Source organism: Cupriavidus ulmosensis (assembly GCF_977008105.1).
This window is the reverse complement of sequence record NZ_CDRMWP010000001.1, coordinates 1063041-1118787: the sequence shown is the minus strand read 5'-3', so window position 1 is coordinate 1118787 and position 55747 is coordinate 1063041. Positions and strand designations below refer to the sequence as shown.

General features: G+C 69.9%; 48 protein-coding genes and 1 tRNA gene (1 of these 49 running past the window's edge). 21 read left to right on the top strand and 28 right to left on the bottom strand.

Annotated features, from left to right (window positions below; all coding sequences use genetic code 11):
• The first annotated feature begins 33 nt into the window (after positions 1-33).
• The 5 genes from ACWTPI_RS05120 to ACWTPI_RS05100 all read left to right on the top strand — a co-directional run bounded on the left by ACWTPI_RS05120 (position 34) and on the right by ACWTPI_RS05100 (position 3949).
• Positions 34-486, top strand: coding sequence for a DUF6841 family protein (locus ACWTPI_RS05120; RefSeq protein WP_020200934.1), 453 nt, complete (start codon positions 34-36; stop codon positions 484-486).
• A 12-nt stretch (positions 487-498) separates the two neighbouring features.
• The gene (locus tag ACWTPI_RS05115; protein WP_454731097.1) at positions 499-1317 is read left to right on the top strand and encodes an enoyl-CoA hydratase/isomerase family protein; all 819 of its coding nucleotides are present in this window, start codon (positions 499-501) and stop codon (positions 1315-1317) included.
• Positions 1318-1328: 11 nt separating this feature from the next.
• Positions 1329-2246 (top strand): alpha/beta hydrolase, encoded by a 918-nt coding sequence (locus tag ACWTPI_RS05110; protein WP_454731096.1) that lies wholly within the window; start codon positions 1329-1331, stop codon positions 2244-2246.
• Positions 2243-2995, top strand: coding sequence for an alpha/beta fold hydrolase (locus ACWTPI_RS05105; protein ID WP_454731095.1), 753 nt, complete (start codon positions 2243-2245; stop codon positions 2993-2995). The genes ACWTPI_RS05110 and ACWTPI_RS05105 overlap by 4 nt, the downstream gene beginning before the upstream one ends.
• Positions 2996-3073: 78 nt before the next feature.
• Positions 3074-3949: an IclR family transcriptional regulator gene (locus ACWTPI_RS05100; RefSeq protein WP_454731094.1), complete on the top strand. Its 876-nt coding sequence runs from the start codon at positions 3074-3076 to the stop codon at positions 3947-3949.
• Between the two features lie 144 nt (positions 3950-4093).
• On the opposite strand, the gene ACWTPI_RS05095 is transcribed toward ACWTPI_RS05100, so the two are convergent.
• From ACWTPI_RS05095 to ACWTPI_RS05075, 5 genes are read right to left on the bottom strand one after another with little or no spacing between them, the layout of a single operon-like run.
• A complete protein-coding gene (locus ACWTPI_RS05095) occupies positions 4094-5101 on the bottom strand; it encodes an NADP-dependent oxidoreductase (RefSeq protein WP_020200929.1) in 1008 nt (335 codons plus the stop codon).
• Positions 5098-5544 (bottom strand): SDR family NAD(P)-dependent oxidoreductase, encoded by a 447-nt coding sequence (locus ACWTPI_RS05090; protein ID WP_454731093.1) that lies wholly within the window; start codon positions 5542-5544, stop codon positions 5098-5100. The genes ACWTPI_RS05095 and ACWTPI_RS05090 overlap by 4 nt, the downstream gene beginning before the upstream one ends.
• Before the next feature lie 43 nt (positions 5545-5587).
• Positions 5588-6376, bottom strand: coding sequence for an SDR family NAD(P)-dependent oxidoreductase (locus ACWTPI_RS05085; protein WP_059410756.1), 789 nt, complete (start codon positions 6374-6376; stop codon positions 5588-5590).
• Positions 6377-6436: 60 nt separating this feature from the next.
• Positions 6437-7531, bottom strand: coding sequence for an alkene reductase (locus ACWTPI_RS05080; protein ID WP_059410755.1), 1095 nt, complete (start codon positions 7529-7531; stop codon positions 6437-6439).
• Positions 7528-8379, bottom strand: coding sequence for an alpha/beta fold hydrolase (locus ACWTPI_RS05075; RefSeq protein WP_454731092.1), 852 nt, complete (start codon positions 8377-8379; stop codon positions 7528-7530). The genes ACWTPI_RS05080 and ACWTPI_RS05075 overlap by 4 nt, the downstream gene beginning before the upstream one ends.
• 125 nt (positions 8380-8504) lie before the next feature.
• Here ACWTPI_RS05075 and ACWTPI_RS05070 point away from each other — a divergent pair, with 125 nt between their 5' ends.
• Positions 8505-9074 carry a TetR/AcrR family transcriptional regulator gene (locus ACWTPI_RS05070; RefSeq protein WP_454731091.1) on the top strand — a complete coding sequence of 190 codons (570 nt, stop codon included), beginning with the start codon at positions 8505-8507 and terminating at the stop codon, positions 9072-9074.
• Between the two features lie 193 nt (positions 9075-9267).
• Here the strand turns inward: ACWTPI_RS05070 and ACWTPI_RS05065 are convergent, their stop codons facing one another.
• A complete protein-coding gene (locus ACWTPI_RS05065; protein WP_454731090.1) occupies positions 9268-11343 on the bottom strand; it encodes a TonB-dependent receptor in 2076 nt (691 codons plus the stop codon).
• 329 nt (positions 11344-11672) lie between these two features.
• Between ACWTPI_RS05065 and ACWTPI_RS05060 the strand changes: the two genes are divergently transcribed.
• Positions 11673-13112, top strand: a complete 1440-nt coding sequence (locus tag ACWTPI_RS05060; protein ID WP_454731089.1) for a PepSY-associated TM helix domain-containing protein — start codon at positions 11673-11675, stop codon at positions 13110-13112.
• Positions 13113-13535: 423 nt separating this feature from the next.
• On the opposite strand, the gene ACWTPI_RS05055 is transcribed toward ACWTPI_RS05060, so the two are convergent.
• The 5 genes from ACWTPI_RS05055 to ACWTPI_RS05035 all read right to left on the bottom strand — a co-directional run bounded on the left by ACWTPI_RS05055 (position 13536) and on the right by ACWTPI_RS05035 (position 18889).
• Positions 13536-13625: transfer RNA gene (locus ACWTPI_RS05055), tRNA-Ser, on the bottom strand.
• A gap of 80 nt (positions 13626-13705) precedes the next feature.
• A complete protein-coding gene (gene serS / locus ACWTPI_RS05050; protein ID WP_020200912.1) occupies positions 13706-15019 on the bottom strand; it encodes a serine--tRNA ligase in 1314 nt (437 codons plus the stop codon).
• A 157-nt stretch (positions 15020-15176) separates the two neighbouring features.
• Positions 15177-16529, bottom strand: coding sequence for a replication-associated recombination protein A (locus tag ACWTPI_RS05045; protein ID WP_454731088.1), 1353 nt, complete (start codon positions 16527-16529; stop codon positions 15177-15179).
• Between the two features lie 145 nt (positions 16530-16674).
• Positions 16675-17721, bottom strand: coding sequence for a TRAP transporter substrate-binding protein (locus tag ACWTPI_RS05040; RefSeq protein ID WP_454731087.1), 1047 nt, complete (start codon positions 17719-17721; stop codon positions 16675-16677).
• Positions 17722-17782: 61 nt separating this feature from the next.
• Entirely contained in the window at positions 17783-18889 is a 1107-nt protein-coding gene (locus tag ACWTPI_RS05035; RefSeq protein WP_454731086.1) for an ABC transporter ATP-binding protein, read from the bottom strand.
• A 254-nt stretch (positions 18890-19143) separates the two neighbouring features.
• On the opposite strand from ACWTPI_RS05035, the gene ACWTPI_RS05030 reads away from it, so the two are divergent.
• Entirely contained in the window at positions 19144-20796 is a 1653-nt protein-coding gene (locus ACWTPI_RS05030) for an ABC transporter permease (protein ID WP_454731085.1), read from the top strand.
• A 202-nt stretch (positions 20797-20998) separates the two neighbouring features.
• Complete coding sequence (locus ACWTPI_RS05025) at positions 20999-21670, top strand: hypothetical protein (protein ID WP_454731084.1); 672 nt, start codon at positions 20999-21001, stop codon at positions 21668-21670.
• Between the two features lie 48 nt (positions 21671-21718).
• On the opposite strand, the gene ACWTPI_RS05020 is transcribed toward ACWTPI_RS05025, so the two are convergent.
• The 4 genes from ACWTPI_RS05020 to ACWTPI_RS05005 all read right to left on the bottom strand — a co-directional run bounded on the left by ACWTPI_RS05020 (position 21719) and on the right by ACWTPI_RS05005 (position 26584).
• A complete protein-coding gene (locus ACWTPI_RS05020; RefSeq protein WP_454731083.1) occupies positions 21719-22765 on the bottom strand; it encodes a Fe(3+) ABC transporter substrate-binding protein in 1047 nt (348 codons plus the stop codon).
• Positions 22766-22986: 221 nt separating this feature from the next.
• Positions 22987-23415, bottom strand: coding sequence for a hypothetical protein (locus ACWTPI_RS05015; protein WP_454731082.1), 429 nt, complete (start codon positions 23413-23415; stop codon positions 22987-22989).
• Positions 23416-23423: 8 nt separating this feature from the next.
• Positions 23424-24059 (bottom strand): outer membrane lipoprotein chaperone LolA, encoded by a 636-nt coding sequence (gene lolA / locus ACWTPI_RS05010; protein ID WP_020200904.1) that lies wholly within the window; start codon positions 24057-24059, stop codon positions 23424-23426.
• A gap of 197 nt (positions 24060-24256) precedes the next feature.
• On the bottom strand, positions 24257-26584 hold the full coding sequence (locus ACWTPI_RS05005; RefSeq protein ID WP_020200903.1) for a DNA translocase FtsK: 2328 nt from the start codon (positions 26582-26584) through the stop codon (positions 24257-24259).
• A gap of 168 nt (positions 26585-26752) precedes the next feature.
• Here ACWTPI_RS05005 and trxB point away from each other — a divergent pair, with 168 nt between their 5' ends.
• The 3 genes from trxB to ACWTPI_RS04990 all read left to right on the top strand — a co-directional run bounded on the left by trxB (position 26753) and on the right by ACWTPI_RS04990 (position 29259).
• Positions 26753-27700 carry a thioredoxin-disulfide reductase gene (gene trxB / locus ACWTPI_RS05000; RefSeq protein WP_020200902.1) on the top strand — a complete coding sequence of 316 codons (948 nt, stop codon included), beginning with the start codon at positions 26753-26755 and terminating at the stop codon, positions 27698-27700.
• 220 nt (positions 27701-27920) lie between these two features.
• Positions 27921-28604 (top strand): Smr/MutS family protein, encoded by a 684-nt coding sequence (locus tag ACWTPI_RS04995; RefSeq protein ID WP_020200901.1) that lies wholly within the window; start codon positions 27921-27923, stop codon positions 28602-28604.
• 13 nt (positions 28605-28617) lie between these two features.
• A complete protein-coding gene (locus ACWTPI_RS04990) occupies positions 28618-29259 on the top strand; it encodes a trimeric intracellular cation channel family protein (protein ID WP_454731081.1) in 642 nt (213 codons plus the stop codon).
• Positions 29260-29695: 436 nt separating this feature from the next.
• On the opposite strand, the gene glnK is transcribed toward ACWTPI_RS04990, so the two are convergent.
• Positions 29696-30034: a P-II family nitrogen regulator gene (glnK, locus tag ACWTPI_RS04985; RefSeq protein ID WP_006162803.1), complete on the bottom strand. Its 339-nt coding sequence runs from the start codon at positions 30032-30034 to the stop codon at positions 29696-29698.
• A 211-nt stretch (positions 30035-30245) separates the two neighbouring features.
• Here glnK and ACWTPI_RS04980 point away from each other — a divergent pair, with 211 nt between their 5' ends.
• Positions 30246-31520, top strand: coding sequence for a GNAT family N-acetyltransferase (locus ACWTPI_RS04980; protein WP_029043932.1), 1275 nt, complete (start codon positions 30246-30248; stop codon positions 31518-31520).
• Positions 31521-31570: 50 nt separating this feature from the next.
• On the opposite strand, the gene ACWTPI_RS04975 is transcribed toward ACWTPI_RS04980, so the two are convergent.
• Together ACWTPI_RS04975 and ppa are read right to left on the bottom strand one after the other, a co-directional pair.
• A complete protein-coding gene (locus tag ACWTPI_RS04975; protein WP_454731080.1) occupies positions 31571-32149 on the bottom strand; it encodes a cytochrome b in 579 nt (192 codons plus the stop codon).
• A gap of 166 nt (positions 32150-32315) precedes the next feature.
• Positions 32316-32843, bottom strand: a complete 528-nt coding sequence (gene ppa / locus ACWTPI_RS04970; protein ID WP_017228479.1) for an inorganic diphosphatase — start codon at positions 32841-32843, stop codon at positions 32316-32318.
• 236 nt (positions 32844-33079) lie between these two features.
• On the opposite strand from ppa, the gene ACWTPI_RS04965 reads away from it, so the two are divergent.
• From ACWTPI_RS04965 to ACWTPI_RS04955, 3 genes are all read left to right on the top strand, one after another.
• The gene (locus ACWTPI_RS04965) at positions 33080-34516 is read left to right on the top strand and encodes an aldehyde dehydrogenase family protein (protein ID WP_059410737.1); all 1437 of its coding nucleotides are present in this window, start codon (positions 33080-33082) and stop codon (positions 34514-34516) included.
• The gene (locus ACWTPI_RS04960; protein WP_020204546.1) at positions 34509-34751 is read left to right on the top strand and encodes a hypothetical protein; all 243 of its coding nucleotides are present in this window, start codon (positions 34509-34511) and stop codon (positions 34749-34751) included. The genes ACWTPI_RS04965 and ACWTPI_RS04960 overlap by 8 nt, the downstream gene beginning before the upstream one ends.
• 95 nt (positions 34752-34846) lie before the next feature.
• Entirely contained in the window at positions 34847-36151 is a 1305-nt protein-coding gene (locus ACWTPI_RS04955; protein ID WP_020204545.1) for an MFS transporter, read from the top strand.
• A gap of 111 nt (positions 36152-36262) precedes the next feature.
• Here ACWTPI_RS04955 and ACWTPI_RS04950 read toward each other — a convergent pair whose 3' ends face one another.
• The 6 genes from ACWTPI_RS04950 to ACWTPI_RS04925 form a co-directional block, all read right to left on the bottom strand.
• The gene (locus ACWTPI_RS04950; RefSeq protein ID WP_454731079.1) at positions 36263-42481 is read right to left on the bottom strand and encodes an Hpt domain-containing protein; all 6219 of its coding nucleotides are present in this window, start codon (positions 42479-42481) and stop codon (positions 36263-36265) included.
• 71 nt (positions 42482-42552) lie between these two features.
• The gene (locus tag ACWTPI_RS04945) at positions 42553-44718 is read right to left on the bottom strand and encodes a methyl-accepting chemotaxis protein (protein WP_020204543.1); all 2166 of its coding nucleotides are present in this window, start codon (positions 44716-44718) and stop codon (positions 42553-42555) included.
• Between the two features lie 148 nt (positions 44719-44866).
• Positions 44867-45439, bottom strand: a complete 573-nt coding sequence (locus ACWTPI_RS04940) for a chemotaxis protein CheW (protein ID WP_020204542.1) — start codon at positions 45437-45439, stop codon at positions 44867-44869.
• A 57-nt stretch (positions 45440-45496) separates the two neighbouring features.
• Positions 45497-45865: a response regulator gene (locus tag ACWTPI_RS04935; RefSeq protein WP_020204541.1), complete on the bottom strand. Its 369-nt coding sequence runs from the start codon at positions 45863-45865 to the stop codon at positions 45497-45499.
• Between the two features lie 20 nt (positions 45866-45885).
• Positions 45886-46404: a response regulator gene (locus tag ACWTPI_RS04930; RefSeq protein WP_454731078.1), complete on the bottom strand. Its 519-nt coding sequence runs from the start codon at positions 46402-46404 to the stop codon at positions 45886-45888.
• Positions 46405-46814: 410 nt separating this feature from the next.
• Complete coding sequence (locus ACWTPI_RS04925; RefSeq protein ID WP_017225880.1) at positions 46815-46985, bottom strand: rubredoxin; 171 nt, start codon at positions 46983-46985, stop codon at positions 46815-46817.
• A 214-nt stretch (positions 46986-47199) separates the two neighbouring features.
• Here ACWTPI_RS04925 and hemL point away from each other — a divergent pair, with 214 nt between their 5' ends.
• Complete coding sequence (gene hemL, locus ACWTPI_RS04920) at positions 47200-48492, top strand: glutamate-1-semialdehyde 2,1-aminomutase (protein ID WP_454731077.1); 1293 nt, start codon at positions 47200-47202, stop codon at positions 48490-48492.
• Between the two features lie 23 nt (positions 48493-48515).
• On the opposite strand, the gene dapA is transcribed toward hemL, so the two are convergent.
• Complete coding sequence (dapA, locus tag ACWTPI_RS04915) at positions 48516-49448, bottom strand: 4-hydroxy-tetrahydrodipicolinate synthase (RefSeq protein ID WP_454731076.1); 933 nt, start codon at positions 49446-49448, stop codon at positions 48516-48518.
• A 454-nt stretch (positions 49449-49902) separates the two neighbouring features.
• Between dapA and ACWTPI_RS04910 the strand changes: the two genes are divergently transcribed.
• The 3 genes from ACWTPI_RS04910 to ACWTPI_RS04900 are packed head-to-tail and all read left to right on the top strand — an operon-like array spanning position 49903 to position 51983.
• Complete coding sequence (locus tag ACWTPI_RS04910) at positions 49903-50535, top strand: LemA family protein (RefSeq protein WP_020204537.1); 633 nt, start codon at positions 49903-49905, stop codon at positions 50533-50535.
• Positions 50536-50579: 44 nt separating this feature from the next.
• A complete protein-coding gene (locus ACWTPI_RS04905; protein ID WP_454731075.1) occupies positions 50580-51470 on the top strand; it encodes a TPM domain-containing protein in 891 nt (296 codons plus the stop codon).
• A 6-nt stretch (positions 51471-51476) separates the two neighbouring features.
• On the top strand, positions 51477-51983 hold the full coding sequence (locus ACWTPI_RS04900) for a TPM domain-containing protein (RefSeq protein ID WP_454731074.1): 507 nt from the start codon (positions 51477-51479) through the stop codon (positions 51981-51983).
• Positions 51984-52031: 48 nt separating this feature from the next.
• Here the strand turns inward: ACWTPI_RS04900 and ACWTPI_RS04895 are convergent, their stop codons facing one another.
• Positions 52032-53348, bottom strand: coding sequence for an MFS transporter (locus ACWTPI_RS04895; protein WP_454731073.1), 1317 nt, complete (start codon positions 53346-53348; stop codon positions 52032-52034).
• A gap of 77 nt (positions 53349-53425) precedes the next feature.
• Between ACWTPI_RS04895 and ACWTPI_RS04890 the strand changes: the two genes are divergently transcribed.
• Positions 53426-54472 carry a LysR substrate-binding domain-containing protein gene (locus ACWTPI_RS04890; RefSeq protein ID WP_454731072.1) on the top strand — a complete coding sequence of 349 codons (1047 nt, stop codon included), beginning with the start codon at positions 53426-53428 and terminating at the stop codon, positions 54470-54472.
• Here the strand turns inward: ACWTPI_RS04890 and ACWTPI_RS04885 are convergent.
• Both ACWTPI_RS04885 and ACWTPI_RS04880 read right to left on the bottom strand, forming a co-directional pair.
• Positions 54469-55614 (bottom strand): M48 family metallopeptidase, encoded by a 1146-nt coding sequence (locus tag ACWTPI_RS04885; RefSeq protein ID WP_454731071.1) that lies wholly within the window; start codon positions 55612-55614, stop codon positions 54469-54471. The two genes, ACWTPI_RS04890 and ACWTPI_RS04885, sit on opposite strands and share 4 nt — an antisense overlap.
• A gap of 36 nt (positions 55615-55650) precedes the next feature.
• Positions 55651-55747, bottom strand: partial view of a YjgN family protein gene (locus ACWTPI_RS04880; protein ID WP_020204531.1) — the end only. 977 nt of this gene lie beyond the right edge of the window; the window shows 97 of its 1074 coding nt (coding positions 978-1074); the start codon falls outside the window, past its right edge; it ends in the stop codon at positions 55651-55653.

The window sequence follows — 55747 nt, the reverse complement described above, 5'->3', positions numbered from 1 at the left end:
CCGAATCGATTCACCCCGAGGAACACCCACGCCATGAGCACAGACCGCACCGCCGTCCGCGAAATGAATAGCTGGTTCTTCGACACCTACCTGCCCGACTGGGTGCGGATGGGGGCCGACACGGACCACGATCCCGAGGCCATCCTGAAATACTGGGGCGCGCCGCTGCATGCCGCTTCGGTCAACATGACCCGATGCCTGCACACCGGAGACCAGGTCATCGGGCTGCTGCGGGCCAACCAGGCCCCCCTGCAGGCCGAGCGGTACACCCATACCGTCGTGCTGGACCGCGCCGTCAAAGGCTACAACCACAACGCCGGATCGATCGACGTGATCTGGTCGCGGCGGCGCGCCGACGAGAGCGAGATCGAACGCCGCGCCGTGCATTTCGGCATCCACCGCACGGACAAGGGCTGGCGCGTGGTGTCCGTCGCCAGCGCGCTGACCGATCGCACGTCGCTCGCCGACATCTGGGAAACCGTCTGACGGAGCAACGACATGACCGCATCCACCCAATCCACCGGCGAACCGCTGATCCGCCATGCCATGCGCGACGGCGTGGCGATCGTCACGCTGAATCGCCCCCCGCAGAACCGCCTGACCCGGACGCTGTATGCCGAGCTCGAGGCCGCCATCCGTCATGGCGTGCGCGCCGGCGCGCGCGCCATGCTGTTCCGCAGCGAACTCGACGACTTTTGCCTGGGCGGCGATTTCCGCGAATGGCCTCACCTTGAAACGCACAGTGCCAGGCGCGAGCGCTTCGGCTATTCGAACGGCATTCTCAATGCCATCGAATCGTTGCCGATTCCCACGATCTGCGAGGTCAACGGCCGCGCCTATGGCGGCGGCTTCGAGCTTGCGCTGCATACCGACCTGATCTTCGCCGCCGAATCGACGCGGTTCCGCTTCACCGAAGCCACGCTGGGGGTTTCGCCTCTGGCGGGCGGCATTCAGCGCATAGCGGAGCGCTGCGGCCGCGGCGTGGCGGCGCGCCTGGTGATGCTGTCCGAGGAAATCACCGCGGCCGAGGCGCTGTCGCTGAACATCGTCGCCAAGGTCGTGCCCGACGGTGCGCTGGCCGAAACCGCCATGCGGCATGCCATGCAGCTGGCCGCCGGTCCCACGCGCGCGCATGCCGGGACCAAGTCGGTGCTCGGCGCCTGGTCCGCGGGCGGCGTAAGGGCCGCGGACGAAGTGATGATCGAGCAGGTTTCCGTGCTGCTGGCCACCGACGACGTGCAACGCGGCGTGCAGTCGGCCATCGCGGCCATCGAAGCCGGCCTGCCCCGGCCGGAAGTCCCGTTCCACGGACAATGAAAGGCAACGACATGATGCAACCCGAAGAACACTACATCCCGGCCGAAGGCGGAATCGAACTGCATGCCTGGGTCTTCCGGCCGGCCCCGCACGACGGGCCCGCTCCCGCCATCACGATGGCGCATGGCTTCTCCGGCCTGAAATACCGCGGACTCCGCGAGTATGCCGAGCGCTTCGCGGCCGCGGGCTTCGCGGTGCTCGTCCACGATCATCGCAATTTCGGCCTGAGCGGCGGCGCGGTGCGCGGCGACATCGACCCGTGGCAGCAGATTGCCGACTGGCGGCGCGCCATCGGCTACCTGGCATCGCTCGACGGCATCGACGCGAAGCGGATCGGCATCTGGGGCACGAGCTACGCCGGCGGCCACGCCGTGGTGCTGGGCGCCACCGATGCGCGGATTCGCGCGGTCGTGGCACAGGTGCCGATCGTCAGCGGCTACGAGCAAAGCCTGCGCCGCGTGGCGCCCGACGCGCGCGCGGCCCAGCAGGCGCTGTTCGACGACGACGAACGGGCGCAGTTGCGCGGCGAGCCGCCGACGATGCAGCGCGTCGTCAGCCTGGACCCGGCGGTGCGCGCGGTCTACCGGTCGAAGGACATGATGGACTACCACAACGCCTACGACATTCCCGATGGCGTCGAACCCAGCGAATACGTGACGTTGCGCTCGTCCCGGCTGTCGCAGCTCTACGAGCCCGGCCACTGGATTCCGCGCATCGGGCCGAAGCCTTTGCTGATGGTCGTCGCCGAACACGACGTCGTCACGCCGACCGACCTGGCGCTGGCAGCTTACGAGCGGGCCGTGGAGCCCAAGCGGCTGCGCCTCATCGCCGGCGGCCACTTCGACGCATACCGGAAGTCGTTCGAGGCTTCCAGCTCGGCGGCGCTGCAGTGGTATCTGGAACATCTGATGCCGGGGGTGAGAGCATGACGCAGGGCATCGTGGTGCTCGTGCACGGCTATCTCGACGGCCCGGGCGTCTGGAGCCGCCTGATCGGCCGGTTCGCGCCGCAGGGCTGGAAGATTGTCCCGGTGGCATTGCGCTCCGGCGCGGCCGGGGCCGGGCCGGACCGTCAACTCGAAGGCTATGCCGCGGACGTGGTGCGTCAGATCGGGGAAATCACAGCGGACGCGTCGGTGCCGGTGGTCGTGGTTGGCCACAGCATGGGCGCCCAGGTAGCGGAACTGGCCGCGCTGCAACTGGGCGACCGACTCGCCGGCCTTGCCCTGATCACCGCCGCACCGCTGGCCGGCTATCCGCTGCCGCCGGCTGTCATGGCACGGTTCGCCGCACGAGCCGGACTGACGGACCGTGAGGCCATCGGCGCGGGCAAGCGCGGGCTGGCGGTGGAACTCGATGCCGATGCGCTGGACATCCTCGTCGATGGCACCGTGGCGACACGGCGGGAGGATGCGCTGGCCCAACTGCAGGCATGGACCGGCGGCCACCCCGCCGGCCGGACGCCATCGGCTTTGCCCTGCCCCGTCCTCTGCGTGGCGACCGACGACACGTTCTTTACCGAAGACGTCATCGCGGCCACGGCCACGCGCTTCAGAGATGCGAGCCTCGAGAAGGTGCCGCGTGCCGGCCATTGGCCGCAGCTTGAGCAACCGGAGGCGCTTGCGGAAGTGCTGAGACGCTTCCTTGTATGCCGTGCCAGAGGCGATACACTTCGTTGACGCGCTGCCGCGCACGAGCGTGGGCAAGTACGACAAGCGCGCGATGCGGGAACGCTGCCAGCGGAAAGAGGAGACGCCGTGAAAAAAGCATCGGGCAAGGCAGAAACTCCGAGCGTGCTTGCGGCGCGCGCGGCGGCATCCGAAGCGCCGGACAACGCGGGCGCCGTGGCGTCGATCATCGCCGAGGGATCGGACCGGAATTTCGTCGAGGCACTGGCGCGGGGCCTGCGCATCCTGCAGGTGTTCCATTCCAGCGAGGAGCGGCTCGGCAACCTCGAAATCGCCCACCGCTGCGGTTTGCCCAAGTCCACCGTCACGCGCCTGACCTATACGCTGACGACACTCGGCTTTCTCCATCACATCGCGGATCTCGGGCGCTATCGCATTGGCCTCGCCACGCTGACACTGGCTCATGTGGCGCACGCGCGGCTGGACCTGCGCGCGGCCAGCGACGCGGCGCTTCAGGCGCTGGCCGACAGTACCCACACCATGATTTCCCTTGGCATACGCGATGACCTGTCGGTGCTCTATATCGATTGCCGTCGCAGCCAGTCGACCGCCGTCACGCTGAACCTCGACGTCGGCAGCCGGCTGGCGCTTGGGACAACCGCCGTGGGCCGGGCGCACATCGCGATCATGGGTGCGGCGGAACGGCGCTCCGTCATGCAGCGGCTCCAGGCACTGGGAGACGCGCAGTGGCCAGCCATCGAGCAAGGTATTGCACGCGCGTTCTCGGAACTGTCGGAAATCGGCTGCGTCACGTCGTTCGGCGAATGGAACAAGGAGATCAACGGCATCGCGGTGCCACTCAGGCTCGGTGCCGAACTGCCGCCAGTGGTCATCAATGCCGCAGCGCCATCGCGAACCATGTCCGCCGGGCATTTCATCTCCGACGTCCGTCCGCGGCTGATTGCCACGGCCCGCATGATCGAGAACCGCTATCAGCGTCACTGATGTCGACTCGCCCGCAATTGGGCTTTTTCCGGACACCGGGACTTCATCCGGCCGGCCATATCGGTTCGCGCCGCGGAGAAGTCACCGCTCGGGCTGACCAGAAATGAACACCACCGCCTGCCCCTCCCTGCCTGCCCCTCCATTTCAGGGCTGCTTTACCTTGACGATCACCTTTCCCTTCGATCGCCCATTCTCGACATAGGCCAACGCATCTGCCGTGGAGTCCAGCGAATACACTCGATCAATGACTGGCTTGATTGCGCCGGAGTCGATCAACGAGCCAATCTCGCGCAATTGATCTCCGCTGGCACGCATGAACACGAACGAGTAGCTGATGCCCTGCTGCTTGGCCTTCTTTCTAATCCGATAGCTCAGAAGGCGGATCACCTGCTTCAACGGCCAAGATAAGCCTTGCTCCACCGCGAACTCCGGGCTGGGAGGGCCGGATATGGAGATGAGTTTTCCGCCGGGCTTCAGCACGCGCAGCGACTTCCCAAGCACGTCGTTGCCAAGGCTGTTCAGAACGACATCGTAGCCATGCAAGGCATCTTCGAAGTGCTGTTTCCTGTAGTCGATGACAATATCCGCGCCCAAGGCTTTCACCCAGTCGATGTTGCTCGTGCTGGTGGTCGTGGCCACGAAAGCGCCGAAATGCTTGGCGAGCTGAATGGCGATCGTTCCCACGCCACCGGAACCGGCGTGGATCAGCACCTTCTGCCCCCTTTTCAATTTCGCGGTTTCGACCAGAACCTGCCAGGCGGTCAGGCCGACCAGAGGAATGGAGGCCGCTTCCTCCATGCTGAGGTTGCTGGGCTTCAACGCCAGCGCACTTTCCTTTACCGCAATAAGTTCGGCGAACGTGCCAATGCGATCCTGGTCCGGACGCGCATAAACCTCGTCGCCTGGCTTGAATCCCCGCACATTGGCCCCGACACGGACGACGACGCCAGCCACGTCATTTCCGAGAACCAGAGGCAAGCGATACGGCAGGATCAGCTTGAACTCGCCTTTCCGGATCTTTGAATCCAGGACGTTGACGCTTGCCGCATGGATCTGCACCAGAACATCATCCGTCCGCACTTCAGGTTCGGCCACCTGGCCGATCCGCCCACCGCCTTTGCTGCCGTAACGATCAATGATGAAGGCTTTCATGACTTCTTCCCGATGAATGGAAACGCCGATGCGAGTACGGCCTCCACCAGAACGGCCGCCCGGATTCCGGTGCCCGCATGACCTGCGATCCGCCTGGCATCCAATGCACGAATGCCCGCTCGAACGACAGAGAGCGTCTGCATCATGAGGGCCTTCAGTTGGGGAGTCATTCTTTGCCGCGCGACACTTGCGAGGCCTGTATCCGTCAGTCCCGGGCAAAGCGATGTCACCGTCACGCCATCACGCTTGAACTCCCGGTGAGGCGCCTCACCAAGCCGAAGAACATACGCCCGCAACGATTGCGCCAACGCTGCAAGCCGATCCAAACGGCGGGCAACGAGTATCAGCTGGTGGCCAAGCTGCGCATATTGCTTGGCGAACGCTTCACCGAAGCCGGTGGATGCGCCGGAGATGAGCACCCATGTGCCGTTATCTGGTTTCATTGGACTGGCCTATTCACAATAAGAGATGTATTTGTTCGGCATCTCAGGAAACCGTCCGATAACGTTCTGCGGCATGTGCCTGCCTGATACCCGAAAGCAGGGCTTGCCGAGCGGCGTCAAGGCGCTCCCAGCGTTCGGCATCGTGCAGCGGCGGGATGGTCACGAGTTCGCGGCGATCGAAGCCGGCCAGTGCGGCATCGACCAGCTCGCTCACTTCCATGACTTCGGGCAGCGTGTTGACGTCAATGCCCGCGCGTTCCCATATCTCGGTGCGGGTGGCCGCGGGAAGCACGGCCTGGATATAGACGCCCTTGGGCAAGAGTTCCAGGCTCAACCCTTGCGAGAGGAACAGCACGAAGGCTTTCGTCGCGCCATAGATCGACATTCCGAATTCCGGCGCCAGGCCGACGACCGAACCGATGTTGACGATTGCGCCCTCACCAGCCTGCGCCAGCCGTGGGGCAATGGCGCCGGCAAGCCGTGCCAGGGCCGTCGTGTTGAGCGTGACAAGCCGATCAATGCTGTCTGCTGTTTGCGCAAGGAAGCTGCCCGATTGGGCGGCTCCGGCATTGTTGATGAGGACACCAATTCGGGCGTCGCTGCGCAGGCGCGCTTCGACCGCCTGCAGGTCATCGGCCCGGGTCAAGTCGGCCTGGAGCACCTCGACGGCGACGCCGTTTTCCTGGCGCAGACGGGCGGCCAGCGCATCCAGTCTGGCCTTGTCGCGTGCGACAAGGACGAGATCGTGGCCACGACGCGCGAAGCGTTCGGCATAGGTTGCACCAATGCCGCTGGAGGCGCCGGTGATAAGGACCGTGGAGCGAATGGACATGGGCTTGTTCTCTGAATTTCAGTGTTTGCGAGGCCGTGCCGAAGCACGGCCCCTTCGGCTTTACTGGGCGCTTGTTCCGGCCAGCGCCGGGTAGTCGGTGTATCCCGCCGCGCCCCCGCCGTAGAGCGTGGCCGGGTTGAAGGCAGCCAGCGGTGCACCGGCCTTCAGTCGCTCCACCAGATCGGGGTTGGCAATGAACGGACGGCCGAAGGCGAACAGATCTGCCTTGCCTTCGTCGAGGCGCGAGGTGGCCAGTTCCAGGTCATAGCCGTTGTTGGCGATGTAGGTGTTCTTGAAACGCCGGCGCAGCGCATCGTAGTCGAACGGCGCTACATCGCGCGGGCCGCCGGTCGCGCCCTCGACCACATGCAGATAGACGATGCCCAAGGCATTGAGCTGGTCGGCGATGTAATCGAACTGTGGCTGCGGATCGCTGCTGGAGATGCCGTTGGCCGGCGAAACCGGCGAGATGCGTACGCCCGTGCGCCCTGCGCCGATCTCGGCCACCACGGCAGCGGTGACTTCCAGCAGTAGCCGTGCGCGGTTTTCGATGGAACCACCGTAGGCATCGGTGCGGACATTGGCCCCGTCCTTGATGAACTGTTCCAGCAGATAACCGTTGGCGCCATGAATCTCCACGCCATCGAAACCTGCGGCGATGGCATTGGCTGCGGCCTGGCGGAAATCGTTGACGATCCCCGGCAACTCATCGAGCGCCAGCGCCCTCGGCTCGGAAACGTCCACGAAGCTGTTGTTGGCGAAGGTCTTGGTTTCGGCGCGAATGGCCGACGGTGCTACCGGCGCAGCGCCGTTCGCCTGCAGGTCGACGTGCGAGACGCGGCCGACATGCCAGAGTTGCAGGAAGATTCGCCCGCCCTTCGTATGCACGGCATCAGTAACCTTGCGCCAGCCGTCGATCTGCGACTGCGTGTAGATGCCGGGCGTGTCCTGGTAGCCCTGTCCTTGCTGCGAGATCTGCGTGGCCTCGGAGATCAGCAGGCCCGCCGATGCACGCTGGCTGTAATAGGTCGCGGCAAATTCACTCGGTATGAAGCCTGCACCGGCACGATTGCGCGTCAACGGTGCCAGCACAATCCGGTTGGAAAGCGTCAACGGGCCGAGGGTGTAGGGATCGAACAACGTCTTGCCACTCATGCTTTTTCCTCCAGAAACTGGATTGCATGCTTCAGGAAACGCTCGGGATACTGGTATTGCGCGCCATGCCCGGCATCGGGATAGATCAGCAACTGAGCGTTGGGAATGTGTTGGGCCAGATGCCACGAATTGATTGAGGCGATCATGATGTCGTTGGTGCCGTTGAGCACCAGGGTCGGCTGTTTGATCGCATTCAAATAGGCATAGGGGTTCTCGCCCGACAGCGGTGCGAAATAAGCCGCGTGTGCCTGGGCCTGCGCTTGTGCAACCGCCGCCGAACTGGGTGGGTCCTGGTCAGCACGGAGATGGCGCCGTTCCCAGAAGGCCAGCCCGGCTTTCTTCGCCGCATCGGAGCGGCCGAAGAACAGGTAGAGAAAGTCTTCGGCGGTCGGCACGGGATTCGGTGCGATTTCCAGCACCTTGGGTGCCATCGTCGGATCGCCGCCACGCAGGCCGGTGCCGAGCAACAGCAGCTTGCGTACCAGTTCTGGATGGCGCAGCGCGACCTCCTGCGCCTGCATGCCGCCAATCGAGAAGCCGAGCACATCGACCTGCAACAGGCCCAGCGCCCGGATCACCAGGGCAATGTCGTCGGCCAGGTCTTCGATCCGGTTGCGCGGCGTGCCTGTCGAGGAGGCGATGCCGCGGCCGTTGAACAGGATGACTTCCCGGCCTTCGGCCAGGCCGTCGGTCAGCAGCGGGTCCCAGTGATCCAGGCCGCCACGAAAATGCTGGACGAAGAACAGCGGTGGCTGGCCGCTGGCGGCGTTGCCCCAGCGGCGGTAGGCAAACCGGTCGCCATCGGCTTCGATGAAGCGCGTCGGCACGGTCAAGTGGGTATCGGTCATGGCATCGGCTCATCAAGTCAACGGAACTCAATGATGATGATCATCATCATAACCGTCAAGAACTTTGATGATGATCGTAATCAATGTAGTATCCAGACTTTGGATGAAGAAAAAGGCGTGCTGGCATGAAAGTCACCAAGACACAGGCGCAGGAGAACCGGACGCGCATCGTCGAGACGGCTTCCGAATTGTTCCGCGAGCACGGCTATGACGGTGTGGGCGTTGCGGACTTGATGGCGGCCGCCGGCTTCACCCACGGCGGGTTCTACAAGCACTTCGGCTCCAAAGCCGACCTGATGGCGGAGGCATCGGCCTGCGGCATGTCGCAGACTGTTGCCCTGACAGGTACGGTGGACGTCCCCGGGTTCGTCCGGCAATACCTTTCCCGCGAACACCGCGATGCTCGCGCCACCGGCTGCACGCTAGCGGCACTGGGCGGTGACGCCGCGCGTCAGCCCGAGGCAGTCAAGGCCACGTTCGCGGCCGGAATTGAAGGTCTGCTGGCGGTACTGGAGCGCGAAGACACGGAACTGGACGCGGCCGATCGGCGAAAGGCACGCGCGAGGAGGATCGACACGCTTGCCCATTTGATCGGGGCGGTCGTGCTGTCGCGTGCGTGTCCCGACGACTCCCCGCTGGCGGACGAAATCCTGGAGGTCTGTCGCACCGCACTTCTCGCACCACACATGAACTAGGCGTTTTCGGTCTTGAAAACACCGATGCGGCAAAGCGCTGCCAGTGGACATTGAAGCCGGGCGCGGCGCGGCGGCGCGCGGCACCTCGGTCACGAAGATCGGCCTCGCGCGCTCGTCTACTGAGCGCCGCCGCATCGGCAAGCGCCAGGGTTTCGTCCGGAATCCGCCACGACCGACGGGATGCCGGATGTCGTCAGAAGCGGTAGTTGACGGCCAGTTCCACCCGGCGGCCGGAGCCCTGCAGCCACTGCGTGGGGTTGTAGTAGGCAGTCGTCACGTAATGCTTGTCGAACACATTGAAGCCACGCAGCGACAGCGTCGTATCCTTGCGCGGGCGCCACTGCAGCAGCACGTCGGTCGTCGTGTAGGCCGGCATTTCCAGCGTGTTCGCGCGATCGGCGAAGCGGCGCCCCACGTAGCGCAGGCCCGCGCCAGCCGTCCAGCCCGGCAGGAAACGCCAGGTCAGCCAGGCATTGGCCACGCGTTCGGGAACGTCGGTTGGCACATTGCCCGCGCGTGAAACAGGCGCGCCGCCCACCGACTCCGTGAAGTCGTCGTAGCGGGCCTGCAGCAGCGCGGCATTGGCATCGAGACGCCAGCCCGGCAGGAATTCGAGTCCGACGGTGGCTTCGATCCCCCTGGAGGACTGCTGGCCCACCTGAACGCTCTGCGCGGGGTTGAACACATCGCGTGTGACCAGGTTATTCTTCACGATCCTGTACGCGGCGAAGGTCCATTCACCCTTGCTCCGCCAGAACGACTGCTTCAGGCCGGCTTCCACCTGGTGGCCCGTGGACAGGCTGAAGTTGCTGTTGGCTGGCGAGAGCATCAGCAGCGCGCTAACGGGGTCGGCCGCCGCCGAGTACTGCGCGTAGACAGCGAGGTTGTCGGTCAGGTTGTAGACCGTGCCGGCGCGCCACCCCACGTGCGAGAACGACTTGTCATAGGCTTGCTGGTTGCTGGTCAGGTCGTGGCGCGTGATGTCGGCATGGTCGTAGCGCAGGCCGGCCAGCACCGACCATTTCGGCGTGATCTCCAGCCGGTCCTCGAGGAACAGCGCGTACTGCGTGGCCTGGTTGGCGTAGCGCGGCGTGGTGCCCGCCACGTTGATGAACGTGCCGCGGTCGAACACCTCGGGATCGACGACGGAACTGCCCGAGTACGGCGCATTGTTCGTGTGCTGGAAGGAGGCGCGGTTCAGGTCATAACCGGCCGAGACGTTGTTCTTCATGCCGAGCAGGTCATGGCGGATCGCGGCATCGGACGTGTTCCCCACCTGCCACTGGTCATGCAGGATCTCCGTGTAGGAGGAGCGGTTGATCAGTCCGCTCGCCGGAAGGTAGTCGTAGTACTCGGCGTCGCGCCAGTGCCGCTTGCTGTCGATGTAGTACAGCCGCGAACGGACCGTGAGGTTGCTGTTCGGCGTCCATTGCGCGGACAGCTCGGACCATTGGTCGTCGTACTTGATCAGGCTGTCGCCAACGTTGTAGTTCCTGGTCCGCAGCGCCGGGTCCTGTTGCCCGTTGACGAGCGGGACGCCGAAGTATCGCGGTGGCTCCTGCCATCCCTTGGCATAGCTGAGCTTCACGCTCAACTCCGGGGTGGGGTCCCACTGCAGCGCGCCGGAGACCGACAAGTTGCGCGAGTTGCCGAAATCGACCCAGCCATCGGAGCGATTGCCGCTCACATCCAGCCGGTAGGACCACTTGTCGTTGACGGCACCGCCGCTGCCGAAAGCCAGCCGTTGGGTGTTTTCCGTGCCGATGACCGCCTGGATTTCGTTCTCGATGGCGCCGCGCATGGGCTTCTTGGGCACCACGTTGACCACGCCGCCGATGGCACCCTCGCCATAGATGACGGAGGCCGGGCCGCGCAATACCTCGATGCGCTCGACCGACCACGTATCAAACGGAAAGGTCACGCCAATGCCGCCGTACTGGCGCAGGCCGTCGTAGAGCCGCATGACCGATGTGGCATCGGTAAAGCCGCGCGATGACAACGACGCGCCGCCGTTGCCCGGATGGCCAAGGCTGGTCATGCCGGGCGCGCGAGTGATGGCGTCCACCAGCGAAGCGTCACCGCGCTCTTCGATCCGGTCTCGCGTCATGACGTCGACACTGGCGGGCGTCTGCATGAGCGTCAGGCCAAGGTTCGAGCCCGTCGTGGTCGGCTCCCGCAATCCGGACACGGCCGACGCATTCACCGTGACCGGGGCTAGCTCCCGGATGTCGGAGCCGGGCTCCGCCGCGTGCGCGAGGACGTGAGGCATGCAGGCGGCCCCGGCAGCCAGTGCGAGAAAACGTTTGCGAGGAAGGCAGCGGGACATGGATGAGCAGGCGGCAGCCGCACGCGGCGATGCACGACCGGGAAGTGGAGGAATGGGCACGCATTGTATGAATCCGGAGACAATGACGGCATGCGGCACAGGGACGCACAACCAGTCAGGCCCGTGAGCCCTGGCATGTCCGATCCGCATGCCCGGAACGGCCTGGCGTACATGGAAGAACCGGAAAGGATCCAGCGCGGCCATTGGTCGCACGAGCCGCAATCACGTGCGCGGTATGCTTGCGACCTGAAAGCCGCCCCGCATTCATTCCCATGAGCAAGAGTCCCTCGCCCACCGTCGCTGCCGCGGCCTGCGCCTATCGCATGCTCTGGCGCTGGCATTTCTATGCCGGCCTGTTCGTGATGCCGTTCCTGATCGTGCTGGCGATCACCGGCACGATCTACTGCTTCCAGCCACAGATCGAGCCGCTGCTCTACCCCCATCTGCTCAAGGTCCGGCCGGCCGGTGAATCCATGTCCGCGCAGGCGTTGCTGGATCGCGCGCGCGCCGCCGCGCCAGCGGGCGCCGTCGCGACGACGTACACCATCGATCCCCGCCCCGATGCCAGTGCCGAATTCATCTTCCGCCTGCCGACGGGAATGAGCGAGAGCGTCTATCTGAATCCCCATTCCGGCGAGGTGCTGGGCCGCCTGAGCGTCGAGGACCGTTTCATGAAGCAAGTCCGGATGCTGCACCGCGCGCTGCTGGCCGGCAAGCCCGGGGAGCTGCTGATGGAACTGGCCGGCTGCTGGACGCTGGTGATGATCGCCACCGGCGTGGCCATGTGGTGGCCGCGCCTGCGTGCCGCCGGCATCGGGGCATTCCGGATGGCCAATGCAACGAGCAAGCGCGGATGGTGGAAGGAGATCCACCTGTTGCTGGGAGCATGGCTTGCGCTCGGCGCACTGGCCTTCGTGCTGTCCGGCCTGCCGTGGACGGCATCATGGGGCAAGCAGTTCAAGGCCATCACCACCGCAGCGAACCTGGGCCGTCCCGATACGGGCACGGCTGCGCACCAGCACGGCAATCCCGTCGCACAGCAGCGCCAACAGGCACCACATGACGCGCCTGCTGCGCGCGGCTCGCACAGCCACACCATGGAAAGCCTGCCGCTGACGGACGTGCCCTGGGCAACCGGGTTCACGACGGTGCCGACAGGTTCCTCCGGGCACACGCCTGTCGGGCTCGACCGCGTCCTGGAAATCGCAAAGGCGCGTGGCGCGTCGGCGGGTTGCCAGATAGCATTGCCGGCGTCGGCCAGCGCCGTCTACACGGTTTCCTGCTTCCCGAGCGATCCGCAAGGTGAACGCACGTTGCATATCGACCAACATAGCGGCGACGTCGTCAAGGACATCCGGTTCGCAGACTACGGCGCCGTGGCCAAGGCCGTCTCCTACGGAACGTCGCTGCACATGGGGCGCTACTTCGGGCTGGCCAATCAGATCGCCTGTGCGACGATATCAATTGGCCTGATGGCGCTGGCCGTCACCGGATGTGTCATGTGGTTGCGGCGCAAACCCGCGCGGACGCTTGGCGCGCCGTCCCATCCGTCGGCGCTGCCGGCCATGCGGGCATGGGTGATCGGGCTGGGGCTGCTTGGCGTGATCTTCCCGATGATGGGCGTCACCCTGGCAGGGGTCTGGCTGATCGATCGGATGATTGCACGCGGCAAGGGTACGCCGCCGGCAGCGTCGGAGCGCGTTGCCGCGTGAGGCAGGCGCGTCGCGGCGTGGTGGCTGCGCCGATGCCGGAGGCGCAGCGCGGCGCGATGCGCATGCCCTGAACCCGCGGCTTGGGAAGCGCCACGACGCAATCCATCGTGCTGTTTCCTGGCGCGTGCATCGCAGGTTCTTTGACAGCAAGACCGGGAGATTTGGACATCGCGCCGTGAATCTCGACGGCGAGCAAATGGCCTCGCGGGCCCTGCCTTCACCCTGCCTTCGATGTGCCGCCCGACCGCTTCCCGGAAAAAATAAAACCGACGCCTGCTGGTGCAGTGCGTCGGTTTGAGCGTGTGCTTCTTGTTCCTGCGTGCCTACCCTTGCTTATCCAGCTAGCATCTGACCCGTTTGTTCGAAATGTTGTTTTCGATCATTCTAGTCGGCGCTGCTGGTGCTTGGCTAAGCTACTTCTTCTGGCGGAGAGGGTGGGATTCGAACCCACGGTACCGTCGCCGGTACGCCTGATTTCGAGTCAGGTACATTCGACCACTCTGCCACCTCTCCGGTAACTTGGTCGCGTGTCGCGAAGAACAAGATTATAGAGTGAAGTCCACCGCGACCGCAAGTCCCTTACGCGAGAAAATTTATGCCTCGGGTTCGAGGCGCGCGAGGCCGCCGAGGTACGGCTGCAGCGCGGCGGGCACCGTCAGCGAGCCGTCGGCGTTCTGGTAGTTCTCCAGGATCGCCACCAGCGTGCGGCCCACGGCCAGGCCGGAGCCGTTGAGCGTGTGCACGAGCTCGGGCTTGCCCTGCGCCGTGCGGAAGCGGGCCTGCATGCGGCGCGCCTGGAAGTCGCCCATGTTCGAGCACGAGCTGATCTCGCGGTAGGTGTTCTGCGCGGGGATCCACACTTCGAGGTCGTAGGTCTTGGTGCTGCCGAAGCCCATGTCGCCGGTGCACAGCACGATGGTGCGGAACGGCAGGTCGAGCTTCTTGAGGATCGCCTCGGCATGGCCGGTGAGCTGCTCGAGCGCGTCGAACGACTGCTCGGGCGGCACCACCTGCACGAGCTCGACCTTGTCGAACTGGTGCTGGCGGATCATGCCGCGCGTGTCGCGGCCATACGAGCCGGCTTCGGAGCGGAAGCACGGCGTGTGGGCGACGAAGCGCAGCGGCAGCTTGTCGCCGGCCACGATGGCGTCGCGCACGATGTTGGTCAGCGGCACCTCGGCGGTGGGGATCAGGTAGAAGTTCTCGGTGCGCTCGCCGCCTTCGTTGTTCTCGCCGCCGACCTTGCGCGGCACCTTGAACAGGTCTTCCTCGAACTTGGGCAACTGGCCGGTGCCGCGCATCGACGCCGCGTTGACGATGTAGGGCACGTACATCTCGGTGTAGCCGTGCTCGAGCGTGTGGGTATCGAGCATCAGCTGCACCAGCGCGCGGTGCATGCGCGCGATGCCGCCCCGCAGCATGGCGAAGCGCGAGCCGGTGACCTTGGTGGCGGTGTCGAAGTCCAGCCCCAGCCGCGCGCCCACGTCCACGTGGTCCTTCACTTCGAAGTCGAAGCTGCGCGGCGTGCCGACGCGGCGCACTTCCACGTTCTCGGTTTCGTCGCGGCCCACCGGCACGCTGTCGTGCGGCAGGTTGGGAATGGCCAGCATGGTCTCCGCGAGCTGGGCCTGGATCTCGTCCAGGCGCGCGGCCGAGGCCTTGAGCGCATCGCCGATGCCGCCCACTTCCGCCATCACGGCCGAGGCGTCCTCGCCCTTGCCCTTGAGCATGCCGATCTGCTTGGACAGGCTGTTGCGGCGCGCCTGCAGTTCCTCGGTCTGGGTCTGCAGTTGCTTGCGCTCGGCTTCGAGTGCCTGGAAGGCCGCTACGTCGAGCTGGAAGCCGCGCGCGGCAAGGCGCTGCGCCACGGCGTCGATGTCTTTGCGGAACAACTGGATGTCTAGCATGTTGCGTGTGTGGAGGGTGCTGGGCCGGCGACATGCCGGCGGACCCGCCATTTTACTGCACTGGCCCCGCCGCCCGCCGTTCGGCCAGGCGCGGAACAGACGGCCGCGGCGGCCGCTGTTCCGCGGGACGGGCGGCCCCGGCGCCTGGGTGTGCCGGCTAGGGCTCGCCGCCCTCGTCCTTGCCCTTGCCTTTGCTCTGCTGGCGCAGCCACTGCGCGTCGAGCTCGCGCAGGTGGCGCAGCTTGTCGCCGATCTTGCCTTCGAGCCCGCGCGGCGTGGGCTGGTACCAGCCCTGGCGCTTGAGGTCGTCGGGGAAATAGTGCTCGCCGGCCGCGTAGGCTTCCGGCTCGTCGTGCGCGTAGCGGTAGGCGTGGCCGTAGCCGAGTTCCTTCATCAGCCTGGTCGGCGCGTTGCGCAGGTGCACCGGCACGCCGCGCGACTTGTCCTTGGCGACGAACGCGCGCGCCGCGTTGTAGGCGTTGTAGCCGGCGTTGGACTTGGGCGCCACGGCCAGGTAGACCAGCGCCTGCGCCAGCGCCAGCTCGCCTTCGGGCGAGCCCAGGCGCTCGTAGGTCTCGGCCGCGTCGAGCGTGATGCGGGCCGCGCGCGGGTCGGCCAGGCCGACGTCTTCCCAGGCCATGCGCACGATGCGGCGCGCCAGGTAGCGCGGGTCGGCGCCGCCGTCGAGCATGCGGCAGAACCAGTAGAGCGTGGCGTCGGGGTCGGAGCCGCGCACCGACTTGTGCAGCGCGCTGATCTGGTCGTAGAAGGCGTCGCCGCCCTTGTCGAAGCGGCGCAGGTTCTCGGACAGCGCGCTGCCCAGCAGCGCCGTGTCCACGCTGGCGGCGCCGGCGTTGCGCGCGGCGCGCGCCACGATCTCGATGTTGTTGAGCAGCTTGCGGCCATCGCCGTCGGCGGACGCGACCACCAGCGCCAGCGCCTCGTCCTCCCACTGCAGGCCGCCGAGCTCCTCGCTGGCGCGCCGCGCGAGCTGCGTGAGCTCGGCATCGTCCAGGCTCTTGAGCACGTACACGGCCGCGCGCGACAACAGCGCGCCGTTGACCTCGAACGAGGGGTTCTCGGTGGTGGCGCCGATGAAGGTGAACAGACCGCTTTCGACGTGCGGCAGGAAGGCGTCCTGCTGGCTCTTGTTGAAGCGGTGCACTTCGTCGACGAACACCAGCGTGCGGCGGCCGTGGGCGCGGTACTGCTCGGCGCGCTCGACCGCCTCGCGGATGTCCTTGACGCCGGACAGCACCGCCGAGAGCGCGATGAACTCGGCGTCGAAGGCGGTGGCCATGAGGCGCGCCAGCGTGGTCTTGCCCACGCCGGGCGGGCCCCACAGGATCATCGAATGCGGCTCGCCGGAGGCGAAGGCCACGCGCAGCGGCTTGCCCGGGCCGAGCAGGTGCTGCTGGCCGATGACTTCGTCGATGTTGCGCGGGCGCAGGCGCTCGGCCAGCGGTTGTTGGGAACGGTCGGGAGCTTCGGAGAACAGCGAATCCGCCACGGTAATCAGGCCTCTTGGTCAGGGCGGGCGCACGGGCAGGCCGCTGCGCCCTGGAACCTGACAGTGTAGACCATCGCGGCTGGCGGCCCGGCGTTCGCGCCGCGCGGCGTGCCTGCCCGCGCCTTCGCGCCGCCCTCCCCGTTCTCTACTTCGCGGCCTGCTCGTTGCGCGTGAACGCATCCAGCACGCCGGCGCGCTCGCCGCCGACGCGCGCGCGCCAGGCGCTCACCGCGCCGGCGCCGGCCTCGCGCAAGGCCTGCTGCACGGCGGGCGCGGGGCTCGCCTGGATGGCCACGCCGTTGGCGCGCATGCGCGCGGTGTTCTCTTCCAGCCGGGTGTCCAGGCGCGCCCACTGCTTCTGCTCGGTGGCCTGCGCGGCGGCGTCCACGGCCGCGCGCGTGGCCGGCGGCAGCGCGGCGTAGGCCGCGGCGTTGACGGTGGTGAACGACAGCGGCATGGCGTAGCCGATCGCCGTGAAGTTGGGCAGGTAGTCCCACAGCTTGCGGCCCGCGCCGCCGTCGCCCGAGGACAGCACCGCGTTGACCGAGCCGTCCTTGAGGCGCGGCATGGCGTCGGCGAACGACAGGTTGGTGGCCTGCGCGCCGGCGGCCTTCATGACCTCGGTGGAGGTCTCGTCGTAGGTGCGCACCGACAGCGCGCGCAGCCCGGCCAGCGTGGCGACCGGGTCGCGCGACCACAGCCCGGTGGGCGGCCACGGCGTGAGATAGAGCAGGTGCTGGCCCTGCGCCGCGAACGCGCGCGCGTAGTCGGCGCGCGCCAGCTCGGCCAGGCGCCGCGCGCCGTCCACCGAGGTGGCGACGAACGGCAGCGACGACAGCAGGAACAGCGGGTCCACCGCGCCCAGCGCGCCGCCGAAGGCATCGCCGCCCTCCAGCTTGCCTTCCCGGACCGCGGCCGGCATCTGCGCGGAGCGGATGCCGGCGCTGGCGTCGTAGCTCGGCCTGACCGCCAGCGCGCCCGCGGTGCGCGCTCCGACCTCCTCGGCGAACGTGGCCAGCCCTTCGCCGGGCATGGCGCTGGACGGGTATTCCGTGGCCATGCGCCAGGTCGTGGCCGTGGCCGGCTGCGCCCAGCCCTGGCCGGCGCCGCAGGCAATCAGCGCGAGCAGCGCGCCGGCGCGCAGCAGCCGGCGGCGCAACGGGTGGAACGCGGACTTCGGGGAAGCGGGCATGATGAAAGGTCCTGGGGGTCGTGGGTGGGGAAATGAAAACTTCGGGGCAGGCAACCGGCAATCAGGCCGCGAGATGGCCGCGGGCCTGGCCGCGCGGGAACGCCACCACGTCGTCGACCTCCACGCGGATGCCGATCCGCTCGCCGAGCGCGTGGTCGTGGTGCGAGGGCACCAGCGCCAGCACCTGCCCGCCGCCGGCCAGGCGCAGGGTGTAGAGGATCTCGGCGCCCCGGAACGCCTTGTGCAGGACCTCCGCGCGCAGCGGGCTGGCGTCGTCGTGGACGATGTCGTCGGGCCGGATCAGCACGTCGACCTCCGCCGTGGCGGGCGGCACGCGCAGCGGCTCGCGGCTGCGCAGCGTGCCGAGCTCCAGCGTGACGGCATGCGGGCCGTCGAGGCGCCCCGGCATCAGCACGCCCTGCCCGATGAAATCCGCGACGACGCGCGTGGCGGGGCGGTGATAGAGATTGTGCGCGTTGTCCCACTGCTCGATGGCGCCGGCATGCATCACGCCGATCTCGTCGGCCACGGCAAACGCTTCGTACTGGTCGTGCGTGACCAGGATGGCGGTGGTGCCCTGGGCCTTGAGGATGTCGCGCACGTCCAGGCTCAGGCGTTCGCGCAGGTCGATGTCCAGGTTGGAGAACGGCTCGTCGAGCAGCAGCAGGCCGAGACGCGGCGCCAGCGCCACGCGCTGCTGCTGGCCGCCCGACAATTCATGCGGGAACTTGCCGCCGGCGCCAGCCAGGCCGACCAGCGCGAGCATCTCCGCCACGCGCGCGGCGCGTTCGCCGCGGCGCGCGGCGCGCAGCCCGAAACCCACGTTGTCGGCCACGCTCAGGTGCGGGAACAGCGCGTAGTCCTGGAACACCATGCCCACCCGCCGCCGCTCGGGCGGCACCGCGAAGCCCGGCGACGACACGACCTCCCCCTGCAGCAGGATGCGGCCTTCGCGCAGCGGCTCGAAGCCGGCGATGGCGCGCAGCACGGTGGTCTTGCCGCAGCCGCTGGGGCCGAGCAGGCAGGCGATGCTGCCGCGCGCCAGGGTGAACGACATGCCGTTGACGACGGCGTGGCTGCCGAAGCCGTGACGGATGTGGTCGACCTCGATCACGGTGTCGGCATCGGCGCGCGCGGGCGCGGAGGTGGAATGAGGGTGGCCTCGCATGCCAGGCATTATATGGGGCGGGCGCGCGCATGCGGCGGGGATCGGGGCGGAAACCGGAGGAGGAAATCGGGGGCGAGGATCCGGGCAAGAATCGGCGCAGGGATCGGCGTCGATGGCGGGACGGGCGGCGCGCGTCCCGGCCGGCCCGCCGCCATTGCTAGAATGCGGAGCCTGCCCAACGGTGCCGCCAGCCGGCACCGGCCCGCCGGGCCCCGCCCGCCGACCGACCGCAACCGACGCCATCCCGCCGCCGAATGAGCCTGCCCCGCCTTCGCCATGCCAGCCGCCCGCAGCCGCTCGCCCTTGTCGCGGGCCTGGCCGCGCTGCTGATCGCGCTGCCGGTCGCGCAGGTGGCCGGCAGCCTGCTCGCGCCCGGCGGCGACACCTGGCGGCACCTCGCCGACACGGTGCTGGCCGAATACGTCGGCAACACCCTGTGGCTGCTGGCCGGGGTCTGCGCCGGCGTGCTGCTGCTGGGCGTGCCCACCGCCTGGCTGGTCAGCACCTACCGCTTTGCCGGGCGGGGCTGGCTGGAGTGGGCGCTGGTGCTGCCGCTGGCCATGCCGGCCTACGTCATCGCCTACGCGTACACCGACGCGCTGCAGTTCGCCGGCCCGGTGCAGGGCTGGCTGCGGGCGCTGACCGGCTGGCGCGCGCGCGAATACTGGTTCCCGGACATCCGCTCGCTGGGCGGCGCCATCGTGCTGTTCACGCTGGTGCTCTATCCCTATGTCTACCTGACCGCGCGCGCGGCCTTCCTGCAGCAGACCCTGAACACGCTGGAGGCGGCGCGCCTGCTCGGCTACGGCACCTGGGGCAGCGTGTGGCGCGTCATGCTGCCGCTGGCGCGCCCCGGCATCGTCGCCGGCACGGCGCTGGCGCTGATGGAGACACTGGCCGACTTCGGCACCGTGGCCTATTTCGGCATCCCGACGTTTTCCACCGGCATCTACCGCGCGTGGTTCTCGCTCGGCGACAAGAACGCCGCGGCCCAGCTGTCCGCCTGCATGCTGGCATTCGTGCTCGGCATCCTGCTGGCCGAGCGCGTCAGCCGCGGGCGCGCGCGCGTGCACGGCGGCCAGCGCCGCGCGCCGGCCTATCGCCTGCGTGGCTGGCGGGCCGCGCTGGCGCTGCTGGCATGCCTGCTGCCCGTGCTGCTGGGCTTCGCCGTTCCCGCGCTGATGCTGTGCAGGATGGCGCTGGCCGAGGGCGACGCGCAGTTCGGCCCGCGCTTCGTCGGGCTGGTGCGCAACAGTTTCCTGCTGGCCAGCGTCACCGCGCTGGCGGCGGTGCTGGCCGCGCTGCTGATCGGCTATGCGGGACGCGGCATCGGGGCCGGCCGGGGCTGGCTGCTGCGCGCGCTGACGCGGGTCTGCGGCATGGGCTACGCGCTGCCCGGCTCGGTGATCGCGGTGGGCGTGCTGGTGCCGGTGGCGCGGCTCGACAACGCCTTGTCGTCCTGGCTGCAGCAGCACCTGGGATGGTCGGCCGGGCTCTTGCTGACCGGCGGCATCGCCGCGCTGGTCTACGCCTACCTGGTGCGCTTTCTCGGCGTGGCCCTGCAGACCGTCAACGCCGGCCTCGCGAAGATCACGCCGGGCATGGACGCGGCGGCGCGCAGCCTCGGCCACGGCCCGGGCGCCACGCTGCGGCGCGTGCACCTGCCGATGCTGCGCGGCAGCCTGCTCACCGCGGCGCTGATCGTCTTCGTCGACGTCATGAAGGAGCTGCCGGCGACGTTCGTGATGCGCCCGTTCAATTTCGACACGCTCGCCGTGCAGGCCTACAACCTGGCCGCCGACGAGCGCCTGGCCGAGGCCGCCACGGCATCGCTGGTGATCGTGGCGGTGGGCCTGCTGCCGGTGATCCTGCTGTCGCGCTCGATCCGCCGCGACGCGCGGCAATAGGCCCGGGCGGCCGCCGCGCTTCTTTTCCTAAAGTTCTCCGACGGGCTGCCGATATATCGCTGATCCGAAGCTGCGCCCCGGCGCGTGCGCGTTGCCGCGCGCGCCAACCGGTCCGCCCCCGCCGCTGGCCGGCTTCGCGCTGCATTGCGGCGATATCGCCGCACTTGCCCCGTACTTGTTCGCAGCGTCTTCAGGGAGTGTTATGCAGCTTCGTTACCGCATGCTCGTGTTCAAGCTGGGCCGCCTGCCCCGCCAGGAGCGGATCAGCCCGGTCGATGAGATCGCCCTGGCGGGCCAGTTGGCGGAACAACTCGACAAGCCCGGCATGGTCGAGCGCCTCGTGGCGGACCTGTTCGACCACGAGAACGCCCATGTCAGGCGCATCGCGCTCAACGCGGTGAGGCGCGCGCACGGCTACCGGCAGGCCGACATCACGCTCGCGCTGCTGCGCAAGCTCAGCGACCCCGATCCGTGGCTGCGCCATGACGCCGCCTGGATCCTGCACGAGTCCGGGCTGGACAGCCCGCACATCCGCGCGGCGCTGCGCCAGCTGGCCGGCCCGGTCATGCTGCCCTACGACCTGGAGCGCTCCCGCGCCAACCCGGGCGACGCGCTGCTGCATGCCCAGGTGCGCGCGCGGCAGGCGCTGGACGTGCTGCTGGCGCGCCAGACCGCGGGCACGGTGATCGCCAAGCTGCCTTACGCGGACGGCACCGTGGGCCACACGCGCGTGCGGCGGCGCGAGCAGCTGAAGCTGGCCTTCGAGCGGCACAAGGAGCGCGGCGCGAAGCTGCGCTTCCGGCGCGTGGAAAACGGGGAGGAAAACAAGGAGGCGGCCGCCGTGCCGCGGCCGAAGCCGAAGGCCGTGCCGTGAACATGGCGGCGCGCGCCGCCATGCCCGTCCGGCGGCGCCGCGCCGGGCTTATTTGTAGCCGGCCTTGTCCGCCAGCTTCTGCGCCTGCGGCTGGTGCTTGCCCAGTTCCGCGACGTTGATCTTGTCCGCCTTGAAGCTGCCCAGCGCCTCGAGCGCCGGGTTGTTGACCTTCACGCCGGGCACCACCGGCCATTCATTGTTGCCGTCGGCAAAATAGCGCTGCGCCTCGTCGCTCGCCAGGTATTCGAGGAAGGCGCGCGCGGACTCCTTGTTGGGCGCGTGCTTGAGCATGCCGCCGCCGGAGATGTTCATGTGCACGCCCTGGCTGGCCTGGTTAGGCCACAGCACGCCGAGCTTGTCGGCCACGGCCTTGTCCTCGGGCCTGGCCGATTTCAGGATGCGGGCGATGTAGTAGGTGTTGGCGACCGCGAGATCGCACTCGCCGGCGGCCACCGCCTTGAGCTGGTCGGTGTCGCCGCCCTTGGGCGCGCGCGCCAGGTTGGCCACCACGCCGCGCGCCCACTGCTCCGTCCTGGCCTCGCCGTCATGGGCGATCAGGCTGGACATCAGCGACAGGTTGTAGACGTGGCCGCTGGAGCGGATGCACAGCTTGCCTTTCCATCTGGGATCGGCCAGGTCTTCATAGTCCCGGATGTCGCCGGGCTTGACCGCGTCCTTGTTGTAGGCGATCACGCGGGCCCGCGCCGAGAAGCCGAACCAGTCGCCGCCGGGATCGCGGTAGTTGGCGGGAATGCGCGCCTCCAGCACGCCCGACCTGAGCGGCGCGAACACGCCCGCCTGCTGGGCGCGCCACAGGCGGCCGATGTCGACGGTGATGAACACGTCGGCGGGGCTGTTGGCGCCCTCGCTCTTGATGCGCTCGAGCAGCGGGTCTTCCTGGCCCTCGATGCGGTTGATCTTGATGCCGGTCTGCCGGGTGAAGTTGGCGTAGAGCGCCTCGTCGGTCTGGTAATGGCGCGCCGTGTAGAGGTTCAGCACCTTTTCCTGGGCGCCCGCGGCGAGCGGCAGCGCGGCGAGCATGGTGAGCACCGCGAGCGCGGCGGCGCGCGGCAGCAAGTGACGGAATGCGATCATGACTCTCCCCTCGATGATTGTTCTGCTCCGCCCTGGAGATGCCGTGCCGGCACCTTCGGCAAGACGAGCAAGAAACAATAATCATTCCTATTTTCGAGGTCAAGTGACAACGCTGTCATGTTGGCCCGCGGCAATGCCGGAGCGCCCGGCCCGCGCTGCCGGCGGAGCGCGGGCCGCGCCGGGTCCGCGGCCTTTCGCGCCCTTCTTCCATGCGCGCCGCGTCAGGCGCCGGCGCGCTCCGCCAGGACCTTCATCGCGTCGGCCGGCAGCGGCCCGTGGCAGGTGCGCTCGCCGCCGGGCTTGCTCACCACCAGCCACACCTTGTCCGGCGTACCGGCCGGATGCAGCAGCCAGGCCGGGCCGCGCCCGCTGCCGGTAGGCGGCAGGCCTTCCAGCACGCCGCTGCTGACCGACTGCAGCAGCACCGCGCAGTCGCTGGCGGGCGCCTGCGTGGCGGAGAGGAAGTCCGGGTTGGCCAGCACTTCGGGCAGGGCCGTGTCGGAGGCGCGCAGGAAGGCGTCCACGTCGAAATGCCGGCTGGCGCCGCCGCTGCCGGCGCAGGCCGCGAGCAGCGTGGCCGCCGCGAGAGCGGCGAGGACAGTGCGGGCAACGAGGGCACCGGCGCGGCGCGGCGGGAAAAGTGCGGTCATGGGCGGCCTCATTGCTTCATCACGTCGGCGCCCTTCGGCACCGTGAACCGGAAGGTGTCGGCGGGCAGCGCCGGGTTCTTCTGCATGGCGCTGAAGGTCAGCAGCGTGGTGTTGCCGAACGCGTCGCGCAGCTCCATCGCTTCCAGGTTGCCGCTCTTGAAGCCGATGCCGATGCGCTCGAACTGCGTGTCCTTGGCCTTGGGCGTCAGCTCGATCCATTCCACGCCGTCGCGCGCCGGGCCGTTCTTCACCACGAAGTTCTTCTCGAGGTCATTGCTGCCGAACAGGATCGCCGCCGGGCTGGAGCCGAGCGCGCCGTCGAGCTTGCGCTCGGTGACCTGGTTGAGGTCCTTGTCGTAGATGTAGAGGGTCTGGCCGTCGGCCTGCAGCAACTGGTCGTAGGGCTTGACGTAGCGCCAGGTGAACTTGCCCGGGCGCGCGAAGGCAAAGGTGCCGCTGGAGGTGCCGGTGACCTTGAGGCTGTCGCCCTGCCCCTTGACCTGGCGCTGGGTGAACTCGCCGCGCGCGCTCTTGACGCTGGCGACGAAGGTCTGGAGCTGGTCCACGCCGGCCGCCATGACCGCCGGCGCCGCCAGCGACATGGCCAGGGCGGCGCATGCCGACACGAGAAAGCGGTTTCGCATGTAGTTTTCCTTGCTGGATGGAGAGGCCGCCGCGCCGTGCCGCGATGCACGCGCGCGGCGCCGCATGTCCGGTTAGAGCGGCGCGCGCCCGGCGGATTCCGCAACCGGGTGCATCGCGCGTAACCGCATGTTACTCGTGCACGTCAGCCGCGCATATCAGCCGCGCAACGGCGCCGGGGTCATCTTGCCGGCGCCTCTCATTCGTCCTCGCGCGCGGCGCCCGGCTGGGCCAGGATGTCGCGGTTGCCGTTGCCCGACATGGCCGAGACCAGCCCGGACTTTTCCATGTCCTCGAGCAGCCGCGCGGCACGGTTGTAGCCGATGCGCAGGTGGCGCTGCACCAGCGAGATCGAGGCGCGGCGGTTCTTGAGCACCACCTCGACGGCCTGGTCGTAGAGCGGGTCGGCTTCGCCGCCGCCACCGCCGATGCCGGCGCCGCCGCCCAGGCCGTCGGTGCCGGTCTCGCCCTCGGCCAGCCCGCCCTCGAGGATGCCCTCGATGTAGTTGGCCTCGCCGCCTTCCTTGAGCTTCTGCACCACGCGGTGGACTTCCTCGTCGGAGACGAAGGCGCCGTGCACGCGGATCGGCAGCCCGGTGCCGGGCGCGAGGTACAGCATGTCGCCCATGCCGAGCAGCGCCTCGGCGCCCTGCTGGTCGAGGATGGTGCGCGAGTCGATCTTGCTGCTGACCTGGAAGGCGATGCGGGTCGGCACGTTGGCCTTGATGAGGCCGGTGATGACGTCGACCGACGGGCGCTGCGTGGCCAGCACCAGGTGGATGCCGGCGGCGCGCGCCTTCTGCGCGATGCGCGCGATCAGCTCTTCCACCTTCTTGCCCACCACCATCATCAGGTCGGCCAGCTCGTCGATGACGATGACGATGACCGGCAGCTTGTCGAGCGGCTCGGGCGCGTCCGGGGTCAGGCTGAACGGGTTGGGGATCTTTTCCTCGCGCGCGGCGGCTTCGTCGATCTTCTTGTTGTAGCCGGCCAGGTTGCGCACGCCGAGCTTGCTCATCAGCTTGTAGCGCCGCTCCATCTCGCCGACCGACCAGTTCAGCGCGTTGCCGGCCTGGCGCATGTCGGTGACGACCGGGCACAGCAGGTGCGGGATGCCTTCGTAGACGCTCATTTCGAGCATCTTGGGGTCGATCAGGATCAGCCGCACCGACTCGGCGCCGGCCTTGTACAGCAGCGACAGGATCATGGCGTTGATGCCGACCGACTTGCCCGAGCCGGTGGTGCCGGCCACCATGCAGTGCGGCATCTTGGCCAGGTCGGCCACCATCGGCTTGCCGGCGATGTCCTTGCCGAGCGCCATCGTCAGCATCGACGCGCTTTCGTTGTAGACCTGCGAGCCGAGGATCTCGGACAGGCGCACGGTCTGGCGCTTGGGATTGGGCAGCTCCAGCCCCATGTAGTTCTTGCCGGGAATGGTCTCGACCACGCGGATCGACACCAGCGACAGCGAGCGCGCCAGGTCGCGCGCCAGGTTGACCACCTGGCTGCCCTTGACGCCGGTGGCCGGCTCGATCTCGTAGCGGGTGATGACCGGGCCCGGATAGGCCGCCACCACCTTGACCTCGACGCCGAAGTCCTTGAGCTTCTTCTCGATCAGGCGCGAGGTGAATTCCAGCGTTTCCGCGCTCACGGTTTCCTGGTGCGCCGGGATCGGGTCGAGCAGCGCCAGCGGCGGCAGGTCGGAGTCCTGGATGTCGGCGAACAGCGGCTGCTGCTTCTCGCGCTCCACGCGCTCGTGCTTGGGCACGGCCTGCGGGCGCACGATCTGCACCGGCGTCGCTTCCTCGATCTTGACCCGCTGCACCTCCACGGTCTCGGTGCGCTCGACCTTGGCGGCCTCGCCGATGATGCGGTCCTGCTTGCTTTCGCGGCGCGCCTTGAAGCCGAGGAACAGGTTCTCGACGAAACCGCCGACGTGCTCGGCCACCGACAGCCACGAGAAATGGAAGAACAGCGACAGCCCGATGGCCAGCAGCAGCAGCAGCAGCAGCGTGGCGCCGGTGAAGCCCAGCGCCATCTGCATCCAGCCGCCCAGCAGGTCGCCCAGCACGCCGCCGGGCGCGCGCGGCAGCGCCGAGCGCAGCGGGTACATGCGGATCGCCTCCAGCCCCATGCTGGCGGTCAGCGACAGCGCGAAGCCGATCCAGCTCACCACCAGCCCCTGGCGCGCCTCGGCGGTGCGCTCGGGCAGCTCGGCGCTCAGCGCGCGCCAGCCGCGCCAGCAGCGCCGCACCAGCAGCACCGCCCACCAGTAGGCGGAAAAGCCGAAGATGAAGAACAGCACGTCGGCCAGCCAGGCGCCGACGCGGCCGCCCAGGTTGTGGATGTCGGCCACCTGGTTGGCGTGCGACCAGCCCGGGTCGGCCTTGCTGTAGCTGGCCAGGATGCAGACGAAGGCCAGCGTGACGGCCAGCATCAGGAACCAGCGCACCTCGCCGAGCAGCTTGCCGATGCGCGAAGGCAGCGCGGAGGGATCGGTACGGGTGGTGGTGGTAGCTCGGGCCATGCCTGGTCTGGGTTGCCGTCTGGGATTGCGGTGCCGGCCATTTTAACCTTGCCCGGGGCTATCGCTCCCATTGGAATTTGCAACAGTGAGCAAACGCCGGTCCACTTATAATGCTGGTTTCGATTCACGCCGGTGCGCAGCATGCCGCACCGGCCACAGGAACGCATCATGGCCAAACACGCAAAAGTGCTGATTCTCGGTTCCGGCCCCGCCGGCTACACCGCCGCCGTCTACGCGGCGCGCGCCAACCTGCAGCCCGTGCTGATCACCGGCCTGGCCCAGGGCGGCCAGCTGATGACCACCACCGACGTGGAAAACTGGCCCGCCGATGCCAACGGCGTGCAAGGCCCCGAACTGATGCAGCGTTTCCTGGAGCATGCCGAGCGCTTCAACACCGAAATCATCTTCGATCACATCCACACCGCGAAGCTGACCGAGCGCCCGATCCGCCTGGTCGGCGACGCCGGCGAGTACACCTGCGACGCGCTCATCATCGCCACCGGCGCCTCGGCCCAGTACCTGGGCCTGCCCTCGGAAGAAGGCTTCATGGGCCGCGGCGTGTCGGCCTGCGCCACCTGCGACGGCTTCTTCTACAAGAACCAGGAAGTCGCGGTGATCGGCGGCGGCAACACCGCCGTGGAAGAAGCGCTGTACCTGTCGCACATCGCCAGCAAGGTCACGGTGCTCCACCGCCGCGACAAGTTCCGCGCCGAGCCGATCCTGGTCGACCGCCTGCTCCAGCGCGAGAAGGAAGGCCGCGTCGAGATCCGCTGGAACGCGGTGCTCGACGAAGTGGTCGGCGACGACTCCGGCGTGACCGGCATCAAGGTGCGCAACACCCAGACCAACGCGGTCGAGGAAGTGAAGCTGGCCGGCGTGTTCGTGGCCATCGGCCACAAGCCCAACACCGAGCTGTTCGAAGGCCAGCTCGAGATGCACAACGGCTACATCGTCACCAAGAGCGGCCTGGCCGGCGACGCCACCGCCACCAGCATCCCGGGCGTGTTCGCCGCCGGCGACGTGCAGGACCACATCTACCGCCAGGCCATCACCAGCGCCGGCACCGGCTGCATGGCCGCGCTCGACGCGCAGCGCTACGTGGAAGCGCTGCAGTAAGCGGCGCCAGCCGCGCGGCAAAGGGCGGCGGGTTGCCTTCGAGCATCCCGCCTCCCCTCTCCCACGCAAGTGGGAGAGGGGAGAACACAAGCGGCAAGCCGGCCTTGCCGGCCACCTGGGGCGCCGGCGCACATCCGCTGCACATCCGGCACCCTTCTTGCGCCCACCGCCCTCCCCTATAATCTCCCGAGACCAGACCGAGCCTTCCCGGAGAGACCCCATGCCGCACGGCGCCAAGAAACCCGCCAGCCAGCCCAAGCCGACCAGGCGCTTCGGCCTGGATGACCTGTCCGGCCTGCGCAGCACGCTGAAAGCGCAGACCGAACAGCGCGAAGCCGAGCGCCGCGAGGCCGAGGCGGCGGCGCAACGCGCGCGCGAGGAAGCCGACGTGTTCCGCAGCAGCGTCGGCAACGTCAACACCCTGCGCGACCGCAACCGCGTGGCGCCCGCGCCGAAGCATCCCGCACCGGTGCCGGTGCAGACCCGGCTCGACGACCAGGCCGTGCTGGCCGCCTCGCTGTCCGACGAATTCGACGTCGAGAACCTGCTCGATACCGACGAGACGCTGTCGTTCCGCCGCCCCGGCATCGGCATCGACGTGGTCAAGAAGCTGCGCCGCGGCGAATGGGTGCCGCAGGACAAGATCGACCTGCACGGCCTGCGCAGCGACGAAGCGCGCGAGGCGCTGGCCGAGTTCGTGCGGCGCTCGGTCAAGCGCGGCGTGCGCTGCGTGCGCGTGATCCACGGCAAGGGCAACGGCTCGCCCGACAAGACGCCCGTGCTCAAGGGCAAGGTGCGCAGCTGGCTGGTGCAAAAGGAAGAAGTGCTGGCCTTCGTGCAGGCGCGCGGCGCCGAAGGCGGCGCCGGCGCGCTGATGGTGCTGCTGCGCCAGCCGCACGCCTGAGCGCGCGGGCGCGATGCACCTGCCGCTCGATCTCCTGATGGGGCGGCTGCCCCTGATCCTGCATGTGATGGAAGTCACGGGCGTGCTGGCCTTCGCCATCTCCGGCGTGGTCGACGCGCGCAAGCAGCGCTTCGATGCCGTGGGCACCTTCGTGGTGGCCTTCGTCACGGCCTTCGGCGGCGGCACCGTGCGCGACGTGCTGCTCGACCGCCGGCCCTTCTACTGGGTCGACCACGAAGGCTACGTGATCCTGATCTTCCTGCTGTCGCTGGGCGCCTCGCTGGTGCTGCGGGTGGTCAGCCGGGTGGCGTCGGAACGCGCCATGATCGCCGCCGACGCGGTCGGCCTGGGACTGTTCTCCGTCACCGGCACCTCGCTGGCGCTGGTGGCGCAGATGACGCCGACCGTGGCGGTCATGATGGGCATCATCTCGTCGGTGTTCGGCGGCGTGGTGCGCGACGTGCTGTGCAACGAAGTGCCGATGATCCTGCGCGACCGCTCGCCCTACGCCACCTGCGCGTTCGTGGGCTGCTGGGTCTATATCGGCCTGACCTGGCTGCGCGCCGACCAGGAAGTGGCCCTGCTGGCAGGCGCGATCACCATCACCGCCGCGCGCCTGCTGTCGGTCCGCTTCGGCTGGAAGCTGCCAAGCTAGGCGTCAGCATCGAGCCGTGCCGGCCGTACTTGAACCGCCGACACCAGCGCACCGGTCCACCACGCCCACCACGCCCACCACGCCCACCACGAAACCACGAGGGCGCCATGTCGTGACGGTCAAAACAGGCAACGGCAGATGCCCGAACAGGCAGTGCGCCCGCCATCATAGGTCTGGCCGCGAAACCCATACCGCCAGCCAGATCGTGGCTGCTCGCACCGGTAACGGCAGGATGCCAGCAGAACCACGAACCCCACGACGAAACCAGCAACCTAAGCAATCCCAACGTTTCTGCCCCTGCCGGCCAGGCAGCCCGCTTTCTTTGCCTACTTTCTTTTCGGGGAAAAGAAAGCAGGTCGCTCCGGGGGAGCGAAAGCCTTTGACTTTGAAGCCGAAGCGCAAAAACCAAAAGCCGCCCAACCCAACTCACTCCCTCTCAAACCGCCGCCTCATCCTGCTCCCCGGTCCGAATCCGAATCACCCTCTCGATCTCGGTCACGAAAATCTTCCCGTCGCCGATCTTGCCGGTGTGGGCGGCCTTGACGATGGCGTCCAGCACGGTGTCGAGCTGGTTCTCGGCCACCACCACCTCGATCTTGATCTTGGGCAGGAAATCGACCACGTACTCGGCGCCGCGGTAGAGCTCGGTATGCCCCTTCTGGCGGCCAAAGCCCTTCACCTCTGTCACCGTCAGCCCGGTGACGCCCACATCTGCCAGCGCCTCGCGCACTTCGTCCAGCTTGAACGGTTTGATGATGGCGGTAATCTGCTTCATGTCGGCCCCTTGTCTTCTCATTGGTTGGTGAAAGATTCTAGCCCTGCGGCATGGCGGCGGGATGTGGGTTGCCGCACCGCGGCAAACCCGGTTTCCGCCGGACCCTCGCCGGCGCCTCGCCAGGCAGCGGCCAGCCCGGTCTGCCGCGCTGCAGCACCGCGGCGTTTCCGGTAGACTCGGCCGGCAGCCAACGGTGAGTGAATCAAGCGCAATGCAGTCGGAATCTTGCAAGCCCGGTCCGGACCGTCCCGCCGAAAACGCGCCAGGGGCGGCTTCGGCACAAGACGGACAGAAACCCGGGCGGACGGGGGATTATCGCACGCAGATCGTTTCGGATCTGTCGGAGATCCCGGCGGACCGCTGGGATGCCCTGGTGGACGCCCAGCCCGGCGCCACGCCGTTCCTGCGCCACGCCTTCCTGCACGCCCTGCACGCCAGCGGCAGCGCCTGCGACGACACCGGCTGGAGCCCGCGCTACCTGACCCTGTGGGCGCGCGAGGACGGCGACGACCGCCTCGCCGCGGCCATGCCGCTGTACGCCAAGTCACATTCCTACGGGGAATACGTGTTCGACTGGGCCTGGGCCGACGCCTACGCCCAGCACCACCTGCCCTACTACCCCAAGCTGCTGTGCGCGATCCCGTTCACCCCGGTGCAGGGCGCGCGCCTGCTGGCGCGCGGCGAGGACGAGCGCCGGCTGCTGCTGCGGGCGGCGCTGGCGGTGGCCGGGCAGAGCGGGTTGTCCTCGCTGCACATATTGTTCCCGGACGAGCACGAAGCCGCGCTGATGGACGACGCCGGCCTGCTGATGCGGCACGGCGTGCAGTTCCACTGGACCAACCCCGGCTACGAGAGCTTCGAGGCCTTCCTGGCCACGCTGTCGCAGAAAAAGCGCAAGAACATCCGCGCCGAGCGGCGCCGGGTGGCGGAGGCGGGCATCGGCTTTCGCCAGTTGCGCGGGCCGCAGATCGACGAGGAAGCGTGGCGCTTCTTCCACCGCTGCTACCGCCAGACCTACCGCGAACATCACTCCACGCCCTACCTGAACCTGGACTTCTTCCTGCGCATCGGCGCGGCGATGCCCGAAAACCTGCTGCTGGTGGTGGCCGAGCGCGAAGGCAGGCCGATCGCCGCCTCGCTGGTGGTGTACGACGCCGACCCGGCCCGCAGCACGCTGTTCGGGCGCTACTGGGGCGCGCTGGAACACCATCCCTGCCTGCATTTCGAGACCGCCTACTACCAGCCGCTGGCATTCTGCATCGCCGAGGGCATCCGCACCTTCGAGGGCGGCGCCCAGGGCGAGCACAAGATGGCGCGCGGCTTCCTGCCGGTGGCGACGCGCTCGGCCCACTGGCTGGCGCATCCGGACTTCGCCGACGCGGTGGAGCGCTTCCTGGAGCGCGAGCGCCAGGGCATCGACGCCTACCTCGACGAGCTCAACGACCGCACGCCGTTCGCGCGCACCGCCGGCAACGGCGGCGCCTAACCGGCCGGGACCAGCCACAGAACCAACCGGAACCGGCCGACTGCCGAAGCCTAGCCGGCCATGCGGCTGCGCCGGCGCCGCCACATGCTGCGCAGGGTATCGTCGCCGAGCATGTAGTGATGGAACAGCGCCGCCAGCGCGTGCAGCCCGATCACCGTATAGAACGCCGTGCCCAGGATTTCGTGGATGGACTTGAGCGTGTCCTTGAGGGCCGGGTCCGGGGCGACCAGCGCCGGCACTTCCAGGCCCGGCACCGGCAGCGCCAGCAGGTGGCCGGCCGCGTTGACGGTGAGCAGGCCCAGCAGCGGCTGCGCCAGGATGAACAGGTACAGCGCCACGTGCACGGCGGCGCCGGCCAGCCGCATCCAGCGCGGGCCGGGCTCGGGCGCCGGCGCGCCGCCCAGCAGCCGCCACAGCAGGCGCGGGACGGCCAGCGCCAGCACCAGCATGCCGGCCCATTCGTGCGCCGTCATGGCGGCCACGCGGGCCGCGCTGCCGCGCGCGGTGAACCCCTTGAGCTCGATCGCCGCGTAGGCCACCGCGACCAGCAGGAACACCGCCCAGTGGAAAAACACGGCCGCGCCCGAATAGCGCCGGTCGAACGAATACGCGGGGGAGATCGCGCTCATGGGGATGAGGCTCCTTGTGCTATGTGCCTGGAGCTTAACCCCGCGCGGCGGCGCCGGCATTGGTCTCGGTCAATCCGGCGGCAACAAAAAACCCGCCGTGGCGGGTCGGGGTCCGGCGGCGCGCCCCGCTTCGGGGGGCGCGCCGCCGGCGACAGGCGGGTTCGGCTTACTTCTTGTAGTTCGCCACGCCGTCGGTGATTTCCTTGTGGGCTTCCTCGATGCCGGCCCAGCCTTCGACCTTGACCCACTTGCCGGCTTCGAGCGCCTTGTAGTTCTCGAAGAAGTGCTTGATCTGGTCCAGCAGGTTCTGCGGCACGTCCGACAGGCCCTTCATGAAGGCGGTGGCCGGCGACAGCTTGTCCAGGGGCACGGCCACCAGCTTGGCATCCACGCCGGATTCGTCGGTCATCTTCAGCATGCCCAGCGCGCGGCAGCGCACCACCGCGCCGGCCAGGATCGGGAACGGCGACAGCACCAGCACGTCGACGGGGTCGCCGTCGCCCGACAGGGTCTGGGGAATGAAGCCGTAGTTGGCCGGATAGCGCATGCCGGTGCCGATGAAGCGGTCGACGAAGAGCAGGCCGGTTTCCTTGTCGGCTTCGTACTTCACCGGATCGCTCTGGGCCGAGATCTCGATGATGACGTTGAAATCGTTGGGGATGTCCTTGCCCGGGGAGACGAGGTTGAAGCTCATGCGAGTTCTCCAGATGCCTGTGTTTGTGGATGGCGGGCATTATAGCGGTTCGAAGCTGACCCGGCCCTGACGATTGCCGGCCGGGGACCGCCTTCGGGACCGCATGGCGGCCGGCCCGGGCCGCGTGCCTTGCGGGCCGCGCGCGCTGGGTGATAATGCTGAATTGTCCGAACCACGCATCGACAGGCGCACCGCCAGCCGCACGGCGACGGTCGCATCCAGCCGGAGCCCCATCAATGCATGCCCAGCATTTCGTTGCCAACCGCCTGATCGCGCCGGATTCCGGCATGCGCATCAAGGTCTTCGACCCCTCCAGCGGCGAGCCCTTCGCCGAGATCGCGCGCGGCAACGCCGTCGACATCAACGTGGCCGTCCACGCCGCCCGCCAGGCCGCCGAAGGCGCCTGGGGCGCGATGGCGCCGGCCGAGCGCGCGCGCCTGCTCAACCGCGTGGCGCTGGTGCTGATCGAGCACGAGGCCGAACTCGCCGCGCTGGAAGCGCGCGACACCGGCAAGCCGCTGCGCCAGGCCGCCGCCGACGCGCGCGCGGTGGCGCGCTACTTCGAGTTCTACGCCGGCGCGGCCGACAAGCTGCACGGCCAGACCATCCCCTACCAGCCCGGCTACACCGTGCTGACGGTGCGCGAGCCGCACGGCGTGACCGGCCACATCATCCCGTGGAACTACCCGCTGCAGATCTTCGGGCGCAGCGTGGGCGCGGCGCTGGCCGCCGGCAACGCCTGCGTGGTCAAGCCGGCCGAGGACGCCTGCCTGTCGCTGCTGCGCGTGGCCGAGCTGGCCGCCGGGGCCGGCCTGCCCGAAGGCGCGCTCAACATCGTCACCGGCTACGGCCACGAGGCCGGCGCCGCGCTGGCGCGCCACCCCGGCATCAACCACATCTCGTTCACGGGGTCGCCCCAGACCGGCAGGCAGGTCGCGCAGATGGCGGCCGAGAACCATGTGCCGGTGACGCTGGAGCTGGGCGGCAAATCGCCCCAGGTCGTGTTCGCCGACGCCGACCTCGACGCGCTGGTGCCGGTCATCGTCAACGGCATCGTGCAGAACGCCGGCCAGACCTGCTCGGCCGGCAGCCGCGTGCTGGTCGAGCGCGCGCTCTACGACACCGTGCTGGACCGCCTGGCCACGGTGTTCGAAGCGCTGCGCGTGGGGCCGTCCGGGCTCGACCTGGAATGCGGCCCGCTGATCAGCCGCAAGCAGCAGCAGCGCGTGTGGGACTTCGTCTCCGACGCGCAGCACGCCGGCATCGTCGCGATGGCGCAGGGCCAGATCGTGGCCGAGGCGCCCGAGGCCGGCTACTACCAGGTGCCGATGCTGTTCCGCGACGTGCCGCCCTCGCACCGGCTGGCGCAGGAAGAGGTGTTCGGCCCGCTGCTGGCCGCCACGCCGTTCGACACCGAGGCCGAGGCCGTCGCGCTGGCCAACGGCACGCCCTACGGGCTGGTGGCCGGCATCTGGACGCGCGACGGCGCGCGCCAGCTGCGCCTCGCGCGCAAGCTGCGCGCGGGCCAGGTCTTCATCAACAACTACGGCGCCGGCGGCGGCGTCGAGCTGCCGTTCGGCGGCACCGGCCAGTCGGGCCACGGCCGCGAGAAGGGCTTCGAGGCCCTGTACGGATTCACCACACTGAAAACCATCGCCATACAACATGGGTAATATCAATTTCCTGTCGGTCGCCTTCGCCATCTTCTTTTTCTGGATGGCGTGGCACGTCAGAAACAAGCGCGCCACCAATCCCTCCGGCATGCCGCGCCTGCAGGTCTTCAAGCGCAAGTGGGGCGAGGCCGTGGGCGACCGCGTGCACTGGTGCCTCTACGTGGCGCTGCCCTTCCTGCTGGCGCTGATGATGACGGCCAACGCGCTGCGCGGGCGCGGCCCGTTCGCCCACTAGGAGAAGACACGGAACAGTTTCCCGGCGCCGCGCCGAGCGGCGCCACATCCAGCGGTATCGTGCAACCAGAGAGAGCAAATCCCAGAGGAGACAGCATGACTACGACCGCAGTACACCCCGGTGCCTCCGGCACCGCCTTCGAGGACGCCACCTACCGCAAGGTGAGCTGGCGCCTCGTGCCTTTCCTGCTGCTGTGCTACGTGGTGGCCTACCTGGACCGCGTCAACGTCGGCTTCGCCAAGCTGCAGATGCTCAGCGACCTCAAGTTCAGCGAGACCATCTACGGGCTGGGCGCGGGCATCTTCTTCATCGGCTACTTCCTGTTCGAGGTGCCGAGCAACGTGATCCTGCACAAGGTGGGCGCGCGCATCTGGATCGCGCGCATCATGATCACCTGGGGCCTGATCTCGGCGGCGATGATGTTCGTCACCACGCCGACCATGTTCTACGTGCTGCGCTTCCTGCTCGGCATCGCCGAGGCCGGCTTCTTCCCCGGCATCATCCTCTACCTGACCTACTGGTACCCGGCGCACCGGCGCGGGCGCACCACCACCTTCTTCATGACCGCCATCGCGCTCTCGGGCGTGATCGGCGGCCCGCTCTCGGGCTGGGTGATGCAGTCCTTCGACGGCCACAACGGCTGGTCCGGCTGGCAGTGGATGTTCCTGATCGAAGGCGTGCCGTCGGTGGTGGTGGGGCTGATCGTGCTGGCCTACCTGGACGACCGCATCGCCCACGCCAAATGGCTCGGCGAGGACGAGAAGGCGCTGCTCCAGCGCAACATCGCCAGCGAGGACATGCACAAGGAAGACGCGCCGGTGAGGCAGGTGCTGACCAGCCCGCGCGTGTGGCTGATGAGCGCGATCTACTTCTCGTTCGTGATGGGCCTGTACGGCGTCAGCTTCTGGCTGCCGACCATCATCAAGCAGACCGGCGTCAAGAGCACGCTCGACATCGGCCTGCTCACCGCCATCCCCTACGGCTGCGCGGTCATCGGCATGATCCTGGTGGCCTACAGCGCCGACCGCAACCGCGAGCGCCGCTGGCACATCGCCATCCCCGCGCTGGTGGGCGCGGCGGGGCTGCTGCTGTCGGTGCACTGGCACGGCAACACCGCGCTGGCGCTGTTCGGGCTCACGCTAGGCACCATCGGCATCCTGACCACGCTGCCGCTGTTCTGGAGCCTGCCCACGGCGTTCCTCGCCGGCACCGGCGCGGCCGCCGGCATCGCGCTGATCAATTCGCTGGGCAACCTGGCCGGCTTCATCAGCCCCTACGCGGTGGGCTGGCTCAAGGACCTGACGCAGAGCACGGATTCGGGCATGTACCTGCTGGCCGCGTGCCTGGTGGCCGGCGCGGCGCTGACCTTGTCGGTGCCGGCGAAGATGGTGAACAAGTAGGCAAATGGAAAAACCGGGCCGCCGGCGAATGCAGTTTCCGCCGGTGTGCTCCCCTCTCCCGCTCGCGGGAGAGGGGCCGGGGGAGAGGGCCGGAGCTGGCCCGCCTCCGCCTCAATTCCCCGCATCGTCTCCCAGCATCTGCGCCACCGAGCCCGCGGTGCCCGCGGCGCGTTCGCCCAGCAGATGGTGCAGCGTGGTCAGCAGTTCATCCTCGTTGTACGGCTTGCCCAGATACACGTTGACGCCGATCTCGGCGGCGTAGCGGCGGTGTTTTTCCGCCGTGCGCGAGGTGATCATCACCAGCGGCATGTGGGCGGTGCGGCTGTCGCCGCGCACGTTGCGGGTCAGGTCGAAGCCGTCCATGTGCGGCATCTCGATGTCGACCAGCATGGCGTCGGGCATCACGTCCTGCAGTTGCCGCAGCGCGTCCACGCCGTCGCGCGCCAGCACCACCTGGTAGCCGGCGCGGGTCAGCAGGCGGTGCGAGACCTTGCGCACGGTGAGCGAGTCGTCCACCACCATGATGGTCGGCTGCGTGCCCAGGCCCGCCACCGGCGCGGCGCCGCCGTGGCCCAGTTCGGCCACCGCGCCCAGCGCGGGCTGCTGCGCGGCCTGCTCCAGGCCCGGCAGCGGCAGGCGCGGCGGCTCGCCGCGCTCGCGCACGAAGCGCTGCGCCAGCACCACCGGGTTGTAGATCAGCACGATCTCGCCATCGCCGAGCGTGGTGGCGCCGGCGATGCCTTCGAGGCGCGCCAGGTGGGGGCCGATGTGCTTGACCACCACTTCGCGGTTGCCGATCACTTCGTCCACGTGCACGGCGATGCGTTCGGCGCCGCTGCGCACCACCACCACGGGCGAGTACTTGCGGCCCGCGGCGATGGCCGGCGTTTCCTCCAGCAGCGTGCCGAAGTAGTAGAACGGCACCTCGCCGCCGGCGGCGTCGAGCCGGCCGCGGTTGTAGGCTTCGAGCAGGCCTTGCGAGCGCAGTTGCTGGACCTGGTCGATCATGCCGCTGGGGATGGCGAACTGGCGCCCGCCCAGCGTGACCAGCAGCACCTGCGTGATGGCGGTGGTCAGCGGCAGGTGCACGGTGAAGCGGGTGCCCTGCCCGGCCTGCGTGGCCAGCGCGATGCGCCCGCCCAGCGCCACGGTCTCGGCGCGCACCACGTCCATGCCGACGCCGCGCCCGGCCAGCTCGGACACCGACTCGGCGGTGCTGAAGCCGGGCGCGAAGATCAGCTCGGTCAGGCGCGCCTCGCCGGCGTCGTCGTCGGCCGAGAGCAGCTCGCGCTCGATGGCGCGCGCGTGGATGCGCGCCAGGTCCAGGCCGCCGCCGTCGTCGACGAAATGCAGCACCACCTCGTTGCCTTCCTGCTGCACCTCGAGCGTGAGCGCGCCGGCGGCCGGCTTGCCCGCCGCGCGGCGGACCTCGGCCGGCTCGATGCCGTGCACCACCGCGTTGCGGATCAGGTGCTCGATCGGGCCGGCCATGCGGTCCAGCACCGAGCGGTCGACTTCCACCGTGCCGCCCTTGATGAGCAGCCGCACTTCCTTGCCGGTCTCGCTGGCGGCCTGGCGCGCCACGCGGTAGAGCCGCTCGGCCAGCGCGTCGAACTGCACCATGCGCGCCTGCATCAGGCTGCGCTGCAGGCCGCGCGTGAGGCGGGCCTGCGCGTCGAGGTCGCCGGTGGCGCGGTCGAAGCCGCGCTGCAGGTTCTGCTCGACCGTGGCCACGTCGTTGACCGACTCGGCCATCATGCGGGTCAGTTCCTGGAAGCGCGTGAAGCGGTCGAATTCGAGCGGATCGAAGTCCTGCGAATGCTGGGCGTCGGCGATGCGCGACGCCATCTGCGACTCGGCCTGGATCTCGATCTCGCGCAACTGGCCACGCAGGCGCGCCACGTTGTCGTTGAGTTCGCCGAGATAGCTGCGCAGCGCGTCGAGCTCGCTTTCCAGCCGCGCGCGCGTGGCGCCGACTTCGCCGGCGTCGGTGATGAGGGTGTCGAGCGTGCGGGCCTGCACGCGCACCAGCGCGCGCAGGCGCTCGCCGGTCTCGGCCGGCACCGGCACGGTGGCGGGCTGCAGCATGCCCACGCCCACCGCGCCCGGCGACAGCGGCCTCGCTCCGGCCTGCGGCAGCTGTAGCAGGGCCGGCGCTTCGGTCCGCATATCGGACTGCACATCGGACCGCACCTCGGCCGCCACGCCGCTTTCCGGCTCGCCAACCTGCGCGTCGCCGGCATTGATCAGCTCGGGGTCGTCCACCGCCAGCAGGCGGCCGCCCTGCAGCGCCTCGCCATGCGCGAGGATGCGGTCGTACCAGGCATACAGGCGCGCGAACAGCGCGGCGTCGACGCGCCCGCCGCGCACGGCGGCGTCGAGCAGCGTCTCCATCTCGTGCGCGGCCTGGCCCAGCGCCATCGCGCCGGCCATGCGCGCGCTGCCCTTGAGCGTATGCAGGGCGCGCAGGATCAGGCCGGCGTGGCGGGCATCCTGGCCGTCGCCGGCGGTGGCTTCCCAGCCGCGCAGCAGCCGGCCGAGCTCGGGCAGGCTGCCGTGGGCTTCCTCGAGGAAGATCTCGACCAGCGCGGGGTCGAGCGGCGCCTCGCCGTCCGGCGCGATGCTTTCGTTGGCCGCCTCGGCCAGCGGCGCCGCCGCGTGCGCGGAAGCGGGTTCGGGCACGAGCGGGATGGCCGCGGCAAACCCGGCCGCGCCGTCCTGCGCCTCGGCAAACGGCGGTGACGATGGCGACGATGGCTTGCCGAACAGCAGCGCGACCGGCGCGCCTTCCGCCTCCGGCGCCATGCCGGCCGATTCCGGCACGGCCAGGCGCGGGCGCACCATGGCGCGCTCGCCCAGCTCGGCCAGGCTGCGGCACAGCGCGTCGTCGGCATCCGGCCAGATGCCGGCGGCGAACTGGTGCAGCATGCCGCGCACGCGCTCGACCGCCTGTTCGAGCAGGCGGAAATCGCCGGGGTGCATGGCCACCGGATGCGTGCCCAGTTGCAGCATCAGGCGCTCGAGCGCCTCGGCGATCGCGCGCACCGGCTCCAGGCCCACGGTGGAGGCGCTGCCCTGCAGCGTATGCGCGACGCGCAGCGCCAGCTCGCTCGGGCACGGGCGCCCTTCGTGGCGCCATTCGGAGACGTCGGTGGCGAACTGGCGCACCAGATCGTCGGCTTCCTGCAGGTAGACGTTGTAGAGCGGCAGGCTGATGCGGACCGGGCCGATCACCTTGAAATGGTCGTTCTGCTCGGCGGGCGTGCTGGCGAAGCGGAACGGGATGACCTTGGCGTCGGCCGCGGCTTCGTCGTCGGCGGTCAGGCCGGTTGCCTGGTCGGCGGGTTGCGCTGCCGGTCCGGTCCCGGCTTCGGTCCCGGCCTCGGCCCCATTTCCGGTCCCAAATTCGGACCCGGGAACGAATTCGGCCATGAGTTCGCCCGCGAGTTCGGCCGCGAGTCCGGCGGCCACGCCGCTCTCGCCGCCCGGCTGGCCGTCCGCGTCGAGCAGCGCGAGCCCGTCCACGAAGGCCGGCGCCGCGAACGCGGCCGGGTCTTCCACCGGCGCGGCGGCGGCGGCGACGTCGGCAGCGGCAGCGGCAGCGGCAGCCTCCTCGCCGGCACGCACCGCCTGCGCCGCGGCCAGCAGGCCGGCGGTGTCGTGCGTGGCCAGCGGATCGACCTGCAGCGCCGTCACCCACGCGGCCAGCTCGCCGTGCGCGCGCAGCAGCAGGTCGACCACCGCCTGCGACGGCCCGCGCGCCTCGGCGATCCACAGGTTCATCACCTGTTCGATGGCCCAGGCCGCCTCGCCGTAGCGGTGCAGCCCGACCATGCGGCTCGATCCCTTGAGCGTATGGAAGGCGCGCCGCAGGCGGCTGACGGTATCGGCGTCGCCGAGCGCCGCGAGGCCGGCGCGCAGGTCGCTGGCGACCTCGCCCAGCACTTCGTCGGCCTCGGTGAGGAAGATGTCGAGCAGCTCGGCATCGATGGCGGCGCTGTCCGCGGCAGCCGGCGGCGCCGGCGCGGCGGCGGGCGCGCTCGCCACATTGGCCGGCAGCGCGTCCGCCAGCGCCACCACCAGGCGCTCGGCCGCGCCCTGCGAGCCGGCCAGCCAGGCATTGAGCTGGGTGGTGGCTTCGTCGGCCTGGCGCCGCAGGCCGGCGTCGTCGTCGATGGCCGCCTGCTCGTTGAGCGCCTGCAGCGCGGCGCGCAGCGCCTTGACCTCGGGCGCGTCGGCGGCGGCCGGGTGGCGCACCACCTCGCTGGCGGCCGCGCGCGCGTTGGCGAGCAGGGCCGCGTGGGACACCGCGCCGCCTTCCGCCGCGGCGTGGCCGGCCGCATCGTATTCCGCGCCATCCGGCGCGTCGGCGGCGGCGCGGCGGCCGAACGCGAGCGCGTCGATGAACGCATGCACCGCGCCGAGCTCGCCGGCGATCGCGGCCAGCCAGCCGGCGCGCCCGGCGGCGGCGTCCGGCGCGGCATCCGGCGTGGCGCGCGCGCCGGCCAGCAGGCCGAGCGACTGCGCCACGCGCTGCAGCGCCGCGGCCACGGTGAGCGCCTCGGCGCGCAGCGTCTCCGGCAGCGCGCCGGCGTCCTGCAATTGTTCCAGCGTGGCGCCCAGCGCGGCGAACGCGCGCTGCGCATCGCGCAGGTGGGCGCCGGATTCGGGGCGGGCCGCGTCGCGGTCGTAGGCGTCGAGCCAGGATTCACCGCTGTCGAGATGGCCGCGCAGCTGCGCCACGGCGGCCTCGCGCAGGCGCTGCGCGCGCGCCTGCTCCACCATCTGCGCCAGCCAGCGCGGCGCGGGCGCCGCGGCGTTGCCCCGCTGGCGCTCGCCCAGGTAGGCGGTCAGCTCGTCGCAGCGCTGCGCGAAACCGGCGGCCGCGGCGTGGCCGGTGTTGCCATGCACGCGCCACGGCAGCGCCAGCGCGCGGCCGAGGAACAGCGCGACGGCGCCGATACCGATGTCCTCGCCTTCGGCGCCTTCCTGCTGCACGCCCTCCCGCCGCGCGCCGCCGGCCAGCACGGCGGGCTGCGCGGCGGCGTCCAGGCAGCGCAGCAAGGCGGGCTGGGCCAGCGGCTGCGCGGCTTCGGCCAGCGCCGCGAGCGCGCCCTGCCAGTCGCCGTGCTGCGGGTCGGCGGCGGCGCGCTCGAGCGCGGCGGCGGCCTGCTGCAGGTTGCGCGTGTCGATCGGGTCGAGCCAGCCGTAGTAGCGCACGCGGAAATCGGCGCGCGCCACGCCGTGCGCGGCGTCGATGCGGAACGCCTGCAGGCATTCGCGGATGGCCGAGCGCAGCGCCAGCACCGGCTGGCTTTCGGCCTCGCCGGCGGGCGCGGCCGCGCCGGCGCCGGTGGTCGTGACCAGCAGGTAGACGGCGTCGTTGAGCAGCGCCTGCGGCACGCGCACCTGGCCTTGCAGGTACTGGCGCAGCAGCAGGTGGGCCCGCGCCGCCAGGCGCTTGGCGAGCAGGTCGGAGGGCAGCAGGCCGTGGGCCAGCGCGCCGAACACCAGCGCCAGCACGTGCCACACGCCGCGGTCGGGGTGGTCGGTGGCGCGGCGCAGCTCCTGCTCGCTGGCGCGCACGTCTTCGAGCGCGGACTCCAGCGGCAGGTAGGCCTCGCGCAGCAGGCTCTCGTCGTGGCACGGCACCGGCAGGCGCAGCGCCTTGAGCAGCGCGGCCTCGAAGCGCTGGCGCGCGCGCGTGACCGAGGCAGCCATGCGCATCGGCAGCAGGATGCCGGGCAGCATCTGCAGCTCGTCGACCCACAGGTCGGCCGGATGCACGCGGTCTTCGCCGAGGCGGCCGAGCACGTCGGCATAGGAGCGGAACAGGCGCACCGGGTCTTCGTCGTCGCCGGCCATCAGGTCGTCGACGTACTCGGCCAGCGCCTGCACGCCGAGGCGGAACACGCCCAGCGTCTGCGCGTCGGCCGGCACGGTGCCGGCGTCGATGGCGTCGAGCAGGCGGCGCAGCACCTGGCAGTACGGGTCCACGCCGCGCAGGCCGACGATGTGCACGGCGCCGGCGGCCTGGTGCAGGTGCTGGCCGGCCAGGCGCAGCGAGGTGGTGTCGCGCGCGCCGAGCGCCTCGGGCGCCTGCTGCACCTCGTCGACGTAGTGGCCCAGTTCGGCGGCGGCATCGTCGAGCGCCGCGCGCAGGCTCGGCGCCAGCCATGCCAGCATGGAAAGGTCGCGCGACACCGGGCTGCCGGCGGCTTCGGCGGCGTGCGTGGTGCCGGCGGCGCGCTGGGCCGCCGGTGCCGGCACGTCCGGCGCGGCCGGACCGGCGCCGGCGGGCTCGTGCGAGGCGGGGAAATTCAATGACATGACTGCATCCAATGCGTCCAATGCGGTGGCGCCGGTCCGTGGCGCGCGGCGGCCGTGGCTCGCGTAACCCGTCAGGCGATCTTGAATCGCAGCACGGAGTTACGCAGTTCCTCGGTCAGCAGGGTGAGCTGGCGCACCGACAGCGCGGTCTGGCGCGTGCCGGACGAGGTCTGTTCGGTCACCTGCAGGATCCCTTCGATATTGCGCGCCACCGCGGTGGCGAGCCCCGCTTCGTGCGAGGTGGTCTGCGAAATCTGCTCGATCAGCTCGGCGAGCTGGCGCGACACGCGGCCGATCTCCACCAGCGCGGCGCCGGCGTTGTCGGACAGCTTGGCGCCTTCGACCACGCCCTGCGTGCTGCGCTCCATCGCGTGCACCGCGTCCTGCGTGTCGGTCTGGATGGTGCGGATCAGCGCGCCGATCTGCTTGGTCGCCTCGCCCGAGCGTTCGGCCAGGCGCTGCACTTCCTCGGCCACCACCGAGAAGCCGCGCCCGGCCTCGCCGGCGGAGGCGGCCTGGATGGCGGCGTTGAGCGCCAGCACGTTGGTCTGCTCGGTAATGTCGGAAATCAGCTCGACGATCTCGCCGATCTCCTGCGACGACTCGCCCAGGCGCTTGATCCGCTTGGAGGTGTCCTGGATCTGCTCGCGGATGTCGTTCATGCCGGCGATGGCGTTCTGCACCGCGTGCTGGCCCTGCTCGGCGGCGGCCAGCGAGGCGCGCGCCACGTTGGCCGACTCGGCCGCGCCGCGCGACACCTGGGTGATGCGGTCGGCCATCTCCACCACCGACTCGCCGGTCTGGCGGATCTGGCGCGACTGTTCCTCGGAGGCGGCCACCAGCTGGGTCGAGGTGTCCTGCACCTGGCCCGAGGCCTGCGTCACCTCGCCCGCGGTCTGCTGCACCCGGCCGACCAGCTCGCGCAGTTCTTCCACGGTGTAGTTCACCGAGTCGGCGATGGCGCCGGTGATGTCCTCGGTCACGGTGGCCTGCCTGGTCAGGTCGCCGTCGGCGATGTCCTGCAGCTCGTTCATCAACTGCAGAATGGCCTTCTGGGTGGCGTCGTTGTTGCGCTTTTCCTCGAGGCGGCGCGCCTCGGCTTCGTGCTCGCGGGCTTCCGCCTCGCTGGCGCGGGCGCGCGAATCGCGCAGGTAGAGCGCCGCCAGCCCGGCCAGGAACAGCAGCGTCAGCACCGCCGAGACGATGGTCGCGCCCAGCGTCAGCGGACGCACGCGCGCGCCTTCGGCGTAGGCCGACTGCAGTTGCGACAGCTCGCCGCGCAGCGCCTCGTTGTCGTTGAAGATCTGCTGCTGGGCGCGCTTGGCGGCGATCAGGCCGGGCAGGTTCTGCAGGATGGTCTGCGTGGTCTTCTGCACGGCGTCGAAACGCTGCGAGAGCTGCTGCAGGTAGGTGCGCGTCTCGGCGTCGCCGGTGGCCGCCAGGCGCAGCGCCTCGCTGCCGTTGAGCAGGCCGTCCAGCGTCTCGCGGAAGGTGTTGGTGTCCTTGCCCAGCAGGAACGCGGTTTCCGGGTTGACGCCTTCGCCGGCCAGGAACTCGTTGAGGTTCTTGCCCAGGCGCTGCGTCAGCATCACCAGCTGCGCGGAGGCGGCCACCTCGCGCGCGTTGGCGCCGCCCTGCAGCTTGATCGCCGCCACCTGCTCGGCGCTTTCCAGCAGTTCCGGGTTGGAGGCGTTGAAGATCTGCAGCGTCTGGCCGATGGTGGTCAGGGTCGGCTGCTGGGCCAGCACGTCGCCCGCGCTCTTCTCGGTGCGGCGCCACGATTCGATGGCCTTCTCCAGCAGCGGCGCGGCCGCGCCGCCGGTGGCGCGCACGTGCTTTTCATCGCTGCCGTTCTGCAGCGACTGCAAGTCGCCGGCCAGCTCGGCCTTGGACTGGCGCAGCTGCGTGAAGCCCTGCGCATTGCCCAGCAGCGCCACCGGCACCGCCTTGGCCAGGCGCTGGGAGTGCATCAGCATGTCGCCGGCGATCTCGATCTGCGCCGCGCCGTTGTTGGCCTCGCGGTTGTCCGCGTACACCGACGCCAGCAGCGCCACCAGCGACAGCACCACGCCGCCGGTCAGCGCGCGCTGCTGGCTGGCGAACGGGATGCGGGCCAGCCTGTCGGCGATGCGCTCGGCCGGGGTGCTCCTGTCCGCCGGCGCCGCCGCGTTCACCGCCACCTCGGCGGCAGCGGCCACCGGCGCCCGGCGACCCAGGCTGATGTTCTTGAAACCCATAGCACCCTCTGTTCGTTATTCTTCGATTCTTGGTTTCTCTGCGGCGCGTCCGCGGCCAGCGCGGACCCGCCTCCTCCCCGCCGCCTGCCGCTTCTTCGTGCCGCTTCTCCGTGCCGCCCGCGATGCGTCTCCGTGCCGCCGGCGCCCCTCAGGCAGCCTGCCGGCCGACCTGCAGGAAGGCCGGCGACGCCAGCAGGCGGTTCACGTCCAGCACCTGCCAGTCGCGCCCGTCGCGGTCGGCGAAGCGCGCGCCCTCCCATTCCGGCGCGTCCTGGGGCTGGCCCGGCGGCGGCATGGACGGCGGCTCCGCCGGCAGGCTCAGCTCGCCGGCATGGCGCAGGCCGATCACGCGCGTGGCCAGGATGCCGCAGGCGCGCTCGACCTGGCGCGACAGCACCACGATCTTGCTGCCCGGCTGCAGCGGGGTGGCACCCTCGCCGCAGAACAGGCCGAAATCGATCACGCCGAGCAGGCTGCCGCGCGCGTTCACCAGCCCCGTGTACCAGCCCTGCGTGAGCGGCACGCGGCTGGGCTGGCGCATCTCCAGCACTTCCCCGGTCTCCTTGAGCGGCAGCAGCCAGTGGCGCTGGCCGACCTGCAGGCCGAGAAAGCTGTCCATCGCCGGCAGGCTGCGCGCCTCGCGCAGGCGGCGGGCCAGCATGGCCTGGTAGTCCTGCAGCCGGGTCTGTCTGGCCCGGAGATCCTGGCGCGGCGCGTTCATGGGCGGATTCCGTCGTGGCAAGGGAGTAGGCGGGTGGGCAGGCGGGCGGCGACCGGCTCAGTGGGCCAGCGCCGCGATCTTGCCGAGCAGCTCCGCGCCGTCGACCGGCTTGACGATGTAGTCGGCCGCGCCCTGGCGCATGCCCCAGATGCGGTCGGTGTCCAGGCCCTTGCTGGTGCACATGATGACCGGGATGTCCTTGAAGCGGTCGTCGCGCTTGATGGCGCGGGTGGCCTGGTAGCCGTTCTGGCCCGGCATCACCACGTCCATGAGGATCAGGTCGAAGCGCTCGCTTTCGAGCCGGGCGAAGGCCTGGTCGCTGTTGCCGGCCACCGACACCTTGAAGCCCTGCTTGCCGAGCAGGTCGGACATGAACAGGGCTTCGGTCGGGGAGTCGTCGACGATGAGGATCTTGCTGATGGTCATGAGTATTCCTAGATATGCGCTCAGGCCGGTTCGGCGCTGGCCACGGCGGCGGCACATGGCACGCAGGCATCGACGGCCTGCAGCAGCGACTCGCGGGTGAACGGCTTGGCGAGATGGTCGCGCGCGCCGACGAGGCGGCCGCGCGAGCGGTCGAACACGCCGTCGCGGGACGACAGCATGATCACCGGAATGGCATGGAAGCGCGGGCTTTTCTTGATCAGGGCGCAGGTCTGGTAGCCGTCCAGGCGCGGCATCAGGATGTCGCAGAAGATCAGGTCCGGGTGCATGTCGCCAACCTTGGCGAGCGCCTCGAAGCCGTCCTCGGCCAGCAGCACCTCGCAGCCGGCCTGCGACAGGAAGATCTCGGCGGTGCGGCGGATGGTGCTGGAGTCGTCGATGACGAGCACCTTGCGGCGCGCGGGCGCGACCGTGCCGCCGGCGGCCGCGCCGGCTTCGGCCACGCCGGTGGCTCCGATGGCTCCGGCACTGACCCGTTCGGCGTTGACCCGAATACTTTCTAGTGGTTGAGCGACCCGCATCCCGTTCCCGCAACCAGCGCGCCCCTCGCGGGACCCGCCGGCATTCACCTGAGAACTTCCGCGCGGCGCAGCGTGGCTGCGCCGGCGGACCCCGAAACAAAACGTCCTGATTCCCGAAAAACACACCGCCGCGGTGGCCCGCGCCCGGCAAACGGCGGCGCGTGGTACCCGCGCCTGCCCAAGTCCGCCCCCAAAGGGGGGATTTTCAAATTTGAAACAGAGTGTGACAACTCGCCGTGGGGCCGTCAATCCGGAATCCGGAACATTCCCCGGCGATCTGTCGCATCGACGCGACGCGGCGGCGCGGGCCGGCTTGTCACGGGCACGTCATGCTGCCCTGCCCGGGATGCCCCGCCGCCGGCGGATGCGATACCCCGGCGCGCGGCGGCACGGAGCCGCGCGACGGCGGCTTACAGAGCCACCATCTCGAAATCTTCCTTGCGCGCGCCGCATTCCGGGCACGTCCAGTTGATGGGCACGTCTTCCCACTTGGTGCCGGGGGCAATGCCGTCTTCGGGCGCGCCGGCGGCTTCATCGTAAATCCACCCGCAGATCAGGCACATCCAGGTCTTGTATTCCATAACGGTTCAGTCACTCTCCATTAAAATTCAGGGCCAGATGGTACCGAATCGGCGGCGCCGGCGCCAGCCGGGCAAGCACGATCCGGGCCAAACACGCCGTGTTCGCGCACGTTACCGCGCAAATGCCCTTCATTGGGGATTTTTTGCCGGCATTTCCGCCAGACTTGCCGCCCGATAGAACGCGTTCCTCCTGCTTTTGATCTCACGCAAAGCCATGTCTCGTAACCAGCAGCTTTTCGACCGCGCCCAGCAAACCATCCCGGGCGGCGTCAATTCGCCCGTGCGCGCCTTCCGCTCGGTGGGCGGCACGCCCCGCTTCATCACGCGCGCCGAAGGCGCCTACATGTGGGATGCCGACGGCCAGCGCTACATCGACTACATCGGCTCGTGGGGCCCGATGATCGTCGGCCACGCCCACCCCGAGGTGGTGCGCGCGGTGCGCGAGACCGCCGGCCTGAGCTTCTCGTTCGGCGCGCCGACCGAGGCCGAGATCGAGATGGCCGAGGAAATCTGCAAGCTGGTGCCGTCGATCGAGCAGGTGCGGCTGGTGTCGTCCGGCACCGAGGCCACCATGAGCGCGCTGCGCCTGGCGCGCGGCTTCACCAAGCGCGACCTGATCGTCAAGTTCGAGGGCTGCTACCACGGCCATGCCGACAGCCTGCTGGTCAAGGCCGGCTCGGGCCTGCTGACGTTCGCCGACACCACGCAGAACGCGCCGTCCTCGGCCGGCGTGCCGGCCGACGTGACCAAGCACACGATGGTGCTGGAGTACAACAACGTCGAGCAGCTCGAACAGGCCTTCATCAAGCACGAGGGCGAGATCGCCGCGGTGATCGTCGAGCCGGTGGCCGGCAACATGAACCTGGTGCGCGCCAGCGACGCCTTCCTGCAGGCCATGCGCGCGCTGTGCACCAGGCACGGCGCCGTGCTGATCTTCGACGAGGTGATGACGGGCTTCCGCGTGGCGCTGGGCGGCGCGCAGGCGCACTACGGCATCACCCCGGACATGACCTGCCTGGGCAAGGTGATCGGCGGCGGCATGCCGGCCGCGGCCTTCGGCGGCCGGCGCGACATCATGGCCTGCCTGGCGCCGCTGGGCGGCGTCTACCAGGCCGGCACGCTGTCGGGCAACCCGCTCGCGGTGGCGGCCGGGCTGACCACGCTCAAGCTGATCCAGGCGCCCGGCTTCCACGACCGCCTCGCCGCGCAGACCCGCAAGCTCGCCGACGGCCTCGCCGCGGCCGCGCGCGAAGCCGGCGTGCCGTTCGCCGCCGACGCCATCGGCGGCATGTTCGGCCTGTACTTCCGCGAGGGCGTGCCGGGCAGCTTCGCCGAAGTCACCCGGTGCGACACCGCGCGCTTCAACCGCTTCTTCCACGCCATGCTGGACGCCGGCGTCTACCTGGCGCCGTCCGCGTTCGAGGCCGGCTTCGTCTCGGCGCAGCACGACGACGCCATCCTCGCCACCACCATCGAGGCGGCGCGCAAGGCGTTCGCCGCCGGCTGAGCGGCCTGCGCACCACCGCGTGGCTAGCCGCGCGGGACCGCCTCGCCGAGGCTGGCGCCCGCGCGTGCCAGCGCCGACGCCAGCGCCTCGCCGGCCGGCGTCATCGGCGCGCGCAGCTCGTTGCGCAGCCAGCCCTCGCGCGCCAGCATGGCCTTGAGCGGACCGGGGTTGGGCTGCGCGAACAGCAGCCGGATCATCGGCATCAGCGCGTGGAACAGGCGCCGCGCCTGCTCCAGCCGCTGGTCCGCCACCGCGCGCGCCAGCGCCACGAACGACTCCGGGCGCAGATGGGCCGAGGCGACGATCGCCCCGCTGCCGCCCAGGCACAGCGTGCCCAGCAACTGGTGGTCCTCGCCGGCCAGCAGCGCCAGGCGGCCGTCGGCGATCACCGCCTGGGTACCGTGATAGTCGCCGCCGCAATCCTTGACGGCATGGATGTTCGGATGCGCGGCCAGCGCCAGGATGGTGTCGGTCTCCAGCTTCACGCCGGTGCGGTACGGAATGTCGTACAGCACCAGCGGCGCGGCGGCGGCGTCGGCCAGCATGTGGAAATAATCGATCAGCCCGGCCTGCGACGGCCGCACGTAGGCCGGCGCCGACGCCAGCACGCCCGCCAGCGGCCGCGCGGCCAGGCGCCGCACGCGCGCCTGCGCCTGGCGCGCGTTGCTGCCCGCCACGCCCATCATCACCGGCAGCCCGCCGGCGGCCTCGAGCACGGTGTCGAGCACGGCCAGTTGCTCGTCCTCGTCGAGCGCGGCCGCCTCGCCGGTGCTGCCGCACGCCACGAAGCCGGCGATGCCGCTGGCGGCGTAGCGGCGCGCCAGCCGCGCCAGCGCGGCGTGGTCGACCTCGCCGTGGGCGAACGGCGTCACCAGCGGCAGCCAGATGCCGGCGAAGGCCTGCCGCGGCGGCCGTGCCGGTTGTTGTGATTGCTCTGCTTGTTCTGCTTGCTGCATGAAACACTCCTGTACGACCGGTCAGGAAAAAACCGTACAGAAGGGCGCCGGATTGGCGGCTGGGTCTGCCGTGGACTGCGGGAAGATGGAAGCGGCAAAGCCGGCCTCGCCCCTGGTCGCAGGTGCCGTTCCGTCGCTCATCTGACGGAACAGCGCGCCCCGGTCAGACGAGCGGCTGTTTTTTGGCTTTGGCGCGCGCGGGCATCCGCGGCTGCGAGGCAGCTCGGGCGGGTGCGGAAATCGGCGGAAAGGCGCGCATGGCGAAGCGGGGATCGGGAAAACCGGGGATCGAGAATCCGGGCAAGGCCGCGGCGGTGCCGGTGCGGGACCGCGGCCGCCGGGCCGAAGCCGACAATCTACCGGCACCGGCATGCCGGCGTCAACCGGCACGCCGGCGCTTGCCGGCGGCGCCCCCTGCGCTACACTGGTGCTTCCCCGATTTCCGGAGTGTTCGATGCGCGCATCCCTGTCCCCTGCCCTGTCCTCTGTCCCGGCCTCCGCGCGGTCCGTCCTGCGCTGGCTGCTGCTGGCCCTGAGCGCCAGCCTGCTGTCCGCCTGCGGATACAACGACTTCCAGGCCAAGGACGAGGCCGTCAAGGCAGCCTGGGGCGAGGTCATCAACCAGTACCAGCGCCGCGCCGACCTGATCCCCAACCTGGTCAACACCGTCAAGGGCTACGCCACGCACGAGCGCGAGACCCTCGAAGCCGTGACCAAGGCCCGCGCCGCGGCCACCAGCATCCAGGTCTCGCCCGAGACCCTCAACGACCCCGAGGCCTTCAAGCGCTTCCAGCAGGCCCAGGGCGAGCTGAGCGGCGCGCTGTCGCGCCTGCTGGCCGTGTCGGAAAACTATCCGCAGCTCAAGGCCGACGCCTCTTTCCGCGATTTGCAGTCGCAGCTCGAAGGCACCGAGAACCGCATCACGGTGGCGCGCCAGCGCTATATCGCCGCGGTGCGCGACTACAACGTCCTGGCGCGCAGCTTCCCCACCAACCTGACCGCGATGGTGTTCAAGTACCCGGTCAAGCCGTCCTTCTCGGTGGAGAACGAAAAGGCCATCTCGGCGCCGCCGGCGGTGAAGTTCTGATCCGCGCCGCGCACACAGCAGGCTAGACCCAAGAGGCTGAACCCATGCGGCAAGACCTGGCCCGACCCCTCCCCCCGCCGGCCGCGCGCGGCTGGCGCGGCGCGCTGCTGGCGCTGGCGCTGATGCTCGGCGCGCTGCTGGCGTGGCCGGCCGCGGCCGCGGCGGCGGCCGGCGCCGACGGCTTCGTGCCGGTGCCGCCGCTGACCCAGCGCGTGACCGACCTCACCGGCACGCTCAGCGCCAGCCAGCGCGGCGCGCTGGAAAACGTGCTGGCCGAATACGAGCAGCAGCGCGGCAGCCAGATCTTCGTGCTGATGGTGCCCACCACCGAGCCCGAGCCGATCGACGCCTACAGCATCCGCGTGGCCGACGCCTGGCGCGCCGGGCGCAAGGGCATCGACGACGGCGTGATCCTGCTGATCGCCAAGGACAACCCGCCCGGGCTGCGCAAGATGCGGCTCGAGGTGGGCCGCGGCGTGCAGGGCTCGCTCACCGACGCGATGTCCAAGCGCATCCTGCAGGACGTGATGGCACCGCACTTCCGCCAGAACGACTTCTACGGTGGCCTCGCGGCCGGCGTCTCGGCCATCCAGGCCACCATCGACAAGGAAGGCCTGCCCGGCCCGCAGGCCGGCGGCAAGCCGGCCCAGCGCGATTCGCTGGCCGGCTGGCTGCCGGTGCTGTTCCCGCTCGCCATCATCCTGTTCTTCTTCATCTCCGCCGCGCGCCGCCCGCGCGGCCCGCAGATCGTGACCGGCCGGCGCGGCTGGGACGCGGCCGCGGGCGGCCTGGGCGGCACGCTCGGCGGGCTCGGCGGCGGCTGGGGACGCGGCGGCGGGGGCGGATTCGGCGGCGGTGGCGGCGGAGGGGGTGGCGGCTTCGGCGGCGGCGGGGGCGGCGGATTCGACGGAGGCGGCGCCTCCGGCAACTGGTAGCCACGCATGCCCCACTTCAAACGCGCGCTGCGCCATCTCGGCACCCGCCCCGGTGCCGCCAACCGCCACTTCCCCGCCGAGGCCCGGCAGCAGCTGCAGCAGGCGGTCGCCGCCGGCGAGCAGCGCCACCACGGCGAGGTGCGCGTGGTGATCGAATCCAGCCTGCCGGTCGGCCTGGCCTTCGCCGGCATCACGCCGCGCGCGCGGGCGCGCGCCCTGTTTGGCGCGCTCGAGGTCTGGAACACCGAAGGCCACACCGGCGTGCTGCTCTACATCAACCTGGCCGACCACGCCGTCGAGCTGCTGGCCGACCGCGGCATCGACGCCCGCGTCGGCCCCGAGACCTGGCGCGCGCTGTGCAGCGAACTGGCCGCCGGGCTGGCGCGCGACCTTTCGGTCAGGCCGGTGCTGGCGGCGGTGGAGCAGATCCACCACCTGCTCGCCACGCACTTCCCCGCCGAGGACGGCAAACCCAACCACAACCAGCTGGACGACCGGCCGGTGGTGCTGTAGCGCCCCCCGGCCGCGCGGCGGCAGGCGCGCCTTCGCCGCGGATCGCGGTCAGGCCGCCCGCGCGCCGCGCTCGCGGCCCAGCGCGTACCAGGCCGCCGCCGCCACCTGCAGCGCCACCAGCCCGCCCCACACCACGAGGTGCGCGCGCGCCGGATAGCGGCCGTCCGCGACCGGCCAGAGATCGAGCACCATGCCCACCCCGACCTGGCAGGCGAAGGTGGCCAGGAACACCGCCAGCGTCAGCGCGGTGGTGGCGCGGCCGATCAGCGCGTCGGGAAAACCGCGCGCCAGCACGGCATAGGCCAGGATGCCGCTCGAGCCGAACACGCCATAGGCGCTCCACATCAGCACCGGCGGCAGCGGCACGCCCGCGATGATCAGGCACTGGACCACGATGAAGCCGCTCATGCCCAGGCCGGCGAACGCATACAGGCTCAGCCCGGCGCGCTCGAGGTGGCGCGCGGCCCAGCCGGCGCACACGCAGCCGCCCATCATGGCGAAGCCGATCACCGACACCAGCCGCGCGCTCTGCCCCGGCGACTGGCCCGCCACGTCGCGCAGGAAGGCGCCCACCCACAAGGTCTGCACCGACAGGAAGATGCCCTGGTTGAGCAGCGCCAGCGGCACCACGCGCAGGAAGCGCTCGTTGCGCAATACCTGCCAGGTGCCGCGCAGCTGCTCGGCGAGGCGCTGCTGGCCGGCGCCGCCGGCTTCGGGCGCGGCGAACCACAGCAGCGCCGCCATGCCCAGCGTCAGCCCGGCCAGCCCGTAGCTGAGCGTGCGCCAGTCCGTCCACGACAGCAGCCACGCCAGCGGCGCGCCCACCACCACCGCGCCGAGGCCGCCGATGGCCATGACCACGCCGTTGAGCAGCGGCATGCGCGACGGCGGGAACCAGATCGACAGCGCCTGGATGGCCGCGCCCAGGCACACCGACACGCCGATGCCGATCAGCAGGCGCCCGGCCGCCAGCGCCGCCATGCCGGGCGCGCTGGCGAACACCAGCGCGCCGGCCACCGCCGCCAGCAGCAGCACGGCCTCGGTGCGGCGCGGGCCGAAGCGGTCGAGCAGCAGGCCCGCCGGAATCTGCGCGCAGGCAAAGCCGAGGAAATAGAAACTGGTCAGCAGGCCGAGATCGGCGGCGCTCAGGCCCATCTCGCGGATCAGGTGCGGCGCGAAGCCCAGGTTGACGCCGCGGTAGACATAGGACACCAGGAAACCGAGCGAGAAGATGCACAGCACGCGCCAGCGCGCGCCGGCGTCGCGCGGCAGGGCCGGCCCGGGCCGGCTGCCGGCGGCGGGCGCGGGCGGGGCGGCAACGGCGGCGGCGGCGGCGGAGGAAGAAGCAGGATTGGCGGAAGTCATGCCGGCATTGTCCCGAGTCGCACAATGCAAGGCCAACGAAAGATACCTGCCGCGATTGTGAGTAGAATTTGACGGCAATGACCTCCCGAACGCCCAAGCCCGCCCCGCCGGCCGCGCCGCCGTCCATCCCGGCCACCGCCACCGCCGCCACCGTGGCCGATGGCCCCGCTGGCGCGCCGGCGCCCGGCGCCACGCGCCAGCGCGCCACCCCGCACCTGCCCGCGCTGCAGGCGCTGCGCGCCGTGGAGGCCGCGGCCCGGCACCGCAGCTTCTCGCGCGCGGCGCAGGAGCTGGCGCTGACCCACAGCGCGATCAGCCACCATATCCGCGCGCTGGAAGCCAGCCTCGGCACCAAGCTGTTCCAGCGCGCCGCCCACCTGATGATGCCCACCAGCGTGGGCGCGCGCCTGGCCGAGCGCATCCGCGACGGCCTGGCCGAGCTGCAGGACGGCCTGCGCGAGGCCAGCAACGGCTGCGCGCCGCAGGTGATACGGCTGGAAGTGAGCGTGATGGCGGATCTCGCCAATGCCTGGCTGATCCGCCGCCTGCCCAGCCTGCGCGACGTGCTGCCGGGGCTGGACCTGCACCTGCGGCTGCACGCCGAGATCAGCCCGCCCGACCCCTACGCGGTGGACGTGGGCATCTGGCACCAGCGCGTGGACCTGCCCGGCTTCGCCTGCCACAACCTGATCGAGGACCACGTGGTCGCGGTGGCCAGCCCGGCGCTGCTGGCGCGCTATCCCGGCTTCACGCTGGCGGACCTGCCGCGCCTGCCGATGCTGCGCTTCGCCCTGCGGCCGTGGCGCGACTGGCTGGAAGCGGCCGGCCTGCCGCCCAGCGAGCCCGAGCGCGGGCCGATCTTCCAGGATGCCGGCATGCTGCTGCAATCGGCCGTGGCCGGCCAGGGCGCGGCCACGGCGCGCCTGCAGCTGGCGCGCGACTATCTCGCCAGCGGCGAGCTGGTGCAGCTGGGCACCGCGCGCATCCCGTCCAGCCTGCACTACTGGGTCATCTGGCGCGAAGCCAATCCGCGCGAGAAGACCATCCAGCAGTTCCACGCCTGGCTGCAGGCGCAGGTGGCGGCTTCGTCGCTGCCGGACGGCGTGCGGCCCGCGGGGATCTAGCCGCCCTGGTTCCGCGCCGCCGCGCGCAGGGCCTCGATGCGCTCGCGCGTGAGCGGATGGGTGGAGAAGAAATCGTTGTCCCCGGCCTTGTCGCCGTCCTCGGCGGCGCGGCGGCTGCGGCGCTCGCGCTTGGTCTCGCGCCCGCCGGCGCCGGCGGAGGCGTCGCCGCTGGCCGCCGGCGCCGCCGCCTCCTGCCTGTGCGCGGCCTCCAGCGCTTCCAGCACGTCGGCGAAGGCCGACACCGGCAGGCGGTTGTCCCGCATGACCTCGACCGCGTAGGCATCGGCCGCGCGCTCGTGCTCGCGCGAGTAGCGCAGCGTCAGCAGCGTCGCCGGCACGCCCGCCAGCACGCTGGAGTAGTCGCCGAAGAAATACGCCGCCAGCGCGCCCACCGCCGAGGCCTGCAGCACCTGCTGCAATCCGTGGCGCTGCGCCACGTGCCCGGCTTCGTGGGCCAGCACGCCGCTCAGGCCCGGGCCGGCGCCGGCCAGCTTCACCAGTTCGTCGGTGACGACGATGGTGCCGCCCGGCAGCGCCAGCGCGTTGGCGCCAAGCTGGCCACCGCGGCGGAACACGATGCGGTAGTCGTGGCCCGGGTCGGGCGGGCGCCGCAGCGCGGCGAAGTCCGCGCGGATGCGCTCCTGCTGCGCGGCCGGCAGCCGGGATGGCGCCAGCAGCCCGTCGTCGATGCTGGCCAGCGTCGCCTCGCCGAGCCGCGCTTCCAGCGCCGGCGGCACGCGGCGCGCCACCACGCCCGCGCCCCACGGCAGCACCACGACGTAGCCGACCGCCAGCACCGCCGCCAGCCCGAGCACCGACAGCAGCACCAGCCGCCAGCTGTTCTGCGCGCGCGCCACCCAGCCCTCGCGATGGCCGCTGGCGGCCAGCAGCGCGGCCAGCCCGGCGTGGTCGGCGATCTCGCAGAACGCGCCGTCGGCGAACGTCACCAGGCGCGGCGCGCGCCGCACGCGCTCCGACACCCGCAGCGCCGACAGTGGCGCGCGGCGCAGCACCGCGCCGCCGCCGTCGCGCAGCACCGCCTCGCGCCCCTCGACCGACAAGCTGGCCGCGTGCGCGCGCGACGAGCGGCCATCGTAGTAAGTGGCGGCGACCGGGGCCGGGGCCTGGGAGGGATGCGGCATCAGGCGGACGGGATCAAGGCAAGGCTCACGGCGAGCTCACAGCGCGATGTCGATGTCGTACCAGTCCACCGCCGCGTCGCCGAGCGCGCCGACCTGCTGGGTTTCGCCGGCCACGAAGGCATCCAGCGGCGCC

Excerpts from the sequence above, each read along its gene's own strand:
- ACWTPI_RS05120 (WP_020200934.1), top strand. The coding sequence starts at position 34 with ATGAGCACAGACCGCACCGCCGTCCGCGAAATGAATAGCTGGTTCTTC.
- ACWTPI_RS05115 (WP_454731097.1), top strand. The coding sequence starts at position 499 with ATGACCGCATCCACCCAATCCACCGGCGAACCGCTGATCCGCCATGCC.
- ACWTPI_RS05110 (WP_454731096.1), top strand. The coding sequence starts at position 1,329 with ATGATGCAACCCGAAGAACACTACATCCCGGCCGAAGGCGGAATCGAA.
- ACWTPI_RS05105 (WP_454731095.1), top strand. The coding sequence starts at position 2,243 with ATGACGCAGGGCATCGTGGTGCTCGTGCACGGCTATCTCGACGGCCCG.
- ACWTPI_RS05095 (WP_020200929.1), bottom strand. The coding sequence starts at position 5,101 with ATGAAAGCCTTCATCATTGATCGTTACGGCAGCAAAGGCGGTGGGCGG.
- ACWTPI_RS05090 (WP_454731093.1), bottom strand. The coding sequence starts at position 5,544 with ATGAAACCAGATAACGGCACATGGGTGCTCATCTCCGGCGCATCCACC.
- ACWTPI_RS05085 (WP_059410756.1), bottom strand. The coding sequence starts at position 6,376 with ATGTCCATTCGCTCCACGGTCCTTATCACCGGCGCCTCCAGCGGCATT.
- ACWTPI_RS05080 (WP_059410755.1), bottom strand. The coding sequence starts at position 7,531 with ATGAGTGGCAAGACGTTGTTCGATCCCTACACCCTCGGCCCGTTGACG.
- ACWTPI_RS05075 (WP_454731092.1), bottom strand. The coding sequence starts at position 8,379 with ATGACCGATACCCACTTGACCGTGCCGACGCGCTTCATCGAAGCCGAT.
- ACWTPI_RS05070 (WP_454731091.1), top strand. The coding sequence starts at position 8,505 with ATGAAAGTCACCAAGACACAGGCGCAGGAGAACCGGACGCGCATCGTC.
- ACWTPI_RS05065 (WP_454731090.1), bottom strand. The coding sequence starts at position 11,343 with ATGCCTCACGTCCTCGCGCACGCGGCGGAGCCCGGCTCCGACATCCGG.
- ACWTPI_RS05060 (WP_454731089.1), top strand. The coding sequence starts at position 11,673 with ATGAGCAAGAGTCCCTCGCCCACCGTCGCTGCCGCGGCCTGCGCCTAT.
- serS (WP_020200912.1), bottom strand. The coding sequence starts at position 15,019 with ATGCTAGACATCCAGTTGTTCCGCAAAGACATCGACGCCGTGGCGCAG.
- ACWTPI_RS05040 (WP_454731087.1), bottom strand. The coding sequence starts at position 17,721 with ATGCCCGCTTCCCCGAAGTCCGCGTTCCACCCGTTGCGCCGCCGGCTG.
- ACWTPI_RS05035 (WP_454731086.1), bottom strand. The coding sequence starts at position 18,889 with ATGCGAGGCCACCCTCATTCCACCTCCGCGCCCGCGCGCGCCGATGCC.
- ACWTPI_RS05030 (WP_454731085.1), top strand. The coding sequence starts at position 19,144 with ATGAGCCTGCCCCGCCTTCGCCATGCCAGCCGCCCGCAGCCGCTCGCC.
- ACWTPI_RS05025 (WP_454731084.1), top strand. The coding sequence starts at position 20,999 with ATGCAGCTTCGTTACCGCATGCTCGTGTTCAAGCTGGGCCGCCTGCCC.
- ACWTPI_RS05020 (WP_454731083.1), bottom strand. The coding sequence starts at position 22,765 with ATGATCGCATTCCGTCACTTGCTGCCGCGCGCCGCCGCGCTCGCGGTG.
- ACWTPI_RS05015 (WP_454731082.1), bottom strand. The coding sequence starts at position 23,415 with ATGACCGCACTTTTCCCGCCGCGCCGCGCCGGTGCCCTCGTTGCCCGC.
- lolA (WP_020200904.1), bottom strand. The coding sequence starts at position 24,059 with ATGCGAAACCGCTTTCTCGTGTCGGCATGCGCCGCCCTGGCCATGTCG.
- ACWTPI_RS05005 (WP_020200903.1), bottom strand. The coding sequence starts at position 26,584 with ATGGCCCGAGCTACCACCACCACCCGTACCGATCCCTCCGCGCTGCCT.
- trxB (WP_020200902.1), top strand. The coding sequence starts at position 26,753 with ATGGCCAAACACGCAAAAGTGCTGATTCTCGGTTCCGGCCCCGCCGGC.
- ACWTPI_RS04995 (WP_020200901.1), top strand. The coding sequence starts at position 27,921 with ATGCCGCACGGCGCCAAGAAACCCGCCAGCCAGCCCAAGCCGACCAGG.
- ACWTPI_RS04990 (WP_454731081.1), top strand. The coding sequence starts at position 28,618 with ATGCACCTGCCGCTCGATCTCCTGATGGGGCGGCTGCCCCTGATCCTG.
- glnK (WP_006162803.1), bottom strand. The coding sequence starts at position 30,034 with ATGAAGCAGATTACCGCCATCATCAAACCGTTCAAGCTGGACGAAGTG.
- ACWTPI_RS04980 (WP_029043932.1), top strand. The coding sequence starts at position 30,246 with ATGCAGTCGGAATCTTGCAAGCCCGGTCCGGACCGTCCCGCCGAAAAC.
- ACWTPI_RS04975 (WP_454731080.1), bottom strand. The coding sequence starts at position 32,149 with ATGAGCGCGATCTCCCCCGCGTATTCGTTCGACCGGCGCTATTCGGGC.
- ppa (WP_017228479.1), bottom strand. The coding sequence starts at position 32,843 with ATGAGCTTCAACCTCGTCTCCCCGGGCAAGGACATCCCCAACGATTTC.
- ACWTPI_RS04965 (WP_059410737.1), top strand. The coding sequence starts at position 33,080 with ATGCATGCCCAGCATTTCGTTGCCAACCGCCTGATCGCGCCGGATTCC.
- ACWTPI_RS04960 (WP_020204546.1), top strand. The coding sequence starts at position 34,509 with ATGGGTAATATCAATTTCCTGTCGGTCGCCTTCGCCATCTTCTTTTTC.
- ACWTPI_RS04955 (WP_020204545.1), top strand. The coding sequence starts at position 34,847 with ATGACTACGACCGCAGTACACCCCGGTGCCTCCGGCACCGCCTTCGAG.
- ACWTPI_RS04950 (WP_454731079.1), bottom strand. The coding sequence starts at position 42,481 with ATGTCATTGAATTTCCCCGCCTCGCACGAGCCCGCCGGCGCCGGTCCG.
- ACWTPI_RS04945 (WP_020204543.1), bottom strand. The coding sequence starts at position 44,718 with ATGGGTTTCAAGAACATCAGCCTGGGTCGCCGGGCGCCGGTGGCCGCT.
- ACWTPI_RS04940 (WP_020204542.1), bottom strand. The coding sequence starts at position 45,439 with ATGAACGCGCCGCGCCAGGATCTCCGGGCCAGACAGACCCGGCTGCAG.
- ACWTPI_RS04935 (WP_020204541.1), bottom strand. The coding sequence starts at position 45,865 with ATGACCATCAGCAAGATCCTCATCGTCGACGACTCCCCGACCGAAGCC.
- ACWTPI_RS04930 (WP_454731078.1), bottom strand. The coding sequence starts at position 46,404 with ATGCGGGTCGCTCAACCACTAGAAAGTATTCGGGTCAACGCCGAACGG.
- ACWTPI_RS04925 (WP_017225880.1), bottom strand. The coding sequence starts at position 46,985 with ATGGAATACAAGACCTGGATGTGCCTGATCTGCGGGTGGATTTACGAT.
- hemL (WP_454731077.1), top strand. The coding sequence starts at position 47,200 with ATGTCTCGTAACCAGCAGCTTTTCGACCGCGCCCAGCAAACCATCCCG.
- dapA (WP_454731076.1), bottom strand. The coding sequence starts at position 49,448 with ATGCAGCAAGCAGAACAAGCAGAGCAATCACAACAACCGGCACGGCCG.
- ACWTPI_RS04910 (WP_020204537.1), top strand. The coding sequence starts at position 49,903 with ATGCGCGCATCCCTGTCCCCTGCCCTGTCCTCTGTCCCGGCCTCCGCG.
- ACWTPI_RS04905 (WP_454731075.1), top strand. The coding sequence starts at position 50,580 with ATGCGGCAAGACCTGGCCCGACCCCTCCCCCCGCCGGCCGCGCGCGGC.
- ACWTPI_RS04900 (WP_454731074.1), top strand. The coding sequence starts at position 51,477 with ATGCCCCACTTCAAACGCGCGCTGCGCCATCTCGGCACCCGCCCCGGT.
- ACWTPI_RS04895 (WP_454731073.1), bottom strand. The coding sequence starts at position 53,348 with ATGACTTCCGCCAATCCTGCTTCTTCCTCCGCCGCCGCCGCCGCCGTT.
- ACWTPI_RS04890 (WP_454731072.1), top strand. The coding sequence starts at position 53,426 with ATGACCTCCCGAACGCCCAAGCCCGCCCCGCCGGCCGCGCCGCCGTCC.
- ACWTPI_RS04885 (WP_454731071.1), bottom strand. The coding sequence starts at position 55,614 with ATGCCGCATCCCTCCCAGGCCCCGGCCCCGGTCGCCGCCACTTACTAC.